51 protein-coding genes (1 of these 51 cut by a window edge) are annotated in these 56,818 nt (G+C 69.7%); 24 read left to right on the forward strand and 27 right to left on the reverse strand.

The window, feature by feature from the left end; genetic code table 11:
* Both ABTZ89_RS00465 and ABTZ89_RS00470 read left to right on the forward strand, forming a co-directional pair.
* Positions 1-939 (forward strand): dihydrolipoamide acetyltransferase family protein (locus ABTZ89_RS00465; protein WP_351038532.1); only part of this gene is annotated, 939 nt, incomplete at its 5' end.
* A gap of 304 nt (positions 940-1,243) precedes the next feature.
* On the forward strand, positions 1,244-1,909 hold the full coding sequence (locus ABTZ89_RS00470) for a DUF4232 domain-containing protein (RefSeq protein ID WP_351038534.1): 666 nt from the start codon (positions 1,244-1,246) through the stop codon (positions 1,907-1,909).
* A 533-nt stretch (positions 1,910-2,442) separates the two neighbouring features.
* Here the strand turns inward: ABTZ89_RS00470 and ABTZ89_RS00475 are convergent.
* A complete protein-coding gene (locus tag ABTZ89_RS00475) occupies positions 2,443-3,162 on the reverse strand; it encodes a DinB family protein (protein WP_351038536.1) in 720 nt (239 codons plus the stop codon).
* Between the two features lie 505 nt (positions 3,163-3,667).
* Between ABTZ89_RS00475 and ABTZ89_RS00480 the strand changes: the two genes are divergently transcribed.
* The gene (locus tag ABTZ89_RS00480; RefSeq protein WP_351038538.1) at positions 3,668-4,465 is read left to right on the forward strand and encodes an SGNH/GDSL hydrolase family protein; all 798 of its coding nucleotides are present in this window, start codon (positions 3,668-3,670) and stop codon (positions 4,463-4,465) included.
* A 55-nt stretch (positions 4,466-4,520) separates the two neighbouring features.
* Here the strand turns inward: ABTZ89_RS00480 and ABTZ89_RS00485 are convergent, their stop codons facing one another.
* The 5 genes from ABTZ89_RS00485 to ABTZ89_RS00505 all read right to left on the reverse strand — a co-directional run bounded on the left by ABTZ89_RS00485 (position 4,521) and on the right by ABTZ89_RS00505 (position 10,609).
* Positions 4,521-5,234, reverse strand: a complete 714-nt coding sequence (locus ABTZ89_RS00485) for a Mut7-C RNAse domain-containing protein (RefSeq protein WP_351038540.1) — start codon at positions 5,232-5,234, stop codon at positions 4,521-4,523.
* 49 nt (positions 5,235-5,283) lie between these two features.
* Positions 5,284-7,467: an RNA polymerase recycling motor ATPase HelR gene (gene helR / locus ABTZ89_RS00490; RefSeq protein WP_351038542.1), complete on the reverse strand. Its 2,184-nt coding sequence runs from the start codon at positions 7,465-7,467 to the stop codon at positions 5,284-5,286.
* Between the two features lie 167 nt (positions 7,468-7,634).
* Positions 7,635-9,092, reverse strand: a complete 1,458-nt coding sequence (locus ABTZ89_RS00495) for an amino acid permease (protein WP_270946757.1) — start codon at positions 9,090-9,092, stop codon at positions 7,635-7,637.
* 249 nt (positions 9,093-9,341) lie between these two features.
* A complete protein-coding gene (locus ABTZ89_RS00500; protein WP_270946756.1) occupies positions 9,342-9,485 on the reverse strand; it encodes a hypothetical protein in 144 nt (47 codons plus the stop codon).
* Positions 9,482-10,609: a Gfo/Idh/MocA family protein gene (locus ABTZ89_RS00505; protein ID WP_351038545.1), complete on the reverse strand. Its 1,128-nt coding sequence runs from the start codon at positions 10,607-10,609 to the stop codon at positions 9,482-9,484. Before ABTZ89_RS00505 ends, ABTZ89_RS00500 begins: the two co-directional genes overlap by 4 nt.
* Before the next feature lie 536 nt (positions 10,610-11,145).
* On the opposite strand from ABTZ89_RS00505, the gene ABTZ89_RS00510 reads away from it, so the two are divergent.
* The 11 genes from ABTZ89_RS00510 (at position 11,146) to ABTZ89_RS00560 (ending at position 23,524) form a co-directional block, all read left to right on the forward strand.
* Positions 11,146-12,240 carry a DegT/DnrJ/EryC1/StrS family aminotransferase gene (locus ABTZ89_RS00510; RefSeq protein ID WP_270946876.1) on the forward strand — a complete coding sequence of 365 codons (1,095 nt, stop codon included), beginning with the start codon at positions 11,146-11,148 and terminating at the stop codon, positions 12,238-12,240.
* Positions 12,237-12,953: a sugar transferase gene (locus ABTZ89_RS00515; RefSeq protein ID WP_351038547.1), complete on the forward strand. Its 717-nt coding sequence runs from the start codon at positions 12,237-12,239 to the stop codon at positions 12,951-12,953. Before ABTZ89_RS00510 ends, ABTZ89_RS00515 begins: the two co-directional genes overlap by 4 nt.
* Positions 12,954-13,019: 66 nt before the next feature.
* The gene (locus ABTZ89_RS00520; protein WP_351038549.1) at positions 13,020-14,012 is read left to right on the forward strand and encodes a glycosyltransferase; all 993 of its coding nucleotides are present in this window, start codon (positions 13,020-13,022) and stop codon (positions 14,010-14,012) included.
* Positions 14,009-15,058: a GNAT family N-acetyltransferase gene (locus ABTZ89_RS00525; RefSeq protein ID WP_351038551.1), complete on the forward strand. Its 1,050-nt coding sequence runs from the start codon at positions 14,009-14,011 to the stop codon at positions 15,056-15,058. Before ABTZ89_RS00520 ends, ABTZ89_RS00525 begins: the two co-directional genes overlap by 4 nt.
* A 63-nt stretch (positions 15,059-15,121) precedes the next feature.
* Positions 15,122-16,393, forward strand: coding sequence for a nucleotide sugar dehydrogenase (locus ABTZ89_RS00530; protein WP_351038553.1), 1,272 nt, complete (start codon positions 15,122-15,124; stop codon positions 16,391-16,393).
* Positions 16,390-17,190, forward strand: coding sequence for a phosphatase PAP2 family protein (locus tag ABTZ89_RS00535; protein ID WP_351038555.1), 801 nt, complete (start codon positions 16,390-16,392; stop codon positions 17,188-17,190). Before ABTZ89_RS00530 ends, ABTZ89_RS00535 begins: the two co-directional genes overlap by 4 nt.
* A gap of 163 nt (positions 17,191-17,353) precedes the next feature.
* Positions 17,354-18,058 carry a GumC domain-containing protein gene (locus ABTZ89_RS00540; RefSeq protein ID WP_270946749.1) on the forward strand — a complete coding sequence of 235 codons (705 nt, stop codon included), beginning with the start codon at positions 17,354-17,356 and terminating at the stop codon, positions 18,056-18,058.
* Positions 18,055-19,656 (forward strand): murein biosynthesis integral membrane protein MurJ, encoded by a 1,602-nt coding sequence (murJ, locus tag ABTZ89_RS00545; protein WP_351038557.1) that lies wholly within the window; start codon positions 18,055-18,057, stop codon positions 19,654-19,656. The genes ABTZ89_RS00540 and murJ overlap by 4 nt, the downstream gene beginning before the upstream one ends.
* A 68-nt stretch (positions 19,657-19,724) precedes the next feature.
* The gene (locus tag ABTZ89_RS00550) at positions 19,725-21,095 is read left to right on the forward strand and encodes a hypothetical protein (protein WP_351038559.1); all 1,371 of its coding nucleotides are present in this window, start codon (positions 19,725-19,727) and stop codon (positions 21,093-21,095) included.
* Between the two features lie 200 nt (positions 21,096-21,295).
* Positions 21,296-22,129 carry a glycoside hydrolase family 18 protein gene (locus ABTZ89_RS00555; protein ID WP_351038561.1) on the forward strand — a complete coding sequence of 278 codons (834 nt, stop codon included), beginning with the start codon at positions 21,296-21,298 and terminating at the stop codon, positions 22,127-22,129.
* A 48-nt stretch (positions 22,130-22,177) separates the two neighbouring features.
* Positions 22,178-23,524 (forward strand): phenylacetate--CoA ligase family protein, encoded by a 1,347-nt coding sequence (locus ABTZ89_RS00560; RefSeq protein ID WP_351038563.1) that lies wholly within the window; start codon positions 22,178-22,180, stop codon positions 23,522-23,524.
* Between the two features lie 36 nt (positions 23,525-23,560).
* On the opposite strand, the gene ABTZ89_RS00565 is transcribed toward ABTZ89_RS00560, so the two are convergent.
* The 4 genes from ABTZ89_RS00565 to efeU all read right to left on the reverse strand — a co-directional run bounded on the left by ABTZ89_RS00565 (position 23,561) and on the right by efeU (position 27,749).
* Complete coding sequence (locus ABTZ89_RS00565; RefSeq protein WP_351038565.1) at positions 23,561-24,253, reverse strand: class I SAM-dependent methyltransferase; 693 nt, start codon at positions 24,251-24,253, stop codon at positions 23,561-23,563.
* Positions 24,254-24,565: 312 nt separating this feature from the next.
* Positions 24,566-25,795 (reverse strand): iron uptake transporter deferrochelatase/peroxidase subunit, encoded by a 1,230-nt coding sequence (efeB, locus tag ABTZ89_RS00570; protein ID WP_270946743.1) that lies wholly within the window; start codon positions 25,793-25,795, stop codon positions 24,566-24,568.
* Positions 25,792-26,901 (reverse strand): iron uptake system protein EfeO, encoded by a 1,110-nt coding sequence (gene efeO, locus ABTZ89_RS00575; protein ID WP_351038567.1) that lies wholly within the window; start codon positions 26,899-26,901, stop codon positions 25,792-25,794. The genes efeB and efeO overlap by 4 nt, the downstream gene beginning before the upstream one ends.
* Positions 26,898-27,749 carry an iron uptake transporter permease EfeU gene (gene efeU / locus ABTZ89_RS00580; RefSeq protein WP_351038569.1) on the reverse strand — a complete coding sequence of 284 codons (852 nt, stop codon included), beginning with the start codon at positions 27,747-27,749 and terminating at the stop codon, positions 26,898-26,900. Before efeU ends, efeO begins: the two co-directional genes overlap by 4 nt.
* A 570-nt stretch (positions 27,750-28,319) precedes the next feature.
* Between efeU and ABTZ89_RS00585 the strand changes: the two genes are divergently transcribed.
* From ABTZ89_RS00585 to ABTZ89_RS00595, 3 genes are all read left to right on the forward strand, one after another.
* Entirely contained in the window at positions 28,320-28,574 is a 255-nt protein-coding gene (locus ABTZ89_RS00585) for a biotin/lipoyl-containing protein (protein WP_351038571.1), read from the forward strand.
* A 57-nt stretch (positions 28,575-28,631) separates the two neighbouring features.
* Positions 28,632-29,711 carry a J domain-containing protein gene (locus ABTZ89_RS00590; protein ID WP_351038573.1) on the forward strand — a complete coding sequence of 360 codons (1,080 nt, stop codon included), beginning with the start codon at positions 28,632-28,634 and terminating at the stop codon, positions 29,709-29,711.
* Positions 29,712-29,856: 145 nt separating this feature from the next.
* Positions 29,857-30,543, forward strand: a complete 687-nt coding sequence (locus ABTZ89_RS00595) for a dienelactone hydrolase family protein (protein ID WP_270946738.1) — start codon at positions 29,857-29,859, stop codon at positions 30,541-30,543.
* Positions 30,544-30,645: 102 nt separating this feature from the next.
* On the opposite strand, the gene ABTZ89_RS00600 is transcribed toward ABTZ89_RS00595, so the two are convergent.
* From ABTZ89_RS00600 to ABTZ89_RS00615, 4 genes are all read right to left on the reverse strand, one after another.
* Positions 30,646-31,806 (reverse strand): NAD(P)/FAD-dependent oxidoreductase, encoded by a 1,161-nt coding sequence (locus tag ABTZ89_RS00600; RefSeq protein ID WP_351038575.1) that lies wholly within the window; start codon positions 31,804-31,806, stop codon positions 30,646-30,648.
* The gene (locus ABTZ89_RS00605; protein ID WP_351038577.1) at positions 31,803-33,242 is read right to left on the reverse strand and encodes a sodium:solute symporter family protein; all 1,440 of its coding nucleotides are present in this window, start codon (positions 33,240-33,242) and stop codon (positions 31,803-31,805) included. Before ABTZ89_RS00605 ends, ABTZ89_RS00600 begins: the two co-directional genes overlap by 4 nt.
* Positions 33,243-33,258: 16 nt before the next feature.
* Positions 33,259-34,395 carry an N-methyl-L-tryptophan oxidase gene (gene solA / locus ABTZ89_RS00610; RefSeq protein WP_351038579.1) on the reverse strand — a complete coding sequence of 379 codons (1,137 nt, stop codon included), beginning with the start codon at positions 34,393-34,395 and terminating at the stop codon, positions 33,259-33,261.
* Positions 34,396-34,504: 109 nt separating this feature from the next.
* Complete coding sequence (locus tag ABTZ89_RS00615) at positions 34,505-35,227, reverse strand: GntR family transcriptional regulator (RefSeq protein ID WP_351038581.1); 723 nt, start codon at positions 35,225-35,227, stop codon at positions 34,505-34,507.
* 186 nt (positions 35,228-35,413) lie between these two features.
* Between ABTZ89_RS00615 and ABTZ89_RS00620 the strand changes: the two genes are divergently transcribed.
* Positions 35,414-36,565, forward strand: coding sequence for a CaiB/BaiF CoA transferase family protein (locus ABTZ89_RS00620; RefSeq protein WP_351038583.1), 1,152 nt, complete (start codon positions 35,414-35,416; stop codon positions 36,563-36,565).
* Positions 36,566-36,615: 50 nt separating this feature from the next.
* On the opposite strand, the gene fabG is transcribed toward ABTZ89_RS00620, so the two are convergent.
* The 6 genes from fabG to ABTZ89_RS00650 all read right to left on the reverse strand — a co-directional run bounded on the left by fabG (position 36,616) and on the right by ABTZ89_RS00650 (position 43,589).
* Positions 36,616-37,344, reverse strand: a complete 729-nt coding sequence (fabG, locus tag ABTZ89_RS00625; RefSeq protein WP_351038585.1) for a 3-oxoacyl-ACP reductase FabG — start codon at positions 37,342-37,344, stop codon at positions 36,616-36,618.
* Positions 37,345-37,355: 11 nt separating this feature from the next.
* Positions 37,356-38,504: a thiolase family protein gene (locus ABTZ89_RS00630; RefSeq protein WP_351038587.1), complete on the reverse strand. Its 1,149-nt coding sequence runs from the start codon at positions 38,502-38,504 to the stop codon at positions 37,356-37,358.
* Complete coding sequence (locus ABTZ89_RS00635) at positions 38,504-38,881, reverse strand: Zn-ribbon domain-containing OB-fold protein (protein WP_270946730.1); 378 nt, start codon at positions 38,879-38,881, stop codon at positions 38,504-38,506. Before ABTZ89_RS00635 ends, ABTZ89_RS00630 begins: the two co-directional genes overlap by 1 nt.
* 25 nt (positions 38,882-38,906) lie before the next feature.
* On the reverse strand, positions 38,907-41,030 hold the full coding sequence (locus tag ABTZ89_RS00640; protein WP_351038590.1) for an acetate--CoA ligase family protein: 2,124 nt from the start codon (positions 41,028-41,030) through the stop codon (positions 38,907-38,909).
* 105 nt (positions 41,031-41,135) lie between these two features.
* Positions 41,136-42,281 (reverse strand): acyl-CoA dehydrogenase family protein, encoded by a 1,146-nt coding sequence (locus ABTZ89_RS00645; protein ID WP_351038592.1) that lies wholly within the window; start codon positions 42,279-42,281, stop codon positions 41,136-41,138.
* A gap of 12 nt (positions 42,282-42,293) precedes the next feature.
* Entirely contained in the window at positions 42,294-43,589 is a 1,296-nt protein-coding gene (locus ABTZ89_RS00650) for an MFS transporter (protein WP_351038594.1), read from the reverse strand.
* A gap of 254 nt (positions 43,590-43,843) precedes the next feature.
* On the opposite strand from ABTZ89_RS00650, the gene ABTZ89_RS00655 reads away from it, so the two are divergent.
* Both ABTZ89_RS00655 and ABTZ89_RS00660 read left to right on the forward strand, forming a co-directional pair.
* Positions 43,844-44,749, forward strand: a complete 906-nt coding sequence (locus ABTZ89_RS00655; RefSeq protein ID WP_270946726.1) for a LysR substrate-binding domain-containing protein — start codon at positions 43,844-43,846, stop codon at positions 44,747-44,749.
* Between the two features lie 221 nt (positions 44,750-44,970).
* Complete coding sequence (locus ABTZ89_RS00660; RefSeq protein WP_351038597.1) at positions 44,971-46,293, forward strand: MFS transporter; 1,323 nt, start codon at positions 44,971-44,973, stop codon at positions 46,291-46,293.
* Positions 46,294-46,411: 118 nt separating this feature from the next.
* Here the strand turns inward: ABTZ89_RS00660 and ABTZ89_RS00665 are convergent, their stop codons facing one another.
* The 4 genes from ABTZ89_RS00665 to ABTZ89_RS00680 all read right to left on the reverse strand — a co-directional run bounded on the left by ABTZ89_RS00665 (position 46,412) and on the right by ABTZ89_RS00680 (position 51,025).
* Entirely contained in the window at positions 46,412-47,014 is a 603-nt protein-coding gene (locus tag ABTZ89_RS00665) for a TIGR03086 family metal-binding protein (protein ID WP_351038599.1), read from the reverse strand.
* A 58-nt stretch (positions 47,015-47,072) separates the two neighbouring features.
* The gene (locus ABTZ89_RS00670; protein WP_502949494.1) at positions 47,073-48,599 is read right to left on the reverse strand and encodes a UxaA family hydrolase; all 1,527 of its coding nucleotides are present in this window, start codon (positions 48,597-48,599) and stop codon (positions 47,073-47,075) included.
* A 106-nt stretch (positions 48,600-48,705) separates the two neighbouring features.
* Positions 48,706-49,614 carry a GlxA family transcriptional regulator gene (locus ABTZ89_RS00675; RefSeq protein ID WP_351038603.1) on the reverse strand — a complete coding sequence of 303 codons (909 nt, stop codon included), beginning with the start codon at positions 49,612-49,614 and terminating at the stop codon, positions 48,706-48,708.
* A 73-nt stretch (positions 49,615-49,687) separates the two neighbouring features.
* Positions 49,688-51,025, reverse strand: coding sequence for a GntP family permease (locus ABTZ89_RS00680; RefSeq protein ID WP_351038605.1), 1,338 nt, complete (start codon positions 51,023-51,025; stop codon positions 49,688-49,690).
* Positions 51,026-51,228: 203 nt separating this feature from the next.
* Here ABTZ89_RS00680 and ABTZ89_RS00685 point away from each other — a divergent pair, with 203 nt between their 5' ends.
* The 4 genes from ABTZ89_RS00685 (at position 51,229) to ABTZ89_RS00700 (ending at position 54,658) form a co-directional block, all read left to right on the forward strand.
* On the forward strand, positions 51,229-51,570 hold the full coding sequence (locus ABTZ89_RS00685; RefSeq protein ID WP_270946720.1) for an MmcQ/YjbR family DNA-binding protein: 342 nt from the start codon (positions 51,229-51,231) through the stop codon (positions 51,568-51,570).
* Between the two features lie 342 nt (positions 51,571-51,912).
* A complete protein-coding gene (locus ABTZ89_RS00690) occupies positions 51,913-53,124 on the forward strand; it encodes a CaiB/BaiF CoA transferase family protein (RefSeq protein ID WP_351038606.1) in 1,212 nt (403 codons plus the stop codon).
* 4 nt (positions 53,125-53,128) lie between these two features.
* Entirely contained in the window at positions 53,129-54,022 is an 894-nt protein-coding gene (locus ABTZ89_RS00695; RefSeq protein WP_351038607.1) for a hydroxymethylglutaryl-CoA lyase, read from the forward strand.
* A 3-nt stretch (positions 54,023-54,025) separates the two neighbouring features.
* On the forward strand, positions 54,026-54,658 hold the full coding sequence (locus ABTZ89_RS00700; RefSeq protein WP_270946717.1) for an IclR family transcriptional regulator: 633 nt from the start codon (positions 54,026-54,028) through the stop codon (positions 54,656-54,658).
* On the opposite strand, the gene ABTZ89_RS00705 is transcribed toward ABTZ89_RS00700, so the two are convergent.
* From ABTZ89_RS00705 to ABTZ89_RS00715, 3 genes are all read right to left on the reverse strand, one after another.
* The gene (locus ABTZ89_RS00705) at positions 54,655-55,293 is read right to left on the reverse strand and encodes a DNA alkylation repair protein (protein WP_351038633.1); all 639 of its coding nucleotides are present in this window, start codon (positions 55,291-55,293) and stop codon (positions 54,655-54,657) included. The two genes, ABTZ89_RS00700 and ABTZ89_RS00705, sit on opposite strands and share 4 nt — an antisense overlap.
* Before the next feature lie 307 nt (positions 55,294-55,600).
* Complete coding sequence (locus ABTZ89_RS00710) at positions 55,601-56,191, reverse strand: cysteine hydrolase family protein (protein ID WP_351038609.1); 591 nt, start codon at positions 56,189-56,191, stop codon at positions 55,601-55,603.
* Between the two features lie 74 nt (positions 56,192-56,265).
* A protein-coding gene (locus tag ABTZ89_RS00715; RefSeq protein ID WP_351038611.1) for a thioesterase family protein crosses the window boundary here: on the reverse strand, positions 56,266-56,818 show its 3' portion. 254 nt of this gene lie beyond the right edge of the window; only the last 553 of its 807 coding nucleotides appear in the window; the start codon falls outside the window, past its right edge — the gene reads right to left on this strand; its stop codon occupies positions 56,266-56,268.

A 56,818-nucleotide genomic window follows, 5' to 3' on the forward strand; every position in this document is an offset into this window, starting at 1 on the left:
GAGCCCGCTGCGGCGGCTCCGGCCGCCGCCCCGGCTGCGCCCGCCGAGCCGGGCACCAAGCCGAAGGCGTCGCCGCTGGCCAAGGCGGTCGCCAAGGAGAAGGGCGTCGACCTCGCCACGGTGCAGGGCACCGGCCCCGGTGGCCGGATCATCCGCGCCGACATCGAGGCCGCCGCTGCTGCCGCCCCGAGCGCTCCGGCCGCCGCCCCCGCTGCCGCCCCGGCCGCCCCGGTCGTCGCGGCGAGCGAGGACGTCGAGGAGATCCCGCTCAACAAGATCCAGAAGGTGAGCGCCAAGCGCCTGACGGAGAGCAAGCAGCAGGCGCCGCACTTCTACCTGACCAGCGCCATCGACGTCACCGAGCTGATGTCGTTCCGCGGCAACCTCAACGAGCGGCTGCAGGCCGCCGGCGGCCCGAAGGTCAGCGTCAACGACCTGGTCGTCAAGGCCGTGGCCACCGCGCTGCGCGCGAACCCGTCGGTGAACGTCTCGTTCGGCGGCGACAAGCTGTTGCAGCACAAGCGGATCAACCTCGGCGTCGCGGTGGCGATCGAGGGCGGTCTGGTGGTGCCGGTGGTCAAGGACGCCGACCGCAAGAGCGTCTCGGAGATCGCCAAGGAGAGCCGGGAGCTGGCCGGGCGCGCCCGCGAGGGCAAGCTGAAGCTGGACGAGATGTCCGGCGGCACCTTCTCGATCTCCAACCTGGGCATGTTCGGCATCGAGCAGTTCAGCGCGGTGATCAACCCGCCGGAGGCGGCGATCCTGGCGGTCGGCGCGGCCCGCGACGAGGTGCAGGTCCGCGACGGCGAGTTCGTGGCCCGCAAGATCCTGCGCGTGACGCTGTCGGCGGACCACCGCGCGGTGGACGGCGCAGTCGGTGCGGCCTTCCTCCAGCAGCTGACCGCGCTGCTCGAGGACCCGATCCGCATCATCGCCTGATCACCACCTGACCAAGGCCCCTTCCGCGAAGACCCCGACTCTCGCGGAAGGGGCCTTTTTCATGCCCTGGCGGCTCTGCAGGTCCGCGTGTGGGGCTATCAATTCGCCATTCTCGGCGTGTACCGCCAACTGGGTTGCATTTCTCGCCAAGTGTTTCGGTGCTTTCGTGATCGATGTGATCTGGAACGTCGATTTGTTGTGATTGCCTGCGAGATCACCGATGCGTCTGGAAAACTCCGCGCCCGAATTCCGGTGGCGAGCAGGGGCTCGCCGATCTCTAGGGGAGGGAATCGGAATAGTGGCATTGACCAGGGGGAGGAGCACGGCCCTGCCCGCGCTGACCGCTGCTGCGGCGGCGCTCTTGGCGGCCTGCGGCCAGAACCCCGCACAACAAGCACCACCACCCGCGACGGTCACGGTGACCCAACCTGCGCCGCAGGAAAGCTCGGAAGCGAAGGAAGACGCCGAGGCTCAGGAGAGTTCGGCAGCCGACGAGTCCACAGCGGACTCCGCTGGTAGTGCTGAGGAGAACCCCTCGCAAGGTCCTTGCCGGACCTCGCAGCTGCGAGCGCGGTTCTACCCGAACTCGGTGGATGGTTTGCAAAAAGACCCGTCGCAGCCGCCGGACCGCGCGCACGCGATGCTGCGGTTCGCGAACGTCGGCGCGTCACCTTGCACCGTGGAAGGTGCAGCCAGGCTCGAGTTCGTCGGCCATTCGGGCGAACTGCTGGGGTCAACGCTGGACGAGGTGACGCACGCGCCGACCGAGGCGATCTCCATCGGTACCAGGGAAGGCGTCGGCCAGGACCTCTGGTGGAAGTACGACCCGTTCAAGGACGGGGCCTGCATCGACCCGGCGAAGGTACGCGTGTACCCGCCGGAGAACACCGAACCGATCACGCTGGACTGGAACCTCAGCGTCATCTGCGCGGGCGGCACGCTCGAAACCAGCCTCTTCTTCCGAAACTGACGTTGACGTAACAAAAACCTGAGCAGGAAACGAGAGAATGAACTGGAGACTAGCGGGCAGCCTCGAGGTGCTCCGGGATCAGATCAACCGTGCGTTCCCGAACCGCAGCATCGCCAGCGACGGCGCGCTCGGAGACTCAGCGCATCAGAACCGGGAAAGCGACCACAACCCGTCGAATGGCATCGTGCACGCGGTCGACATCACGCATGACCCGGCCAACGGGGTGGACATCAACAGGCTCACCGACGAACTCGAGCGCAGTCGCGACCCCCGGATCAAGTACATCATCGCCAACGGGCTCATCCTGGACTCGCGCGAGGGGAACAACCCGTGGCAATGGGTCAAGTACAACGGCCCGAACCCGCACACCAAGCACTTCCACATCTCCGTCTTGGCGGGCCCAGCGGCGGACGACCGGCGTCCGTGGAACCTGCCTCGAGAAGTGCCGCGTCCAGCTCTGGGCCCAGTAGCTCGGCACCGCGCAGACGGTCAGCGATGCCCGCATCCGCAGGACGCTGAGTCGGTAGCCGGCCCTACTCAGCGTCCTGTGCCTCGATCAGATCGAGGTCGCGGACGCAGAAGCCGTGGTGCTCGAAGGTCTCGTTGAGCACCGTGCCGAGGCACTGCCGCACCAAGCGGCCCCGGGCGTACGGCGGCCAGAGATCGTCGTCGGGCACCGGTGCTCGCGCTGCGAGCTGCACAGCGGTGACCTCGTCGAGCCAGGCCTCGAGCTCGGCGGCCTGTGCGTCACGCACGCTCACGATCTCGTCGAGGCCCGGATCGAGCGAGAGGTCAAGCCCGTGCGTTCCACGGTAGGGCTCGACGGTCGTCCCGATGCCCATCGGCGTGAACAGCTCCGTCGAGCCCAGGCAGCAGCGGCGGAACCACGAGTCGTGGACGAAGACCAGATGGCGCATCGTCTGCACCGCCGACCACTCGTCGTTCACGCTGCGGCGCTCGATGCCGGGCGTACGGCGGATTCGCTCGATCGTGGCGGCCCAGTCGGCATGGAGCTGACGCGATGCCTCGCGCAGATCGACAGGGTCCTCGGAGCGGATCAGCACCCGCACCGGATGACGTCGGTCGAGCTCTGCCTCGACGTACTCGGTGACCTCGACACCATTCACCACGAGGTTGGTGATGAGCCCGTCGATCACGGCATCCTGCATGACGACGCCGATCAGGCGTGCCCCGGTCAGATCGCACTCGCGGAACTCCGCACCGTGCAGATCCTCGTCGGCATACCGCGTCATGCTCCGCATACTAGGTCCGAGCACCGACAAACCAGCCTCGCCGGCTTGATTTGGCCTCTTCCAGGTCCTGACCGAGCGCGAAGAACGCAACAGCGTCGCGATCGGCCAGATCAAGCCGTCAAGCCGGGGCCAAATGAGATCGTCATAGCCAGGATGGCCGTGGGTGGGCCTGAAGGTGGGCGTGGAGTCCCTGGTAGAAGTCACCTGAAGTAGGTGCGATCACGTCAATGCGGTCGGCGTGATTTCGGCGCTCGGTCGCGCGCCTGCTTTCACTCGTGATCGCGGTGTTCTCCTGCTGGTCGGAGCCGTCCCCGGCTCGCCGCGGTCGTGTTGCCGGTGGGCGCCGAGCACGTCTGGGAACAGGTGCACCCGGTTGGCGGCTGGCGGCAAGGGCTTTCACGTGCCGCAGCGGTCATTACTGGCGGGTACTCGCCAATTTCTCCGGTTTTCGGCCGGATGCTCCTTGAATGGTGACGCTTTTTCGATCTCTCCGATCGGAGGAAGAATGCGTCACTTACGGCACGTCCTCGGTGCCGCGGCGGTGGTGGCGACGGCGAGCACCGCGCTGGCCGCACCGGCGTTCGCGACATCCGCCGCCGAGAACTACGCAGCACTGGGCGACTCCTACGCCTCGGGGGTCGGCACCCGCGAGTACTTCGAAGACAGCGGGGACTGCCTGCGCAGCCCCAAGGCCTACGCGCAGCTGTGGGCCGACTCGCACGACGTCGCCAACTTCGACTTCGCCGCTTGCTCGGGCGCGGTGACCGACGACGTCAACAACAACCAGCTCGACAAGCTCAGCGCCGACACCACGCTGGTCACCCTCTCCATCGGCGGCAACGACGTCGGCTTCTCCAGCGTGATCCAGGACTGCTTGCTGGGCACGGACGAGAAGTGCGACTCGGCGGTCGCCGGGGGCGAGGACAAGGCCCGCAACGAGCTGCCCGCCAAGCTCGACACCACCTACGCCAACATCCGCGAGGCCGCCCCCAACGCCAAGGTCGTGGTGCTCGGCTACCCGCGCCTCAACTCGCCCGGCGAGTGCGGCGTCCCGTTCTTCTCCGAGGCCAAGCGGCAGCGCATCAACGACGGTTCGGACGTGCTGGCCGGGGTGATCTCCGAGCGCGCCGAGGCGGCCGGGTTCACCTACGCCGACACCCGGGACGCGTTCGACGGCCACGGCGTCTGCGCCTCCGAGGAGTGGATCAACGGACCGAGCAACCCCCTGGTGGAGTCCTTCCACCCGAACGTCAGCGGCTACGCCAACGGCTACCTCCCGGTGCTCAACGCGATCACCGGCTGACAGACCGCGAGGGGTGGTGGTTTCCCCGACGTCCTGCCACCCCTCGCGCACCAGCTCAACCGCCGGGGTGCGCGTCCAGCGCGGAGCGGATGATCGCGTTGATCCGCCGGGAGTGCGCGCCGCGCCAGTACACCCGCTCGCAATCCCGGCACCGCGCGTACTCGTCGTAGTTGCGCCGGGTCCCCGGCTCGACCTCCGCCTCGACGTCCTCTTTGGACACCCGGGCCAGCAGTCCGTTGCACGAGGTGCAGCGCGTCCACGGCGCCAGCGGGGGAGCGAACCGCTCGACGACGTCCACCAGCTGCCGTGCCGGATCGGAACCCCGGACGTAGGCACCGGCCCACAGCGCTCGGCGCTGCAGCAATCCCCGGTCTTGGGTGAGCAGCACCCGGTGCGCCTGCGCGGCCTCCGCGATCAGCTCGTCATCGTCTGCGTCGTTGCGGTAGGCGGTGTCCACGCCGACCAGCCGCAGCCGCCGGGCGAGCTTGCCCAGGTGCACGTCCAGCAGGAACCGCGGGGGAGCGGCCTGCGGGCGCACGACCGGCCGGATCTCGACGGTCGCCGCACCGCGCGGCTGGTACCCGGGATCGCGCGGCACACCGTCGGCCAGCAGCGCCCCGACCTCGGTCAACGGCACGCCCAACGACTCGGCGACGTGCCCGAGCGTCGCCGTGCCGTCGTAGGCCACCTCGACCACGTCGCCCCGGTTCCGCGGAGCGGCGAAGAACCGCAGCTCCGGGGCGATGCGCACGCGCAGCGTCGGTGCCATGTGCACATGGTCGGCCGGTGACCCCGCTCGCGCCATCGCCCCGGCTCCGCTACGAGCGCGCGGGCACGGCCTCGTCGAGCCCGCTCAGCGCCTGCGGCAGCGCGCCCCGGTGCAGGACGCCGAGGCGCTGGGTGGCGCGGGTCAGGGCTACGTAGAGCTCCGCCGCACCGCGCGGACCGTCGGCGAGGATCCGCTCCGGATCGACCACCAGGACCGCGTCGTACTCCAGGCCCTTCGTCTCCGACGCCGGCACCGCGCCCGGCACGTCCGGTGGGCCGATCACGACGCTGGTGCCTTCGCGACCGGCTTCGTCCCGGGTGAACTCCTCCACCGCGGCGATCAGCTCGTCACCACCGACCTGCCGCGACCACGGCTGGACACCGCAGGAGCGGACCGAGTCCGGTGGTGCGACCTCGGGCGCGAACTCGGCGAGGACCGAGGCCGCGACGGCCATGATCTCGGCCGGCGTGCGGTAGTTCACCGTCAACGACCGGTAGACCCAGCGGCCGGGCACGTACGGGTCCAGCATCGCGCCCCACGAGGTCGCCCCGGCCGCCGAGCGGCGCTGGGCGAGGTCCCCGACCACCGTGAACGACCGGCTCGGGCAGCGCCGCATCAGCACCCGCCAGTCCATTTCGGACAGTTCTTGGGCCTCGTCGACCACCACGTGCCGGTAGGTCCAGTCCCGGTCCGCGGCGGCGCGCTCGGCCAGGTCGCGGGTGTCGCGCTCGACGAAGCGGTCCGCCAGCTCGTCGGCGTGCAGCAGGTCCTGGGCGAGCAGGTGGTCCTCGTCGTCCATCATGTCCTGGCGCTCCATCTGGAGGATTTCCATGACACCGGCGGCGTACTCGGCCTCCCGCTCGCGCTCCCGCTCAGCTTCCCGGTCGGCCGACTTGACGCGTCCCAGCATGTCGACCAGCTCGTCCAGCAGCGGTACGTCCGACACGGTCCACGCATCGCCCTGGGTCCGCAGCAGCGCGTCGTCCGCGCCAGCCGCGCGCAGGCGCTCGGGGGATTCGTACAGCGGCGCCAGCAAGGTTTCGGGCGTGAGCACGGGCCAGAGCTCGTCGAGGGCAGTGGTGAACGCGTCGTTGCGCGCCAGCTCCTCGAGGAGGTCACCGCGCAGCTGCTCCCAAGCCTCCTTGTCGTCCCTGGTCAACCAGCCCCGGCCGATCCGCCCGATGGCCCGCTCGGTGAGCACGTAGGTCACGATCTCGGTGAACACCGCACGCGCTTCGTTGTGCGGCGCACCGCTGTCGCGGGCTTCCTGCCGGGCCCACTCGGCGGTCTCGGCGTCGATGCGGACCGTGACGTCGGACAGCTCGATGCGGATCGGCTGCTCCGGCAGCCGCTGCCGGTCGGCGATCGCCGCGGCCAGCACGTCCAGCACCTCCAGCGAACCCTTGATCCGCGCGGCCTCCGGGGCGTCCTCCGCGGTGACGCGCAGTCCGGGCACGAGGCCGCCGGTGGTCGTGAACACCACGTCGGACTCGCCCAACGACGGCAGGACGCGGCCGATGTGGTTCAGGAACGCGGGATTGGGACCGACCACGAGCACGCCGTGGCGTTCCATGCGCTCGCGCTGGGTGTAGAGCAGGTAGGCGACGCGGTGCAGGGCCACCACGGTCTTCCCGGTGCCCGGACCGCCCTCGATGACCAGCACGCCCGGGTGGTCGAGGCGGATGATCTCGTCCTGCTCGGCCTGGATCGTGGCCACGATGTCGCGCATGCCTTCGCCGCGCGGTGCGTTGACCGCCGCGAGCAGCGCGGCGTCGCCCTGCGCGTCGCCGTCGGGACGGCCGAGCACCTCGTCGGTGAAGTCGACGATCCGGCGCCCGCGGGTGTGGAACTGGCGGCGCCGGCGCATGTTCTCCGGGTTCGCGCCGGTGGCGGTGTAGAACGGGCGAGCGGCCGGTGCCCGCCAGTCCAGCAGCATCGGCTCGTAGTCGTCGTCCTCGTCGAAGATGCCGATCCGGCCGATGTAGGAGCGCTCGCCGGAAGTGCTGTCCAGCCGGCCGAAGCACAGCCCGTTGTCGGCCACGTCCAGCCGCTTGGCCTCCCTGGCCAGCGCGCGCACCTCGACGTCGCGTTCCACCGCGCTCCCGCCGTGATCGCGCAACGCCGTCCGGAATTCGCCCTTCACCCGCGTGCGCTCGGCGTCGAGCCGTGCGTAGAGCTCGGCGACGTAGTCCTGCTCGGACCGCAGCTCGTCCTCGTATCCGTGATTTGACACTTGCCCCTCGCAGCGGCTATTCTGGTACCAGATTCGGCGGAGTCCCCATTGGATAGTGGTGGACACGCCGATTTTTCATTTTCCCCCTCGTGTCAAATCCGCTGGCGGGACACGAAGATGAGCGGTACCCAGCCGGACTGGGCACCGCTCGCTGCGTTTTCGGGCGGTTACCGGCTGAGTTCGAACTCGTCGGTGGCCAGGCGGCTGTTCTTGATGCTGTAGGTGAAGTACAGCGTGAGCGCCAGGCCCAGCCAGATCGCGAACATCAGGTACGTCGTCCACGGCAGCTGCGAGATCAGGTAGACGCAGGCCAGGATGCTCAGCGCTGGGACCACCGGGTAGCCCGGGACGCGGAAACCGCGCTGCAGGTCCGGGCGGGTGCGGCGCAGGATCACCACGCCGACGGAGACGACCGTGAAGGCCACCAACGTGCCCATGCTGGTCAGGTTCGCCAGCGTGTTCAGCGGCACCACCGCCGCCAGCACGCCGACGAAGCCCGAGACGATCAGCGTGTTGCGGATCGGGGTGCGGCGGCGCGGGTGGACCGTGTGGAAGACCTTCGGCACCATGCCGTCGCGACCCATCGAGAACAGGATCCGGGTCTGGCCGTAGATCGTGGTCAGGGTGACGCCGAAGATCGACACGACACCCCCGGCGGCGAGCACGATGGCCGGCCAGCCCGAGCCGGTGAGGTTGCCCAGGATCGCCGCCAGGCCCGCGTCCTGGCCCTCGAACTCCTGCCACGGCTGGGCGCCGACCCCGGCCAGCGCGACCAGCAGGTAGATGCTGGTGACGATCACGACGCACCAGAACAGCGCCAGCGGCAGCGTCCGCCGCGGGTTCTCGACCTCCTCACCGGCGGTGGAGACGGTGTCCATGCCGATGTAGGAGAAGAACACCATCGACGCCGCGGCGCTGACACCGGCGGCACCGTAGGGCGCGAACGGGTTGAGGTTGTCGGAGTTGAACGCGGTGAACGCGACCGCGACGAACAGCAGCAGCACCGCGAGCTTGATGCACACCGTGATCGCGTTGATCGTGGCCGACTCCTTGGCGCCCCGCATCAGCAGCACGCAGCAGGCGGTGACCAGCACGGCGGCGGGCACGTTCAAGATCCCGCCCTCGCCGGGTGGCGCGCTGAGCTCGGCGGGCAGCTGCCAGCCGAAGACGTCGCCGAGCAGCGCGTTGAGGTACTCGCCCCAGCCGACTGCCACGGCCGAGGCGGCCACCCCGTACTCCAGCAGCAGGCAGGCACCGACGACGAACGCGATGAGCTCGCCCATCGTGGCGTAGGCGTAGGTGTAGGACGCGCCGGCGACCGGGATCGTGGAGGCCAGCTCGGCGTAGCAGAGCGCGGTCAGCGCTGCGGTGATCGCGGCCAGCACGAACGAGAGGACGACCGCCGGTCCGGCCTTGGGCACGGCTTCGTTGAGCACGATGAAGATGCCGGTGCCGACCGTGGAGCCGACACCGATCATGGTCAGCCGGGCCACGCCCAGCGACCGCTTCAGCTCGCCGCCGCCGGAGTCGGCGCCGGTCTCGGCGTTGAGCAGGCTGATCGGTTTGCGCCGCATCACCCGGCCCCAGCCGGTGGCGGGTTCAGCGGTGGGCGCGGAACCGGACATGCTTGCTCCCCTGTGGATCTCCGATGGTCGTGCGCAGCGGGAAAATGGTGAAGCACCGGCCCCGGCGGTCGGACACCGGGGCTCGTCGACGTGCTGGGCGTACCAGGCTCGAACGCTATGGACGAGAGGAACGACCGTCAACGCGGACGAGCGCAGAAGATTCTTCGGCTGTCGTAAAGTTCTCACCCCGCATTTCCGGGTCGCTCGAGTGTGTCCTGCGGCACCCGCTCGGAGTGGCGCAGATCGCTCCTACGGCGCCGTGGTGGCCGCGCGGCCGTAGCGGCCTTCCAGCCGGACGACGTCCGCGCGCCACCCCGGGCCCGCCGCGGAAGCTTCCAGGAGGACGGCGTCCGACACCGCCGCGATGTCCGGTGCCGCGACCGTCCTCGTCATGCCACGTCGCCCCTCTCCTGCTCGAACGGGGAGACCACGCGCATCGGAACGTTCCACGACCTTCCATCCGCGTCGACCGCCTTGGGACGCCTGAACTGCCCCGCGGCGCTGTCGATGCGCACCGGCTTGCCCGCGGACTGCGCCAGGTCCGCTGCGGCCAGCGAGTGCACGACGTTCAACCCGTCCTCGCCGGAGGTGCGCGGCCAGGCGTTCCCGCGGACGCAGTCGACGAAGTGCTCGTCCTGGACGAGGAGCGGTTCCCGGAACGCCACGTGCGGCGAGACGATGTCCCCGGAGCGGTAGGTCACCGGCATCGCGTAGGAGTTCTCGGCGCCGCCGGGGTTCCGGAGGTCGACCCCGGAGTCGTAGATCCGGACCCGGTCCTCGTCGAGGAGATCGTTGTAGATCGCCATCTTCCGGTCACCGACGACGGTGACGCGGCGGACCTTCTGCGGGTTCAACCAGCTCACGTGGACGAATGCCGAGATCGCGGAGTTCGCCAGATCAAGCCTGAGGTGCGCCACGTCGGCGTGCCGGCCGCTGACGTTGTGCTGGGCCCACGCCGCGACCGAGCTCGGGGTGTCGTCCAGCAGGTAGGAGATGATCGACAGGTCGTGCGGCGCCAGGTCCCAGATGACGTTGACGTCGTGCTGGTAGAGCCCGAGGTTCAACCTCGAAGTGTCGATGTAGAAGATCTTCCCGAGCTCTCCGGAGCGGATGATCTCGCGCAGCTTGTGCACCGCGGCGTTGTACACGAACGTGTGGCCGGCCATGAGGTGGAGCCCGCGCTGCTCAGCGGCCTCGACCAAGCTGTGCGCATCGCGCACGGAGGTGGCCAGCGGTTTTTCGACAAGCGTGTGCTTGCCGTGGTCCAACGCCTGCATCGCGATCTCGGCGTGCGTCGTGGGCGGTGTCGCGACCACCACGGCGTCGACGAGGTCGGAGACCGCCGCCAGGTCCGACGCCGCGGTCACCGACGGGAAATTCCGCTGGGCCTCGGCCCGCCGAACCGGGTCGGCGTCCACCACGACGACGTTCACGTCGGGCAGAGTGCTGAGGACTCGAACGTGCTTCGAACCCCAATAGCCATATCCGACTACGGCTACCCACGTAGTATTACTCAATTCTTTAATCCCCCCCAGGTTGTGCGATGCCTTTTTAGGTAGGTCATCGCAATTTTCGTGCGGCGAACCGGGATGCCTCCAGCGGAGCTGCGGTCCAGTCGGGACGCGTGCCCACGCGCGAGACTGGCGGCTGAGGGCCGATGTTCGGGCCCACCTGCGGTTGCGCAGCACAGACCATAAACGACGCGGGTGAACGATGTCCTTCCGTTCGTCCGGCATCACTCGACCGGTGAAAGGTTGGATTGTTGCTGGTGATATGCCGAGGAGCGCCGATATGCTCCTAGCCACTGGGGGTTCTTTCCACTTTCATCATGCGCTCGGATCAGAGAGCGGTTCTGCGGCTTGCACGCCGGTCTGACCGAATTCCACGAGCGGTGGTGGGGATGCGGATATCACGCCCGTCCAATTTGGATCATCAGTCGGCTCGCAGAAGTCGTTTCCACGCATCGAGCACCCGTGCCGGCGCTCATCCCGTGGTGGTCGGCTTTCCGCGCCGCAGAACGAGAAGCACGAGGAGACCGATGAGCGCAGCAAACCTGTCCGTGCCGTTCTTGGACCTGAAGGCCGTCCACCACGAACTGCGCGACGAACTCGATCTGGCCTGGAAGTCGGTGGTGCAGCACGGGCATTTCCTGGGCGGTCCGGAGGTGGAACGGTTCGAAGACGAGTTCGCGGCCTATTGCGAGACGTCGAAGTGCGTGGGCGTCGGGAACGGAACGGATGCGCTGGAGCTGATCCTGCTCGCGATCGGCGTCGGGCCCGGCGATGAGGTCGTGGTCCCGGCGAACACCTTCGCCGCCACCGCCGAAGCGGTGCGCGCGGTCGGCGCTCGACCGCGGTTCGCGGACGTCCTCCCGGACACCTTGCTCCTGGACCCGGATTCCGCTGCTGCCGCGATCAATTGGCGCACCGCGGCGTTGATCGGGGTGCACCTCTTCGGCCAGCTGGCCGACGTGTCGCGACTGGAAGCCCTGGCCGCCCGCCACGGTCTGGCGTTCATCGAGGACGCAGCCCAGGCGCATGGCGCTCGGCTGGACGGTCGGCGCGCCGGAAGTGCCGGTCACGCCGCGGCTTTCAGCTTCTACCCGGGCAAGAACCTGGGAGCGCTGGGCGATGGGGGCGCTGTCGTGACGGACGACCCCGCGCTGGCCGACCGGGTCCGGCAACTGGCCAACCACGGACGGTCGGCGCGCGACCGCAACTGCCACGAGGTGTCCGGCCGCAACAGCAGGTTGGACACCCTCCAGGCGGCGGTGCTGCTGGCGAAGCTCTCGAGGCTGGACCGCGACAACGACCGGCGGCGTTCCGTGATGGCCCGCTACCGCGCTTGGCTGCCGGATTGGTGCACGCCGGTCGCGGTCGCACCTGGCGCTGCTCCGGTGCACCACCTCGCGGTGGTCCGCACCGCTGACCGCGAACGGGTCGCGGAAACGCTGACAGCCGCGCAGATCGGATGGGGCGTGCACTACCCGGTTCCGTGCCACCTGCAGCCGGCCTTCGAGGAGTTCGGGGAACGGCTTCCGGTGGCGGAGCGAGCGGCCGGTGAAATCCTGTCGCTCCCGATGTCCCCCTCGCTGAGCGACGGTGAGGTGGCGCGGGTCTGCGAGGTGTTGCGAGGTGCTCGGACATGACCGAGCTGAGCTGCCCCAGCCCCGAGCTCACCGGTGACCGGTTGCCGGTGCTCACCGCGCCGGACGGGCCGTCCGCGAACGCCAGTCCGTCCACATGGGACGATCGGCTCCGGCGAGCGCTGGACGTGTCGCTGGCGAGCGCCGCTCTGGTAGTGCTGTCCGCGCCGATGTTGTTGATCGCCCTGTGCATCCGGTCGACCAGCCGCGGCCCGGCGCTGTTCCGCCAGCAGCGCGTCGGGTTGAACGGGCGGCCGTTCACCTTCTACAAGTTCCGCACCATGCGCCTCGACAGCTCCGATGCCGCGCACCGGGAGCTGATCGTCCGGGAGTTGCACGGCGAGGACACCAAGGTCAACGGGAGTTGCAAGCTCGCCGCCGACCCGCGCATCACCCGCTTCGGCGGGTGGCTGCGCCGCACCAGCCTTGACGAGCTCCCCCAGCTGATCAACGTGCTGCGGGGCGAGATGACGCTGGTCGGCCCCCGGCCGTGCCAGGAGTGGGAGGCGGCGATGTTCCCGGCGGAGTTCCAGGACCGCTTCACGGTGCTGCCGGGGCTGACCGGGCTGTGGCAGGTCCGCGGGCGAAGCACGCTCGGCACCCTGGACATGCTCAAGCTCGACGCGGAATACGTTCGCAGCCGGACCGTGCGGCTGGATCTGCGGATCCTGGCGAGCACCCTCCCGTCGATGTTGCGCGGTGACGGCGCGCGGTGACGCGCTCGTGCGCGATCCCGCGGGTTCCTGGAAATCCCTGGCGCCGCCGCAGATTCTGGAGATCCGATGACCACGTTGTTCGTCGCCACCACCGGTGGCCACCTGACCCAGCTCGAAGGTCTGGCCGACCGGCTCCCGCCGGACGGTGACGCGCTGTGGATGACCCCGTCCAACGCGCAGAGCACCTCCCTGCTCGCGGGGCGGGACGTCGAGTTCATCCACGACGTCAACAGCCGCGACCTCTGGGGCGTGCTGCGCTGCGTGCCGATCGCGCACCGGCTGTGGCGGAAGCGCAAGCCGACCCGCGTGGTCTCCACCGGCTCGGGCATCGCGGTGGGAGTCCTGCCGTACCTGGCGCTTCGCGGCGTCGAGTGCCACTACATCGAAAGCGCGGCGCGGGTCAGCGGACCTTCGCTCACCGGGCGCATCCTGCGCTGGGCACCGGGGGTCCGGGTCTACACCCAGCACCCGTACTGGGCTCGCGGCCCTTGGCACTACGGCGGCAGCCAGTTCGACCGCTACGAGGCGGTGACCGCGACGCCTCGGATCGGCGACCGGATCCGCGTCGTGGTCACCGTCGGGGGTTCCCAGTTCCCGTTCCGGCGCCTGATCGCCGCCCTGGTGCCGCTGCTCGCCAGCGGGGGTGCGCTGGAGCGCGCACTGGGGCGCCCGGTCGACGTCCTGTGGCAGACCGGGGCCGGCCAGGTGGCGGACCTGCCCATCGACCCGACCCCGTTCCTGCCCGCTGCCGACCTCAAGGCCGCGGTATCCGCGGCGGACATCGTGATCAGCCACGCCGGAACCGGATCCGTCGTCACAGCGCTCGACGCGGGCCGGTCACCGGTCCTGATCGCCAGGGAGGCACGCCACGGCGAGGCCACCGACGACCACCAGCGCGAGCTGGCCGGCGAACTGGATCGCCGGGGCCTGGCCCGGCACCGCGATGCGGGTTCGATCACCCCCGACGACCTGATGGCCGCGCTGACCACGTCGGTGCGGCAACGGCAGTCACCAGCACCGTTCGCACTGCGTTCGCGATCCAGTCGGAGAAGCTCATGACCACGATTGCTCCCATCACCACCGTCGATCCGCGCAAGGACGAGCTCTGGCGCACCCTGGCCACGGGTGAGCACGGAGACCTGTTCACCTCGCCACCGTGGATCGACGCGGTCTGCTCGACCTACGGATTCACCCCGGCCGCGCGGATCGCGCTGGACGCCGACGGCACGCCGCGGGGTGGGCTGGCCTGGGTTCCGGTTTCGGACCTCCGCGGAGACAGGTTGTGCAGCCTGCCGTTCTCCGACTGGGCCGATCCGGTCGCACCGGACACCGCGACCTGGAACGCGCTCGTGGACGGCCTGATCGAACCGGGCACCAGCCTGACCTTGCGCTGCCTGCACGCGGCGGAACCCGTCGCGGATCCCCGGTTGCGGATCACCGGCGAAACCGTCCAGCACACCACCCGGATCGATGCGCCGATCGAGGACATCCACCGCAGGATCGACCAGGCAGCCCGGCGGAACATCGCCAAGGCCGAACGCGGCGGCATCCGCGTCGAGGCGATCAGCGGCATCCGCGGTGTGCAGCAGTTCCACCAGCTCCAGGTCGGCTTGCGGAAGCGGAAGTACCGCATGCTGGCCCAGCCCGTCGAGTTCTTCGAGAACATCTGGGACAGGTTCAGCGCGGACTGCTCGGTGGTGACCATGCTCGCCCGGCACGCCGAGGACACCGTGGCAGGCGTGGTCTTCCTGGCCTGGAACGGAATCCTGCACTGCAAGTTCGCGGCGTCCCGACCCGACTACCTGGCCATGCGACCCAACGACGCCGTCTACTGGGCAGGTATCCGCTGGGCCGCCGAACGCGGCATGCGCGCCGTCGACTGGGGCGCCAGCGATGTGGACCAGCCCGGCCTGATCCGCTTCAAGAGCAAGTACGCGACCGACGAGAAGCGCATCGTCGCCCTGAAGTCGGCCGGTGAACCGTCGCCGGCACAAGCCGAGGCGGGCCGGGTGCTCGGCGACATCACCCGGCTGTTCACCGACGAGTCGGTTCCGGACCGGATCACCGACGAGGCCGGGGCTCTGCTGTACCGGTACTTCTGCTGATTCCGCAGTTCCACCACCGCAACGAATCTCCGCGAGCGCGCAGCTCGTGCGAGGAGGGGGAAAATGATTACCAGCACAGGCCACCGCGTGGTCGTCATCGGGCAGGGCTACGTGGGGCTGCCCCTCGCGATGCGCGCCGTCGAAGTCGGTTTCGACGTGGTCGGTTTCGACACCGACAAGAACCGCGTCGACCTGCTCGGCCGGGGGAGCACGTTCATCGACGACATCGGGGACGCCGAGCTCGCCGCGGCACTGGCTACGGGCAGGTACCTGCCCACCAGCGACCACAGCGCGATGGAGGGGTTCGACACGGCCGTGGTCTGCGTGCCGACACCGCTGCGCGAAGGCGCTCCCGATCTGGACTGCATCGAGCAGGCCGCGCGGACGCTCGCCGGCCACGTCACGCCGGGCTGCTGCGTGATCCTGGAATCCACCACGTACCCGGGCACGACCGACGAGGTCTTCCTGCCCATCCTGGAGGCCGGTTCAGGGCTGCGCGCGGGTGTGGACTTCGCCGTCGGCTACAGCCCGGAGCGGATCGACCCGGGCAACCCGGCCTGGCAGTTCCACAACACACCCAAGATCGTGTCCGGTGTGGACGGTCGATCGCTGCGCGCGGTGCAGGAGTTCTACGACCAGCTCGTCGACCGCACCGTTGCGGTGCGGGGCACCCGCGAGGCCGAGCTGACCAAGTTGCTGGAGAACACCTTCCGGCACGTCAACATCGCGCTGGTCAACGAACTGGCCATGTACTGCCACGGATTGGGCGTGGACGTGTGGTCGGTGATCGACGCGGCGGCCAGCAAGCCGTTCGGGTTCATGCGGTTCTCCCCGGGGCCCGGCGTCGGCGGCCACTGCCTGCCGATCGACCCGTCGTACCTGTCCTGGCAGGTCCGCCGTTCGCTGGGGAAGGCCTTCCGGTTCGTCGAAATCGCCAACGACGTCAACGAGCACATGCCGGACTACGTCGTGGCCCGCGCCGTGGAGCACCTCAACCGGCGGCACATGGCGGTCAACGGGAGCCGGATCCTGCTCCTGGGCCTCTCGTACAAGGCCAATTCGAGCGACGCGCGGCTGTCCCCGGCGATGGGCGTGGCCAAGCGCCTGCACGCACTCGGTGCCGAGTTGCGCGCGGTCGATCCGCTGATCGACGAGGCGGAGGTTCCGGTGGAGGTGGCGATCGTGCCGTGGGGCCCGGAGCAGATCGAGCGCGCGGACCTGGTGATCGTCCTGACCGACCACGACGCGTTCGACTGGGTGCTGCTGGAGCGCCACGCCGATCGGGTCTTCGACACGCGCAACCGGCTCCGCGCCGCTGAGGTGGAGCGGCTGTGAAAGCCGACCGGGTTCCTCGCGCGGACGTCGGCGAGGAAGAGCGGGCCGGGCCATCGCCGAACGCAGCCGGGCCGGTGGTGCGGCGATCGGTGCTGATCGCACCGCCGCTCAGGTGGCCCTTGGCGCTGGTCGCGGGTGCGTGCCTGCTGGTCCTGGTCGCGCTCAGCGTGCGCTACGCCGGGCACACCGAGCCGAGTGCTCTCGACCTCGCCGCTCAGCGCTGGTTGCGAGCGCACATCGCCGATCAGCACATCGGAGCACTGCACGAGATCGGCGAACTCGGGAACCACCGACCCGCGCTGGCGGCGACCGCCCTCATCTGCGGTATCGGATATCTCAGCGGTCGCTGGAAGCAACTGCTGCTCCCGGCGATCGGCCCGCCTGCGGCCATCGTCCTCAGCCAGCTGCTGAAACCGCTGATCGGCCGCACGATCAACGACTACTGGGCCTTGCCCAGCGGACACACCACCGCCCTGGTCGCTCTCCTGACGACCGCGGGCGTGATCTGGTTCCACCGCACGAGCATCACCGTCACGGTGCTCAGCGGACTGGCCTTCTTCGGCCTCGGCTGCGTGACCACCGCCATGGCCACGTCCATGACCTCGCTGAACCTGCACTACGCCACGGACATCGTGGCGGGAGGTTGTCTGGGCTTCGCAGTCGTGGTCGCGGTGGCTCTGGCGCTGGACCACCTCGACGGGAACAGGTGGCGGGTTCCGCTGCGCTTCGCTCGCCGGACGACATCGAGGAACTCGACACCGACTTGCACTGCGAAACATCGAGGAGCGACGAAGTGACCCAGGCCTGCGACGTACTGAAAGGTGCATGACCATGACCGACCTGCGCGATTCCGCAATGAAGAACGGGCATTTGAGCCTTGGATCTCCGTCCGCGGCTCCTAGCGGAAAGGCTGAGCACGGACCCTCCGACAACGCACGGGTGTCCCTTCCCAGGCGATTGGTGACCAGGCTGGCTGTCGTCGCCGCCGTGATCGTGCTGCTGGGCACCGGGATCGGCCTGGCGAGCGCGTTCGTACTACCCGCGCAGTACGCGGCTCGCGCGGAGATCCTCTACGAGGTCAGTTCGGAGAAACCCTCCGAATTCCTGCGCCAGGACCGCGGTTTGACGACCCAGCTGGTGATGTTGCACAGCAGGCGGGTGCTGGGGCCGGTGGCCGCGAGCGAGCACATCCGGGTCGAGGACCTGGAGAAGCAGGTTTCCAGCGTGGTGCTCTCGGAGAGCGAGGTCATCCAGGTCGAGGCGCGAGCGGACTCGCCCGAGGCAGCGATCCGGCGTTCGAAGGCCGTCGTCGACGGCTACCTGCGGGAAGCGCAGCGGAACAGCACGTCCAATGCGGACCAGTACCTGCGTGAACAGCTGGCTTCCGTGCAGCAGGACCTGACCGCGGCGAGGGCCGGGCAGTCTCCCAGCGCCACGGGTCTCGCCGACCGCGAGCAGCAGTTGTTGAGCCAGATCGACAAGCTCAACGCCGAGCAGGGCGGCGGTCCGCAACTCCTGACGCAGCCGTACCCGGTCGACCAGCAGGTCAGCCCGCAGCCGTGGCTCACCACCTTGACCGGGGCGCTGGCCGGACTCCTGGTAGCGGCCGGGGTCGTCGCGGTGGCGGCGCGTCGCTGGACCCGGGCGGTGAGGTACGTCCCATGACCAGCAGCCGGCAGTCCGACTACGCCACCGGGACGGCTCGGCATTCCGCCCTGGTAGCGGGAGGAACGCTGATCAGCCGGCTGACCGGGCTGGTCCGAATCGTGGTCATCGGCGCGGTGCTGGGCCCCACCTACTTCGGGAACAGCTTCGTCACCGCCAACCTCCTGCCGACGCAGGCGTACTTGCTGATCGCGGGCCACGCGCTCGCGCCGATGATCGTCCCGGCCGTCCTCCGGGCCACCGCGCAACGCGGACCGGCCCACGCGACCGAGTTGCTCGGACGCGTCGGCGGATTCCTGGTCACCGCGTCCGGCGCGATCACCGGGCTGCTCCTGATCACGTCGCCGCTGCTGGCGTGGGTTCTCACCTTCGGCATCGACGATCCGGTGGCTCGCGGTACGGCACAAGAACTCACGGTGGTGATGATCCTGCTGATGGCGCCGCAGGTGATGTGCTACACCGCAGCCGCTTTCGGGACTGCGGCCCAGCAAGCGCGTGGGCGGTTCGTGCTGGCCGCCGTCGCGCCGGTCGTGGAGAACCTCGTCGTGATCGGTGTGGTGCTGTTCGCCGGCGCGATGTGGGGCACGGGCCTGGAGGTCGGTGACGTTCCGCTCGGGCTCCTGCTGACCTTGAGCATCGGCAGCACGCTGGCGGTTGTCGCACATGCTTGTGTGCAGCTGTTCGGTGCTGCCCGGGTGGGGCTACCGGTGCGACCGCGGATGCAGTGGCGGGCGGATCCCGAGACCGTGGACGTCGCGCGGCGCATCGGCAAGTCGGTGACCGTCGCGATCACGCCGACCGCGGGCATGCTCCTCCTGGTGGCGGCCGGAACGACGGTGCCGGGCGGGGCCATCGTGGTGCAGACCGCTTACCTGGCGTACAGCAGTGCGCTGGCGTTGGGCTCGCGGGCGGTGTCCACTGTGATCCTTCCCGGGATGTCCGCTGCGGTGGAACGTGGTGACAGCACCGGATTCGCGGCTGCGTGGCGCAAGGCGCTCAGCTACGCGGCGATCACCGGTCTGCCGCCGCTGCTCCTGCTGGGCATGCTCTCCCACCCGATCGCCACGGCGCTCGCCCACGGCGAACTCCGCTCCGCTGCCCTGATCGACCAACTCGCCGGGTGCCTGGTCGTGGTCGGGTTGGCCCAGCTGGTGGCGGGTGTGCACCTGATCGGCCGCCAAGCGCTGTACGCGCGGCTGGACATCGTCGGGCCGCGGCGTGGTGCTGCGATGACCCTCGGCGTCAGCTTCGCGGTTGTCGTCGGATCGCTGTTCACGCCGCCTGGTGAGGTTCGACTGGTGATCCTGTGCGTGGCCTTGTTCGCCGGAGAGCTGGCCGGGGTGACCCTCGTGCTGGCCAGGTTGCGCCGTGCGATCCGCTCCGAGCGGTTGGTGGAGTGGACGGAGATCGTGGGCGTGGTGGCCGCGGCCGTCGCGATGGTCCCGGTCGTGGTCGTCGGGCGGTGGTTCCTCGATTCCCAAGGGGTCGACCAGATCGGAACGGTCGCGATGTTGGGGGTGTGCGGGTTGCTGGCGCTGGCGATCTACGCGTTGGTGTTGCGAACGAGTATGAATCTGTGGACAGGACGTACCTCATGACTGCAGCGACTCCACTGCTGGCGGTTCGTTCAACGCACGCGCGTTGGGCCATATCCGCGCTGATGTGCATGACGTTCGCCGGACTGCTCAGCCTGCTCGCCGGTCCGGCGGCACTGGGTGTGCTCGGGGCCATCGGCTTGGTCGCCGGCGCGGCCTACCGGCCGATCTACGCCACTTATGCCTACGTTCTGCTGTTGCCGTTCGTCGCGGGACTCGGCCGTGGCACGCTGATCCCGTTGGTGCGGCCGAACGAGGCACTGCTCGCCCTGTTGCTGCTGGGTGCCGCTGTGGGCGCGTACGTGCGGTTCCTCCGCGGCGCCTCGGTGCGGATTCGCTTGCGACCACTGGATGTTCCACTCATCGCCTTCGTTCTGTTGAGCACGGTGTGGCCGCTGGAATCGATGCTGTTGCGAGGCGTCCCACCGGCAGCCTCCGACATCATGGCGGTGGCGCCGGTGTGCAAGCTGGTCGCTTTGCTGCTGCTGGTGCGCTGCACCGTCCTGTCGGAGGAGCAGCTGGTCCGCTGCATGCGGCTGATCGTGTGGTCGGCGGCGGCGACCGGGCTGATCGCGGTGCTGCAGGTGTTGCAGTTTCCGCCGGTGGTGTCGGCGCTGGACTCGATGTGGTCGTCCGATTCCGCAGCGCTCGCCGAACGCGGCACCTCGACGTTGAGCTCCTCGATCGCGACCGGCGACTACCTCGTCATCGGACTGACGTTGATGGTCGCCTGTGCCGTGCGGGGTAATGTCGGACGCCGGGAGGCGACGCTGCTGGGGCTCGTCTTCGGCGCCGGTGTGCTCGCGACCGGCCAGTTCTCCACCTGGATTTCCGTGGTGGTGGTCGGTGTCGTGGTGCTGCGCCGCTTTCCGGGCATTCGCCGGAAGATGCTCCGGATCGCGCCGGTTGCCGCCATCGCGCTGGTGGTCGGCGCGCCCGCGTTCCTCACCCGGTTGTCGGAGTTCGGCACGAGAGGCGTTCCCCAGAGCTGGTACGGGCGGTGGGACAACCTCGTCACCTTCTACTTGCCGCATCTGACCGATTTCGGCTTCGTCTTGGGAATTTCGCCGAACTCGGTGCTGCGCGCACCGGAGACCTGGCGCGAGGAGATCTACCTCGAATCCGGGTACCTGCACTTCCTGTGGGTGGGCGGCATTCCGCTGCTGCTCGGGTTCATCTGGCTTTCGATCGCGGTGCTCCGCGGAACCGCACTGCTGCGGTCGCGCAACGACGTGGTCGGAGCGTATGCGACCGCGCTCGAAGCGTTCTGGTGGACGATCCTGGTCCTCTCCGTCATCGACATCCACCTGGTGATGCGTGGCGTGGGCGATCTGGTGTTCGTGCTGCTGGCGATCGTCTCGGCACGTCTGGGAGGAGATCGCGCCCCGGTCACCACGCCGGCCGAAAGGACCAACGCGATTGCCGGACCATCCACGTGGTGACGCGGCATTCGCCTGCAGCAGCGGAAGGAGAAGCTCACATCATGCCGAAGATAGGCGCGTGTCTCGCCGCTCTCGCCATCGGTTGGGCGTGCATCTCTTGCGGAACGCACAGCAACGACGTTTCCCGGGGTCCGGCCGCGGTGACTTCGTCGCCATATCTCTTCTTCGGGTGGGGCGACCCCCCTGACCCGGTTGCGGTGATGAAGGAAACCGGCGTCAAGGCGTTCACCCTCGCTTTCATCCTCGCCGGCAACGGCTGCGATCCCGCATGGGACGGCGAACGGCCGCTGGACGGCGACGATGCCGCTCAGATCAAGAGGATCCGCGACGCGGGCGGTGATGTCGTCGTTTCCATGGGAGGCAGCGACAAGGAGGGGCGGAAGCTGGGCGAGGTCTGCCCGGACGAGCAGTCCCTGGCGAACGCGTACCAGAAGGTCATCGACGCCTACCAGCTCAAAGCGATCGACATCGACATCGAGAAGGGTGAATTCGAATCGCCCGCGGCGCAAGATCGCGAACTCGGCGCGCTGAAGATCCTCAAGCAGCGGAACCGCGACCTGAAGACGATCGTGGTGTTCCCGGTGGATCGCTCGGGTCCGAACGACGACGGCAAGCGGCTCATCCGGCGAGCGCACGAGATCGGCTCCGACATTGACGTCTTCACGATCATGCCTTTCGCGTTCGGGGGCACCGACATGACCCGCGACACGATCTCGGCCACCGAAGGGCTCGCGAGGGAGATCGCCGGCACCTTCGCGATACCGCTCGAAGAGGCGTACCGCAAGGCCGGGATATCGTCGAAGAACGGGGGAGTCGAGGAAACCGTGTGGTTGAAGGACTTCCACAACTTCCTGGACTACGCCACCGATCGCCGCCTCGGCCGGTTCACCTTCTGGGCGGTCAACCGCGACCGTCCCGGTGACCCGAGCGATGACTCGGGGAGCGGGATCCCCCAGCGGGATTGGGACTTCACCAAGGTCGTGGCGCGCTACCCCGGAGCTCTCGTCGATCCGGCCCGAGAACCGCAGAACTGATCCTGTCCGCCGCAAAAGATTTGCTGATCGAACAGTCCGGGAGGTCGGATGATGTCCTCGTTGCGCCCGCGCGTGGTCTCCGCCGTTACGCGCGGTGTTGTGGAGCCCGTTCTCCGGGCTCCCTACCTGAGCACGGCGCGATGGTTGCCGGAGTTCTTCGCATGGTCCGAGCACGAGCGGCGAGCTTGGCAGCGGGACCGGTTGCGCGCCGTCTTTGGACACGCGCAGGCAGAGGTGCCGTTCTACCGCGACGTGCTGGCCGGGCGCAGCGTGGACGAGGTGGATCTCGCCGAGCTCCCCGTGGTCGACAAGGCGATGATGCGGCAACGCATGGACGACTTCTTGAGCACCGACTGGCGGGGCATTCCGCACATCGCCAAGAAGACCGGTGGTAGTACCGGCGAACCGTTCCAGTACCCGCTCGACAAGCGCGCCTGGACGCACATCTACGCGGCGAACCTGTACTTCTGGGAAGGCACCGGCTACCGCTACGGGGACCGCCTGGTACTGCTGGGCAATCCGCCCTCGTTGCAGTCCGAGAGCGAGGGTGTGAAGTCTCGCTTGCGGGCTCATCTGGAGGGCCGCGTGGTCTCTGCGACCGGATGGATCATCGACCGGGAGACGAGCCTGGAACGCGCACTCACCGCGGGGCGCGCGCGAGGAGCGCTCTGGTACGGATACGCGAGCACTGTCGCGGCGATGGCCGACGCCGTGCTGGAAGCGGGTGTGCGCGTGCCGCCGCCGATGGCGATCGTCACGACAGCCGAGCCGTTGTTCCCGACCTGGCGCGAGCGCATCGAGCAGGCCTTCGACGCGCCACTGCGCGATCAGTACGGGTGCAACGACGGCGGCATCATGTCGCAAGGATGCTCGCACGGTCGGCTGCACATCGCCGAGAACGTGTCGATCGTCGAGATCCTCGACGGCGCCGGACGCCGGTGTCGACCGGGCGAGGAGGGTGACGTGGTGGTGACGAACCTGCACGCCCGGACGCTGCCGTTCTTGCGGTACCGCGTCGGGGACCGAGCAGTGCTCGGAGCGGGGACGTGTCCTTGCGGCACGGGAGGCACGTTCCTGGAGCGGGTGGCCGGTCGGCAGGGAGATGCGTTGCACTTGCCGAACGGCAGGCGCGTTTCCATGCTCTCGCTCGTCCGGTGCTTCCGCGATGCCCGCCACGTGCGTCGCTACCAGTTCGTCCAGCCCGAGGCCGGTCTCGTCCAAGTGCGCCTTGAGGTGGAACCGGGTTTCGACGCGGACGAGCGCTCCAAGCTGCTCGGCAAAGTTCGACGGCTGGTGGACGGCGCAGTCGAAGTCGCCCTGATGACCGACGAGCCGATGGAACGCACCCGGGGCGGCAAACACCGCGTGGTCGTGCGGACCTTCGACGCCGCGTGACCTCGAAGCGTCACGGCCGCTGAGGGCGTCGACCCCTCAGGTTCGGTTCCCCTTCCTCGCCGTGACGAGAACCCACGGGCTCAGCAGGGCCAGGCGGTCGAGCCCGGTGGCCTTCTCCAGCTTTGCGGCCACCGGGATGAGGCGGGAATCGCTGGCGCGGCTGAACGGGAACCAGCACAGGCCTTGTTCGGAGCAGATTTCGAAGCCCGCGGCGCGCAGCTTGCGCCGCAATGCGTGGTACGAATGGCCGTAGAACGGATGCGGTTTGCGGTCGCGCAGCCGGGAGACGGCGCAGGCGGCGAGCCCTCGTGGTGAGCTGCGGTTCCACGCGGTCGCAACGAGCATCCCGCCTGGAGCGAGCACCCGAGCAGCTTCCTCGGCGAACCATTCGCTGCTGACCACTGCGATGACTTCGATGCACAGGGCGAGGGAGACCGACGCGTCCGCCAGCGGGAGCCTCGTATCGCTCGGGTTCACCCGGATGCATTGGACCTGCGGTAGTTGTTCGGTGCACAGGCGGATCGCGTCGTCGTCCACATCGGTGCAGGTGACCTTCCACCCTCTGCGCTCGAGCACGCGGGCCCAGCGGCCTCCGTCGCATCCGATGTCCAGAGCGCGTCCTGGGGCGCCGACCTGATCACCGGCGAGCACGATCGCCCGCTCCTCCTCGGCGGTGATGTAGCGGCCCCAACGGGATTCGGCGACTCGTTCCCAGTAGGTCAATGCCATGGGACTTCCCACCTCCGTGACCGACGCCGCTGCCGGCGTTTCCGACACGAGCCGGTCCCATGCGTCGAGAGCGCTTCGCCATCCGATTCGCGCACAGGTGGCCGATTGCCATTCGACGGGAGTTTAAGCCGCGGTGGGCAGCCGGGCAGACCGATCTGCGACGACGCCACCAGCTGCCATTCTTGTGGGTTACCAGCGCGTTTTCCCAGCGCCTGGGGGGTGAGGTGTCCTTCGAACACCGCTGCGGATGCAGGTGCTCGAACCGAACGCGGCGGCCCGCGCTCCGGCGGAGTGCGGGCCGTCCAGGAGGGCTCACGCGAACAGGCTCTGGCCCCAGTGCTCGCCGGGTTGGACCCCGGGTGGGCAGGCGAAGATCGCAGAACCGTTGTGCTCCAGGTACTCCGACATCGCGTCCTTCTTGGCCAGCAGGTTCTGGACCGGGATGAACTGGGTGCGCGGGTCCCGGTTGAAGCACACGAAGAACAGCCCGGCGTCCAGGCGGCCGAGGCCGTCGGAACCGTCGGTGAAGTTGTAGCCGCGGCGCAGCATGCGCGCCCCGCCGTGCCGCTCGGGGGCGGCGAGGCGGATGTGCGCGTTGTCGGCGATCAGCGGTTCGCCGTCCGAGCCCTTCGCCTTCAGGTCGACCGGGGCGAACTCCTCGGCCGCGCCGTGCGGCGCGCCGCTGCCCTTGGTGCGGCCGACGATGGCCTCCTGCTCGGTGAGCGGGGCGCGGTCCCAGGTCTCGATGTGCATCCGGATCCGGCGGGCCACCAGGTAGCTCCCGCCCGCCATCCACTGTGGACCATCACCCGGCTGCACCCAGACGTGCTGGTCCAGCTCGGCGGTGTCCTCGGCTTTGAGGTTGTTGGTGCCGTCCTTGAAGCCGAAGAGGTTGCGCGGCGTGGTCTGCGACCGCGAGGTGGTGGAGGTCCGGCCGAAGCCGAGCTGCGACCAGCGCACCGCCACCCGGCCGAAACCGATGCGCGCCAGGTTGCGCACCGCGTGCACCGCCACCTGCGGGTCGTTCGCGCACGCCTGCACGCACAGGTCGCCGCCGCTGCGTGCCGGGTCGAGGTTGTCGCCGGGGAAGTGCGGCAGGTCGGCCAGCGCGGGCGGACGGCGGTCGGCCAGGCCGAACCGCCCGTCGAACAGCGACGGCCCGAACCCGATCGTGAGCGTCAGCGAGGAGGCGGGCAGGTCCAGCGCCTCCCCGGTGTCGCCCGGTGGGGCTTCTGCCACGCCGCCGACCGCGCCGTTCTCGACCGCTTCCAGCCCGGCCGTCATCCGCTCGGCCGCCTGCGTCCACTCGCGCAGCAGGTCGACCAGCTCGCCGCGGTCGGTGGTGGTCACGTCGAAGGCCACGAAGTGCATCCGGTCCTGGGCGGGGGTGGTGATGCCCGCCTGGTGCGCACCGCGGAACGGCTCGACCTGAGCGGGCTCGCCCTGGCGCCCGGTGAAGTAGCCGGCTCCGGCGCCCGCGCCGGCGATCGCGAGCGCGCCGCCGGTCATGCCGAACAACCGGCGGCGCGACACCCCGGTCATTTCGCGACCGCGCCCGCGGTCTGGCTCAGCGGCTCGCTGAGCGCGTCGACGGCGGCCGCCAGCTCGCGGACCTGGTCGGGGTTGAGGTCGGTGTAGGGCTTGAAGCCCTCGCCGTCCCGGTAGCGGCCCAGCAGGCCGTTCACCGCGGCGAACTTCTCATCCAGGGTCGCCAGCAGCTTCGGGTCCTTGCCGGTCAGCACCGGTCGCAGTGAGGTGATCACCTGCTGCGCACCGTCCACATTGGCCTGGAAGTCCCACAGGTCGGTGTGCGAGAAGATCTCCTCCTCGCCGGTGACCTTGCCGGTGGCGACCTCGTCGAGCAGGCCCTTGGCGCCGTTGGCCACGCCGGTCGGGGTCAGCTCCACGGTCCGGGACTGCGCCACCAGGTCGCGGACGTCGGCCATCAGCCGGTCGGCGATGGCGGCGGAGTCGGGCTGCAGCCCGGTGACCCACAGGTCCTTCTCCAACCGGTGGAACCCGGTGAACTCCTGGCCGGGCTCCAGGTCGGCCTCGCGGCCGTCGATCTTGGGGTCCAGGTCGCCGAAGCTCTCCGCGACCGGCTCGATGCGCTCCCACGGTTCGCGGGCCTGGGCGTAGAGCTGCTTGGCGCGCTCGACGTCACCGGCCTTGACCGCGTCGACGAACTGCCCGGTCAGCTTCTCGATCTCCCCGGCCTGCTCGTCGACGTAGCCCTTGTAGGCCGCCACGGCCTGCGCCGCCGCGCCGTCCTGGGCGGCGGCCGCGCCGGTCACGGTGAAGTCGGAGCGGATGCCGTCGCCCTGCATCCCCGGCTTGCACGCGGCGGTGTACTTGCCGCCCTGCGGGACCTCGGCGACGAGCTGGCGGGTGAGCCCGGGGCCGATGTTCTCGACCTCGCTGATGATCCGGTCGCCCTCGCCGTAGAGGTAGAACTCGGTGACCTGGCTGCCGCCGTTGGTGACCTGGAAGTGGATGGTGCCTGCCGGGGCGGACGCCGCGGAGAGCGTGCACGCGTCGTCGGTGGCCTGCACGGTGATGGCATCGGGGGAGCCCTGCTGCGAGCCGCAGCCGGCGAGCAGGGTGGCGCAGAGCGCGGCGGGGACCAGGACGCGGGTGTGGTTGCTCATTCGGTCACTTCCGAGGAGGTGGCGGCGGGCTGGACGGCAGCGGTGCCGCGGTGCGGGCGGAGGAACAGCGGGAGCACGACCACGACGTAGCCGAGCCAGGCGATGGCTTCGACGACCGTGGTCTGCGGCGAGAAGTTGAAGATGCCCTTGAGCAGCGCGCCGTACCACGAGGTCGGCGAGACGTAGGCGCTCACGTCGAAGGCGAGGGTGTGCAGGCCCGGCAGCAGTCCGGCCTCCTGCAGGTCGTGCAGGCCGTAGGCGAGGACTCCGGCGGCCACGAAGACCAGCAGCACGCCGGTGACGGTGAAGAACTTCGAGAGGTTGATCCGCACGGCCCCGGCGTAGAACAGGAACCCGAGCAGGACCGCCAGCGCGATGCCGACGACGAAGCCGATCAGCGGCAGCACCGTGCCGCCGCCCGCCGACTGCACGCTGGAGAAGAAGAACACGGCCGTCTCCATGCCTTCCCGGCCGACCGAGAAGAACGCCACGGTGATCACCGCGGCCGGGCCGAGCTCCAGCGCCCCGTCGAGCTGGCCGCGCAGCTGTGCGGCCAGGGTGCGGCCGGCCTTGCGCATCCAGAAGATCATCCCGGTGACGAACACGACGGCGACGATCGAGGCGATGCCGCCGAAGGCCTCCTGGGCTTCGAAGCTCAACGACGCCGCGGTGTAGGTCAGCAGCGCGCCGAGGCCGACCGACAGCGCCACCGCGACCGCGACGCCGATCCAGACCAGCGGCAGGGCCCGGCGGCGTTCGGTGCGGACCAGGAAGGCGACCAGGATGCTGACCACCAGGACGGCTTCCAGGCCTTCCCGCAAGCCGATCAGGGCATTACTGAGTAGCATTCACGTTTCCCTCTTCGTGCGACTGCGGGTGACCGGAAACCTAGGTAAGGCTCACCTTGGTGTCAAACAAGTGTGAACACCGCGACTCCGCGGCGCGATTTTTCCTCCCGTAAGGTCGTTTCATCCGCTTTGACCAGGCGATTCGTCCTGAGTGCGAAATGTGCGAAAAGTGTCGACCCGGCGATGTCCGGTCCGTCCTGGTTGAGGTGCGGCGAGCCGTCCGTCACGTTGGGCCCCCGCGGCGCCGAACTTCGGCTAGGGTGATCCACGGCACCGGTGGGTCGATCCCGCCGGTCGATGGACTTGGCGGTGTCGGACGAGTCGTCCGGAGCTCCCTCCCGGCTCCGGACCGCGAATCCGGCGGTGCACCGCACAGCTAGCCGAGCCGGTTCGAGGCGCCACCGAGGACCGAGCCCGGCTGTTCCGGGTGGTCAAAAGGGAGGGGCGGCCCCGCCGTCCCGGCCATCCGCGTGGAAGAGCCCGCTGACCTGGAGGTCAGCGGGTTTTTTCGCGTTCGGGGTGCGCATGCGCGAGTGGCGGTCGGCGCTCGCCGCGCGCACGGTTACCAGCATGTCCACAGTCAAGGCCCAGCAGCCGGGCGTGTTCTACCGGCGACCGGCTCCCGAATCCGACCCGTACGTGAGCGAGGGCGGCCACGTCGACGCGGGCCAGACCATCGCCGTGATCGAGGCGGTCAAGACCTACAACCCGGTCAAGGTCGACAACCCGGGCACGGTGCGCCGGTTCCTGCTCGCCGACGGCGCCCACGTCACCCGAGGGCAGGACGTTGCGGAGCTCGTCGACGAAACACCCCAACGCGGTTGATCTTGCCTCCGGCGCAAGCCCTATCATGGCCGCGCAGTCGTGGGAGGCGGGAGGGCCGTGCGCGGGGTCGACTATTACGAGCTTCTCGGCGTGCAGCCGGATGCGAGCGCCACCGAGATCAAGTCCGCGTACCGGACGTTGGCCCGCAGCATGCACCCCGACGTCGGTGGCACTGCGGGAACCTTCCGCCTGCTGCAAGAGGCCTACGAAACCCTCAACGATCCGGTGCGCCGCGCGAGCTACGACGGCGGTGCGCAAGAGCGGCGCGCTCCGGAGCCCAAGGTCCGCCGTCCCCGCCGGAACTTCGGCGACGACCCGAACTACGTGCCGCGGTTGCCCCGGCTGCGCCTGGACGACATCGCGTGGTGGGACGGCGTCGACCCGGACGCGCGCATCCGCTACCTGCCGGTGGTCGGCCCGGAGCGGATGCCCACGCTCGCGCTGGTCGGCGGCTGGTCGCTGCTGCTGATGGCGGGGCTGGCCGTCGATCTGACCGCCGCGCTGCTGGCCGGTTGGCTCGCGCTGCTGGTGGCGGCCGGGGCGGTGATCGTGGTGCTGCTGCGCAAGCACATCCGCGCGCACCGCGCCGACCGGTTGTTCGCCGCGGACTTCGGCGGGCGCCGGACCTTCGGGTCGCACGACACCGCTGATCCGGCCAACCGCGCGCAGCAGCTGACCGCCGATCTGTGCGCCAAGTACCTGACCCGGTTGCCCGGGGTGCGGGTGTTCCACGGCCTGGCCTGGCCCGGCTCGGTGTTCGAAGACGTCGACCACGCGGTGCTGTGCGGGCGCCGACTGGTGCTGGTGGAGTCCAAGACCTGGCTGCCCGGCCACTACACGGCCGACGAGGAAGGCACGTTGTGGCGCAACGGGCACCCGTTCCGCGGTGGCGCGACCCGGCTGACCGAAGGCGTCGAGGCGTTCGAGGAACTGCTGCCCGGCGTCGAGGTGCGCGGCGCGGTGCTGATCTACCCGAGCCGTTCCGGTGAGGTGACCACCGTGGAGCAGGACGAGCAGGTCTCGCCGATGACCCCGGCGCAGTTCGTCCGCGAGATCGGCCGCTGGCTGGCCGAGGATCCGGCCACCGTGGACCGCGAAGCGTTCACCGCCGTCCTCGATCAGGTCATCGCCGACTGATCGGCGGTTGGCAGCCGGGGCGCACCTCGATACGGTGTTGATCTTGCCGGGGGCTTCGGCGCCCCGGCAGAGCGCGTGCGATCAGCCTGGCCCGGCGCGACCATGTGCCGGTCAGCCCACCGGTCCCGGTCAGAGGAGTGCCAAGGTGACGAACCCCCACCAGAACGTCAGCTTCCCCAGCAACGGGCGCACCGCGCACGGCTACCTGGCGACACCGTCCGGAACCGGGCCGGGCGTGGTGGTGATCCAGGAGTGGTGGGGGCTGACCGACCACGTCGCGGACGTGGCGAACCGGCTGGCGGCAGAGGGATTCGTCGCGCTCGCCCCGGACCTCTACGGCGGGCACACCACCCACGACGGCAAGGAGGCCGCGCGGCTGATGCAGCAGCTGCCGGTCGACCGAGCGGCCCGGGACCTGGCGGGTGCGGTCGACTTCCTGCTGGGGCACGAGCAGGTGAGCAGTTCGTCGGTGGGTGCTGTCGGGTTCTGCATGGGCGGCAAGTTCGCGATCGTGCTCGCTGCGCAGCAGGGCGACCGGGTCGGCGCCGCGGTGCCGTTCTACGGCATGCCTTCGGTGGCCGACACCGACTTCTCCGGTCTCACCGCCCCGATGCTGTGCCACTTCGGCGAGTACGACCGCACGATCAGCGAGGACGCGGTCGGCGAACTCCGCGACAAGATCCAGCAGCAGTCGCAGGTCCGCCCGCAGATCTACTTCTACCCGGCGGGCCACGCCTTCTTCAACGACCAGAACCCCGCCTCGTACCACGAGGAATCCGCCCAGACGGCCTGGCCCCGCACCCTCGACTTCCTCCGCCGCCACCTCACCTGATCGTGCCCCGGTTTTCCCAGGTGGTCGTCGATTTCGCGAGAAGTCGACCAGCCTCGTCCCGCTCGGGTGGTGAGCCGGGATCGCCACCCGAGCGGGGCTGGATCACTGCTGGCCGGCGAAGCGGGCCGGTTTCAGCGGCGGCAGGTCGGACTGGCCGATCAGGCGTTGGGGGCGGAAGTCGGCGAGCGCGTCCTCCTGGTTGCCGGTGAGCAGTTCCCGGGCGGCCAGGCGACCGAGCAGCGGGCCGAGGGTGATGCCGCTGTGGGTCGCCAGGGTGTAGATCTTGGCGCTGTCGCTCAAGAATCCGGCGACCGTGAGGCCGTCGGCGGGCATGGCGCGCTGGCCGACCCGGAAGGACTCCAGGCCCGCGCCTTCGGTGCCTGCCAGGAGGTCGTTCAGGCGGTTGCACAGGGTTCGGGCGTGGTCGCCGTCGGGGGACGGCGGGTTGGCCGGATCCGCGTCCGCGTCGAGGTCCAGGCCTTGCAGGATCAGGCGACCTGCGCCGTCCGGGCGGACGTTGAGGTTCGGCGTGGTCAGCACCCGGTCCAGGCGGGTCGCGACCGGGCGGGTGAAGCCGAGCAGGCCCACCGTCGCCGATCCCGCCGCGTCCGGGTCGGCCATCGGGACGCGGTATCCGGCCGATGCGGTCAGGGTTTCGGTCCAGCGACCGGTCGCGAGCACCACCGCGTCGAAATCGGCGGTGCCGTCGGACAGCTCGAGCCGCACCCCGCCGTCCACTTCGGACACACCGAGCACCGTTGCCGGGCAGCGGAGTTCGGCTCCGCGATCCCGCGCCTCACCCCACAGCCGGGCCACCAGCAGCGCCGGGAAGATGTGCCCCTCGGTCGGGTAGAACGCGATGTCCTGGACCCCGCTCGGCACCCGCAGGTCGGGCACGAGTTCCCGGGCCCGTTGCGGGGTGATCCAGGAGACCGGGTAGTCGCGCCCGATGAGGTCCGCGACCGACGCGGCCAGCCGCTCGGCGCCCGCCGGGTCCTCCGCCCACTCCAGGTTTCCGCTGCGCACCAACCAGTTCGCCCGGGATTCCGCCGCCAGCTCGTCGTGCTCGGCCATCCCCGCGGTGTTCAGGTCGTGGTACGAGCGCGGTTCCTTGCTGTGCGAGTTCGTCCAGGCGAACGACGTGCCGGTGGTTCCGGCGAGCGGCGCGGCGGCCTCGAAGACCGTCACCTCCGCACCGGCCAGCGCCAGCGCGCGGGCAGTGCTGGCCCCCAGCACGCCGAGACCGATAACAGCGACCTTCATGCTTCCCTCACCAGTTCCTTCGCGGGGGTCGGAGTGCGCTTCTCAGAAGTCGTCGCGGCCAACAGCAGCAGCACCGCGGCCGACGCCCCGATGCCGTACACCGCGTACGGCACGGTCGTGTCGAGCACTTGCGCGACGCCGCAGCCGATGATGCCCGCGATCATGCTGCCGAGCGCCGCGACCGGCTTCAACCGGCGGTGCTTGTGCAGCAGGTAGCCGAGGAAGATCGGTGCGGCCAGTGCCGCGGCCGAGTAGGCGTAGGTGGCCACCAGCCAGGAGAGGGCCTTCGGGAACACGACCGCCAGCACTGCCGCGAGCACCGACACCGCAACGGTGATCAGCCGGGACAGCGCAACGGTCTTGCGCTCACCGGTCTGCTTGCCCGCGATGTTCTGGTAGACGTCGCGGATCAGGTTGACCACCACGGACTGCAGCGCCGCGCCGCTGGTGGCCACGATCGTCGACACCAGGAACGCGCCGAAGACCACCAGCATCCAGGACGGCAGCTGGGTGAGCAGCCAACCGGCGGCGTCCTCCTCATCGGCCAGGTTCGGGTTCATCGAGCGCACCGCCAGTCCGATGCAGCCCGCGTAGACACCGCTCACGAGCATCGTGATCCCGGACAGCCCGAGGCCGAGGCGGGCGTCGGAGATCTTCTTGGTGGCGAACACGCGCTGGTAGTAGAGCTGGTTCGTCAGGGTCCCCGGCACGATCGCGGCGATCCACAGCCAGATCTGCTGCCAGCCGACGGCGGTCACCCCTTCGAGGGCCCACAGCCGCTGCGGGACGGTTTCGGTGATGTGCGTCCAGCCGCCGGCCAGGTGGATCCCGTAGATCGCCACCCCGATCGCCATCACGATCTTGAACAGGCCGAACACGAAGTCGGCCCACGCCACCGAGGTCAACCCGCCGGGCAGTACGAACACCAGCGACCCGAGCATGATCACGGCGACGAGCACGGGCATCGAGATCCCGGTCAGCTGGCCGAACAGCTGCGCGAAGGCGACGAACTGGGTGGCCAGCCAGCCGAAGGGCACCACCAGGGCGGCCAGCGCGGCGATCGCGGTGACCGCCCGGTTCTGCCCGAACAGGCGGGTGATGACATCGGGCACGGTGGTGAACCGCTGCTGGCGCAACCACCGCGCGATGAGCATCAGCAGCAGGAAGCCGACGAGCACGCAGGCCTCGTAGACGAACACCGACCACCCCGACTTGTAGCCGATGCCGACGTGGGCGATGAGCACGCCACCGCCCGCGGCAGCGGCGAACTGGGTGATGACGACGACGAACAGCGGCAGCGACTCGGTGGCGCCGAGCCAGTCCTGCGAGGTCTTCGCCTTGCGTCCGAAGTAGACGGACATGGCGGCACCGAGGCCGATCACCACCAGGCTGGCGATGATGACCCCGGCTATCTGTCCGGTGGATCCTGTGGGCATGGTTCGCCTCCGGTGGTCACGCGCGCGCGAAGCGGGTGGGGGCCAGCTGGGTGATGTCGTGCTCGGTGCTCCCGCGCAGAGCGAGGTCGGCACCGATCTCGCCGAAGACCGGGGCCAGCTTGAAGCCGTGGCCCGAGAAGCCGGTCATGACGGTGGCGTTGCGGTGGCCGGGCAGCGGACCCAGCAGGGCGTGCTCGTCCGGGGTGAACCCCTCGACGAAGGTGCCGATGCGCACCGGGTGCGGGGTCACGCCGGGCAGCAGCCGTTCCGCGGCGGCCGAAGCCGCACGGGCGAGCTCGGTGCCGGCGCTGCGCGGCAGGTCGTCCGGGTCCTGGAGGACGGGCCAGCCGAGGTGGTGCGGCACGATCTTGATGGAAACCCCGTCCAGCAGCGGGAAGCAGGAGAACCCGGCTTCCCGGTGGCGGCGGATCGCGATCGGCAACCGGTCCGGCCGGTGCGCGGCGGGATCGAGCGCGGCGAACCAGCAGGCGGTGATCTGCCTGATCTCGATCGGCAGCGCGCTCAGCGGTTCGAGCCCGCGTGCCCACGGACCGGGGGCGAACACGACGTGGTCGACGTCGAATTCCTCGCCCTCGCTGGTGATCCGCCACCCCTGCGCGGTCTCGGCCACTTCGGTGATGGGGCGGTAGGGGAGGATCTCGGCGCCCGCCTCCGCAGCTGCGCGCAATGCCGCCTGCACAGCGGGTTCGGGGCGCAGCACGCCCGCGTTCGGGTCGAGCACCATCACTTCGTCGTCGTCGATCCGGTGCTGGGGGAAGCGTTTTCGGGCGAGTTCGGCGTCGAGGACCTCGTGGTCGAGGTCGTGCTCCTCGGCGCACCGCCGCACCGCCTGGACGTCGGGGTGGTCGGCGGGGCCGATGGTCAGGCCGCCGCACATCGTCAGCAGTTCGGCCTTCGTCGTGCGCTCGAGTTCGCGCCAGAGCCGTCCGGCCCGCTGGAGGAGCGGGACGTAGTTCGACCCCTCCTTGTAGGCGGTGCGGAAGATGCGGGATTCCCCGGCGGAGGCGCCGCGGTCGTGGCCGGGGGAGTAGGTGTCGAACGCGAGCACGTCGGCTCCGCGCTCGGCGAGCTGCCAGGTGGTCATGGCACCGATGACGCCGGTGCCGATCACTGCGACGCGAGGTTGGCTCATGGCCGCTCCAGGTGTGCTGGGACAGCGCAGTTTCGGGCAGAACTGCGCGGAAAACGGGTTGCTTCAGATGGCCGGCTCTGGGCTGAACCGGCCGGTCAACGGATGTAGGTCAGGAGTCCGGTGTGGACAGAACCGTCTGCTCGATGAAGAACTCGACCAGGTCCGGCCGGATGATGTGCCACATGGCTTCGGCGAGCTTGCCGTCGGTGAGCCAGGTCAACCGGCGCAGCCGGATCACGGCTCCGCCCGCGGCCAGGTGCAATCGGGCGGCGGTGGTCTCGTCGAGCAGGACGGGGTCGATGTAGACGCGGGATTTCGCGGCGGGGATGTCGTTTCGGGCGAAGTAGTCGTGCACGGTCAGGTGGGCCAGGTCCTCGTCCAGCATCCGCGGTGCCAGCGAGAACGGGACCGCGGAGAGCTCGACGGCGATCGGGTTGTCGTCCTCGTCGAACTTCAGCCGCCGCAGCTGGTTCACCGGCGCGTCGTCGGGCACGCCGGGCAGTTCGACGTCGGCGTCGTGCGCCGGGATCACCGCCGCCGACTCCACCGCGTGCCTGCCCGGGATTTCCGGGCCCTGCAACGCGGGGTTCACCACGCGCAGCAGGTTCTCCTGCCGCGCGCCTTCGGCGACGAACGTGCCGCGCCGCCGGTGGCGTTCCACCAGCCCGGCCTGCGCCAGCTCGCTCAGCACCCGTTGCGCGGTTGCGCGGCTGACCGAGTGCTGCTGCTGCAGCTCGGCCTCGGTGGGCAGCCGGGTGCCGGGCGGCAGCGCGCCGGAGCGGATCCGCTGCTCCAGTTCGGTGCGGATGCGCAGGTAAGCCGGGGTTGCCACGAGGTGAAATCTAGCCCACCACAATTTGACCGGTCAATAGTTGTTTTGCCCTGTCAAAAACGCCGGATATATGTACGGCCATAGCTGCTTGCGCGGCGTGTTTCGGCATTGACACGCAGCTGGCGCGCGGGCAATGCTGACTTGAGATTGGCCGTACAAATCCTCGGCGGGAAGGAGAGCGGGTCGATGCTTCCGCTGGAAGGCGTGACCGTGGTGTCCCTGGAGCAGGCGGTCGCCGCCCCGTTCGCCACCCGGCAACTGGCCGATCTCGGCGCGCGGGTGATCAAAGTGGAACGTCCCACCGGGGACTTCGCCCGCGGCTACGACACCTCGGTGAAGGGGCTGTCCAGCCACTTCGTGTGGCTCAACCGCAACAAGGAGAGCATCGTCCTGGACCTCAAGGCCGAGGCCGATCGCGAGGTCATGGACAAGCTGCTGGACCGCGCGGACGTGTTCGTGCAGAACCTGGCGCCGGGCGCGGCCGCGCGACTCGGCCTGGGCGCGGCCGAACTGCGGGAGAAGAACCAGCGGCTGATCGTGTGCGACCTGTCCGGGTACGGGAGTTCCGGGCCGTACCGCGACAAGAAGGCCTACGACCTGCTGATCCAGTGCGAAACCGGGCTCGTGTCCATCACCGGAACGCCCGACGAGCCGGCCAAGACCGGCATCTCGACCGCGGACATCGCGGGTGGCATGTACGCCTACACCGGCATCCTCACCGCGCTGTACGAGCGCGAGCGCACCGGGCAGGGCACGGCGTTCGAGGTGTCGCTGTTCGACGCGCTGGGCGAGTGGATGGGATTCCCGTACTACTACTCCTACAGCGGCGCTGCTCCGGCGCGGGCAGGAGCGCGGCACGCGGCCATCGCGCCCTATGGGCCGTTCGCGGCGGGCGACGGCGGGAAGGTGTTCCTCGGCGTGCAGAACGAGCGGGAGTGGGTGAAGTTCTGCGAGCAGGTGCTGGAACAGCCGGAGCTGGCCGGTGATCCGCGGTTCGACGCCAACCCGAAGCGGGTGGCGAACATCGTCGAGCTGGGCGTCGCCATCGAGGCGGTGTTCGCGTCGATGAGCAGCGCGGAGATCGAGCAGCGGCTGGAGCGGGTCGGCATCGCCAACGCCCGGATGCGCACCGTCGCCGAGTTCGCCGACCACCCGCAGCTGGAGGCCCGGGACCGCTGGCGCGAGGTCGACTCCCCGGCCGGACCGCTGCGCACCCTGCTGCCCCCGGTGACGGTGCCGGGGCGCGAGCCGCGGATGGACCCGATCCCGGAGGTCGGCGAGCACACCCGGGCCATCCTCGCCGAGCTCGACGGCCACCCCGAACCGCCCCGCGACTGAGGAAGACCCCAGCGGGCGGAGCGCGCGGTGGTGCGCCCCGCCCGCTGGGGTCAGAGGTGGCGGCCGCCGGTGATCTCCAGGACGCAGCCGGTCATGTAGGAGGACAGGTCCGAGGCCAGGAACAGCACCACGTCGGCCACTTCGGACGGTTCGCCCGCGCGCTGCATCGGGATCTCCTGCAGCTTGGCGTTCCAGACGTCCTCGCGCAGCGCCGCGGTCATGTCCGTGCGGATCAGGCCCGGCTGCACCGCGTTGACCCGCACGCTCTTGTGCGCGACCTCCTTGGCCGCGGCCTTGGTCAGGCCGACGATGCCGGCCTTGGCCGCGCTGTAGTTGGTCTGGCCGATCATGCCGACCTTGCCGGAGATCGACGAGATGTTGACGATCGCTCCGCTGCCCTGCTCGCGCATCACCGCCGCCGCGGCCCGGGTGCCCAGCCAGGCGCCCTTGACGTGCACGTCCAGGACGGCCTCGAAGTCGTCGAGGCTCATCTTGCGCATGGTGGCGTCCCGGGTGATGCCCGCGTTGTTCACCATCACGTCCAGCGAACCGAACTCGCCGGTGGCGGCCTCGACCGCCGCCTGCACCGCATCCGGATCGGTCACGTCGCAGTCCACGCCGAGCGCAGGTCCGTCGAGTTCGTCCGCGGCCTTGCGGGCCTGCGCGCCGTCGATGTCGGCGAGCACCACCTTCGCGCCGTGAGCGATGAAGTTCTCGGCGATCGCGAAGCCGATACCCTTGCCGCCGCCGGTGATCACCGCGACCTTGTCCTGCAGCATCAAATCCTCCTTCAGAGCGCGCTTTCGGTGCCGAAGATCGCGGTGACCTGGCTGGACAGCACGCCGCCGTTGCCGTGCGCCAGCGCGATGCCGGCGCCTTCGACCTGGCGTGCGCCGCACTCGCCGCGCAGCTGGCGCACCGCTTCGATGATGGTGAAGATCCCGTACATGCCGGGGTGGCAGTAGGAGAGCCCGCCGCCGTTGGTGTTCACCGGCAGCTTGCCGCCCGGCGCGATGCGGCCCTCCGAGACGAACGAGCCGCCCTCGCCCTTCGCGCAGAACCCGAGGTCCTCCAGGAACAGGACCGGGTTGATGGTGAAGGCGTCGTAGAGCTCCACCACGTCGACGTCCTGCGGTCCGAGCCCGGCCATCGCGAACGCCCGCTCGCCGGACTCGGCCGCCGCGGTGACCGTCAGGTCCGGCATCGCCGAGATGCTGCGGTGCGAGACGGCTTCGCCCGCACCGAGCAGGAACACCGGCTTGCCGGGCCGGTCGCGGGCACGATCCGCGCTGGTCAGCACCACCGCGCCGCCGCCGTCGGTGACCAGGCAGCAGTCCAGCTTGGTCAGCGGATCGCTGATCATCCGCGCCGCCAGCACGTCCTCGCGGGTCAGCGGATCGCGCGCGAACGCCACCGGGTTGAGCTGCGCCCACTGGCGCGCGGCCACGGCCACGTCGGCCAGCTGCTCGCGGGTCGTGCCGTACTGGTGCATGTGCCGCGCGGTGGCCATCGCGTACATGCTGATCGGGTGGCGCGCCCGGTAGGGCGCCTCGTACGGGTTGGGCTTGGACGGCGAGACCAGGCGCCCGCCGTCGGAGCGCTGGGTGCTGCCGTAGACGATCAGGGCCGTCTCGATCGCTCCAGCACTGATCGCCGCTGCCGCGTGCAGCAGGTGCGAGACGAAGGAACTGCCGCCGATGGTCGAACCGTCGACGTACTTCGGCCGGATTCCCAGGTATTCGGCCGTGTCCATGCCCGACATCGGGTAGTAGGAGGAGGCGGTGAACAGTCCGTCCACATCGGACTTATCCAGCCCGGCGTCGGCGAGCGCGCGCACCGTCGCCTGCCCGGCCAGGTCCAGCGGGGTCAACCCCGGTGCTACCTGCCCGAGATCGGATTCGGCCACGCCGACCACGGCGGCCCTACCGCGCAAGCCCATCACGACACCTCCCGGAACACGGCGACGGGTTCCCCGTCCTGCTCGACCGCGGCGAACTCGACGCGGGACCCGATGACCACCCGGTCGGCGTCGACGCCCTCGACCCGCGACATCATCCGGAAACCCTCGTCCAGGTCGATCAGCGCGACGTTGTGCACGCCGTCCCGGCCCCGCACCGCGGTGGTGGAGTAGACCGTTCCGAGCCCGCTGCTGCGCTCCCAGCCCAGCTCGTCGCTCCCGCACCCCGGGCACAGCACCCGGGGCTGGAACACCGCGGCGGAGCACTCCCGGCAGCGCTGGAACCGCAGCTCACCGGCCGCCAGCCCTTCCCGGAACACGCTTTCCGGCGCCTCGACGAGAGGCGTCACTTCACTCATCCCTCCACACCTTCCTTGGATCCGATCAGTCCGCGGGGGTCAGCACGGCGAGGCAGTCCACGGCGATGACGCCCTTGCCCGCCTCGTCGAGCAGCAGCGGGTTCACGTCGAGTTCCGCGATGTCCTCGGCGAGGTCGTGGGCCAGCCAGGACAGGCGGGCGACCGCATCGGCCGCGGCGTCGAGGTCTCGCGGCGGTTTGCCGCGCACTTCGCCGAAGAGCCGGCTGCCGCGCAGCGAGAGCAGCAGGCGTCCGGCGGCGTCGGGGTCGAGCGGGGCCACGCCGACCTGGCTGTCGGCGAGGACGTCCACCAGGACACCGCCGAACCCGACCACCACGACCGGGCCGAACGCGGGATCGTGCTTGAGGCCCACGATGAGCTCGGTGCCGCCGCCGGCCATCCGCTGCACCAGCAACCGGGCATCGGGATCACCGGCCGTCTTGGCGATGTCCAGCAGATCTCCAGCCGCCGCAAGGATTTCCGCGTCGCCGGTCAGGTTCAACCGCACCCCGCCGATGTCGGACTTGTGCCCGATGCGGTCGGACAGCAGCTTCACCGCCACCGGGCCGCCGAGGTCGTGCGCGGCGGCGACCGCGGCATCGGGCGTGGCGGCGGGGAACGCCCCCGCGCACGGGATGCCGTAGGCGGCGATCAGGCGGCTCGACTCGTGCTCGTCGAGCTGGGTGCGCCCCTGCGCCCGGACGTCCTCGACGATCGCGCGGACCACCTTGTCGTCGATGTCGGCCGGGCGTTCGGGCGCGGGCAGCGGCGGGCGCAGGCTGAAGTCCGCGAGCTTGCTCAGCGCCGCAGCCGCCCGGCCGGGATCGGTGAAGCACGGGATGCCCAGCTCCTGCAAGCGCCGGCGGGGACGTCCGCTGCCGCCGGTCCACACCACCACCAGCGGCCGGTCGGTGCTCCGGAACGCCTGCTCGATCGCGTCGATCAGCTGCGCGGACGCGTTGTCGGCGTTGCCCAGCAGCACCGCGATCATGTCGGTCCCCGGGTGCTGCACGGCGACCTCCAGACCGCGTCGCAGCAGGTCGGTGTCGCTGATCAGCATCGCGGTCAGGTCGATCGGGTTGCGCGGTGAACCGTAGGGCGGGATCACCTCGGCCATCCGCTGCTGCCACTCCTCCTCCCACTGCTGCACCACGAGACCGTTGTTGCTCGCGACGTCGGCCATGAGCACCCCGGCACCGCCGGACAGCGACAGCGTGCTGAGCCGGCGACCGCGGGTGCGCCGCCCGTTGGCGAACACCTGCGCGGTGTCGAGCAGCTCCTCCTGCCCGGCGAGCCGGACGATCCCGTGCTGGCGGGCCGCGCCGTCGAACACGGCGTCCTCCCCGGCCAGCGAGGCGGTGTGCGACTGGGCCGCGCGCGCCCCGGCCTCGGAGCTGCCGACCTTCACCACCAGGATCGGCTTGTCCAGCTCGTGCGCCCGGCGCGCCACCGACATCAGCTCGTGGCCCTGGTGCACGCCTTCGAGGTAGGCCATCAGCACCTCGACCCCGTCGGTCTCCAGCAGGCCGCCGAGCACCTCGGCCACCGACAGGTCGGCTTCGTTGCCGGTGTTGAGGAAGTGCGAGATGCCCAGCCCGGCCTGCTGCGCCGCGCTGAAGATGAACGTGCCGAAAGCACCGCTCTGGCTGACGAAGGCCACCGGACCGCCGACCAGCTCGGCGCTCTCGTCCATCGCCGAGGTGAACGTCGGCATCGCGCGGTCGCGGACGTTGAACATGCCGAGGCAGTTCGGCCCCAGCACCCGGATGCCGGTCTCGGCGATGACCGCCTCCAGCTGCTGCTGCAGCTGCTCGCCGCGCTCGCCGATCTCGGCGAAGCCGGACGCGCCGACGATCGCCGCGGGGATGCCGCGCGCAGCGCAGTCGCGCAGCCCGTCGACGACCTTGTCCGCGGGCAGCATCACCATGGCCAGGTCGATCTCGCCGTCGATCTCGTCCAGGCTGCGGTAGGCGGGCAGGCCCTGGACCTCGGAGCGGCGGGCGTTGATCGGCAGCAGGCGACCGGCGTAGCCGAACCGCTTCATCAGCTCGATCGGCCGCCCGGACAGCTTGATCGGGTTGTCCGAGGCGCCCAGGACGGCGATCGACCGCGGGTGCAGCAGTCGCTGGATCGCGGAGTTGGCGACCACGAATTCCTCCTCGCAGCGGGAACGGGTGGAGTGCTCGGGTGTCCGGTTCCGCAAATTCCATTGAAATCGGACGTGCGATTTCAATGGAATTTGCGGAACGACGGGTCAGGAGAACTGGCGGAGGAGCTGCTTGGCGATGATCAGCTTCTGGATCTCGCTGGTGCCCTCGTAGATGCGGAAGACCCTGGCGTCGCGGTAGAAGCGCTCCGCCGGAACCCCGCGCATGTAACCGGAACCGCCGTGCACCTGCACCGCCCGGTCGGCCACCCGGGACACCATCTCGCTGCAGAACAGCTTCGCGCACGACGGGGCCAACCGGGTGTCGGCGCCGGAGTCGTACTCGCGCGCGGCCTCCAGCACCATCGACCGCCCCGCGTAGTACTCGGCCTGCGATTCGGCCAGCAGCGCCTGCACCAGCTGGAACCGGCTGATCGGCTCGCCGCCCTGCTCGGCCTGGGCGGCGAAGCGCACCGACTCCTCGACGATCCGGCCGGCCAACCCGACGCAGATGGCCGCGATGTGCAGCCGACCGCGGGTCAGCGACGACATCGCGGCGCTGAACCCGGTGCCCTCCTCGCCGCCGACGAGCGCGGAGGCGGGCACCCGCGCGTCGTCGAAGAACACCTCGGCGGTGTGCGCCCCGGCCTGCCCCATCTTCGCGTTCGGCGGCCCGATCCGGACCCCGTCCAACCCGGTCTCGACCAGGAACACCGAAATGCCCTTGTGCGCCTCGACGTTCGAGTCGGTCCGCGCGAACACGACCAGCACGTCGGCGTGCGGAGCGTTGGTGATGAACCGCTTCGCCCCGGACAGCACGTACTCATCGCCGTCCCGGACCGCCTTGGTCTTCACCGAGCTCGGATCCGATCCCGCGCCGTCCTCGGTGAGCGCGAAGGAGGCGATCGCCTCCCCGGCGGCCAGCCGCGGCAGCCACCGCTTCTGCTGCTCCTCGGTGCCGTACTTGACGATCACCTGACCGGCGATGCCGTTGTTGGTGCCGAACATCGACCGGAACGCCGGGACCGCGTACCCCAGCTCCATCGCCAACCGGACGTCCTCGCTCATCAACAGGCCCAGCCCGCCGTGCTCCTCCGGCAGCGCGAAGCCGAACAACCCCATGCCCGCGGCGGCCTCGCGCAACCGCTGCGGGATCGCATCGGTCCGCTCGATCTCGTCCTCGGCGGGCACCACCTCGCCGCGGACGAAGTCGCGCACCGTGCGCAGCACGTCGTCGAACACGTTCGGATCCATCCAGGTCACCAATCACTCGTCACTTGCTCGAACTGTTGCGACTTCGGGGACTTCCGCGACCGCGCGCGCGGAGCGGGTCAGCAGGACTCGGACGCCCACCAGCGACATCAGCACGGTGACCAGCGCCCAGCCGATCACCGGCAGGATCGAATCGAAGGTGGTCAGCAGCAGCTGCCCGATCATCGGGGTGGTGCCGCCGAGCAGCGTCCCGGCCAGGCCGTAGGACAGCGAGATCGCGGTGTAGCGCACGCGCGCCGGGAACGCGTCGGCCAGCACGCCGGCGAGGATCGAGTAGAACATCACGTGCGGCAGCGTCGCGAGCACCATGCCCACCACCGACCAGGCGAAGCTGCCGGTGCTGATCAGCAGGAACATCAGCGGCATCACCGGGAGCTCGGCGACCAGCAGGACCGTGACGATCTTGCGCGTGCCGAACTTGCTGGCCAGCACGGCGCCGAAGGGCTGCACGAAGAACTGCACGATGCTGGCGATGAGCACCACGGTCATGAACGTCTCGCGCTGGAAGCCGAGCTCGTTGGTCGCCCACGACACCGCGAAGGTGTTCTTGAAGTACGACGCGGAGAACACGATCGCGCAGGCGAACACGCCGAGCACCACGAGCCCGGTGTGGTGGCGGAAGGTGTCCAGCAGCGGGAACTTGGCGACCTGCCCGGTCTCCTTGAGCTTGGTCAGCTGCGGCGACTCCTCGATGCTCAACCGGATCACCAGGCCGAGCACCACCAGCACCGCCGAGGCCAGGAACGGGATGCGCCAGCCCCAGCTGTAGAAGTCCTCGTCGGGCAGCTGCGAGACGAGGGTGAAGGCCAGCGAGGACAGGATCTGCCCGGACGGCGAGCCCTGCTGGGCCCAGGAGCCGGAGGTGATGCTGCGGCCCTTCGGGGCGTGCTCGGTGGCGATGAGCACCGCGCCGCCCCACTCGCCGCCGACGGCCAGGCCCTGCACGACGCGCAGCAGCACCAGCAGGATCGGCGCCGCGATGCCGATGGTGGCGTAGGTGGGCAGCAGGCCGATGCCGACGGTGGTGAAGCCCATCAGCAGCAGCGTGATGATCAGCGCCTTCTTGCGGCCGACCCGGTCGCCGAGGTGCCCGAAGACGATGCCGCCCAGCGGGCGGGCCAGGAAGCCGACCCAGAACGTCGCGAACGACACCAGCACGCCGATCGCGGGGGTGACCACGGGGAAGAACAGCTTGCCGAACACCAGCGCGGAGGCGGTGCCGTAGATGTAGAAGTCGTACCACTCGATGCTGGTACCGACGAACGACGCGATACCGGCCTTGCGGCCCATTCTCTCCTGTTCAGAAAGACGTCTCATCGCATTGGCTCCGTCTCCACCGAAGGCGGGTGCCTGCCGGATTGCAGGGCGAAACCCGTTGGTGCACCGGCTGATTCACCATCGCGGCGGCCGGGGCCCACGGGCGCCGCACTGCGATCCCGGTGCCTCGAAGCTAGGTCAGCGAATGTGTTCCGTCTAACACCAAAATCGGCTAGGTTTGATTCGTCGGCGCGACATTATGCGCGCTGACCTGGGCAAAGGTGCTCGTGGTCGGGAGGTCGGGCTTGGAGCTGCGCCACCTGCAGGCGTTCGTCGCCGTCGCCGAGGAGCTGAACTTCCGGCGCGCGGCGGTCCGGCTGCACATGTCCCAGCCACCGCTGTCCCAGCAGATCAAGCGCCTGGAGCACGAGGTCGGCGTGCCGCTGCTGCGGCGGACCACGCGGCAGGTCGCGCTCACCGCGGCGGGGGAGGCGTTCCTGCGCGAGGCGCGCAAGACGCTGGAGTCGGCGGAGGCGGCGCCGAAGCTGGCCAGGCAGGCCGCCGCCGGGGAGATTGGGGTGGTGCGCCTCGGGTTCAGCGGGCAGACCTCGTACCAGGTGATGCTGCTGATCGTGCGCAAGTTCCGGGAGCGCTACCCGGACGTGCGCTTCGACATCGTCAGCCCGCTCTACGGCGGTGAGCTGGTGGACCGCATCCACCAGCAGGAGATCGACGCCGGGCTGCTGCGGCTGCCGGTGCCGCTGGAGGGGCTGAGCGTGCGGGAGCTGGAGCAGCACCAGCTGGCGGTGGCCCTGCCCGACAACCACCGGCTGGCCGACGGGCGCAGCGTCGGGGTGGCCGACCTGCGCGACGAACCGGTGATCAGCTACCCGACGAACCGGGGCTCGGTGGTCAACCAGCTGGTGCAGGCCGTCTGCCTGCGCCACGGCTTCAACCCGAACTTCGTGCAGGAAGCGCCGGACACCCACACCATCCTGTCCCTGGTGGGCGCGGGCTCCGGTGTCGGTCTGGTCCCGGCGACCGCGGCGCACCTGAAGGTGCCGGGCGTGGTGCTGGTCCCGGTGCACGACGCGCCGCCGGTGCCGCTGGCCCTGGTGTGGCGCGAGGGCGATGCGAACCCGGCGCTGGCGGGGTTGGTCGGCCTGCTCGACGAGGTCGTGGCCGAGCTCTAGTTCCCGCGGCGGGAGCGACCGCGGTCACTCCCGACCCGTTGCTCCGCATGTCTGTCCACTGTGGAGTTACTGGCGAGTTTTCCGCCGTTTTCCGGGAATTCGCGAAGTGTGGTGCAGTCCACTCGCGTTCGGCGTAACTCCGCCGCGGCGCGCGGCGACAACCACGGTGGACAACCGATCAACGCTGATCGGTCGAAACATCTGAACAGAGGAGGTCTCTGGTGGCTGCCGACCGACCGGAGAGTCGGGCTTGGTGGATCTGGAGCGCGGCGGTGATCGCCTATCTCGCCGCGGTTTTTCACAGGGGCAGCTTGGGGGTTGCCGGGACGCAGGCGCTGGACCGCTTCGACGTCGGTCCGGCCGCGCTGAGCGCGTTCACGGTCCTGCAGGTCGGCATCTACGCCGGGATGCAGATTCCCACCGGATTGCTGGTGGACCGCTTCGGTTCCCGCCGGGTGATCACCGTCGCGGTGGTCCTCCTCGGGACCGGGCAAGTGCTTTTCGCCGTCGCCGACACGTACGCGATGGGCTTGGCGGCCCGCGCGGTGCTGGGTCTGGGCGACGCGCTGATCTGGGTGAGCATCCTGCGGCTGGTGGCCTCGCACTTCTCCGCCCGCCGCTACGCACTGGTGGCAACGGTGTCCAGCGCGCTGGGGGCGCTGGGGGGCGTTGCGGCCACGTTCCCGCTCGCGATGGCGTTGCAGAACCTGGGGTGGACCGCGACGTTCCTGCTGGTGGGAGCGCTGACGCTGGGGTACGCGGCGGTGACCGGAACGGTCGTGCGCGACGCGGCGCCCGCTGGCGGCCAGCCGCGCCGAAGCGCGCCGGTGCTCCAGCAGGTGCGCAACGCCTGGTCGGTGCCGGGCACCCGGCTGGCGTTCTGGACGCACTTCTGCACGTTGTTCGCCTCCGGCGCGCTGACGCTGCTGTGGGGCTTCCCGTACCTGGTCAACGGGCTCGGGGTGCCGGCATCGACGGCGAGCGTGGTGCTCAGCCTGCTGATCATCGGCCAGGTCGTCGGCGGCCCGGTGGTGGGCGCGCTGATCGGCCGCCGGCCGGAGTGCCGGATGTGGATCGTGATGGGCTACCTGGTGGTCAACGCGCTGTCCTGGGCGGTCCTGCTGGCCTGGCCGCAGGGCCACCCGCCGATCGCGGTGATCGCGGCGGCGTTCTTCGTCTTCGCCCTGGGCGGCCCGGTTTCGTCCGTGGCCATGGTCCTGGTGCGCGACTTCAACCCGGTGCACCAGGCCGGTACCGCGACCGGCCTGGCCAACGCCGGTGGCCACTCGGCGACGGCGCTCGGCGTGCTGTGCGTGGGCCTGGTGCTGGACCTGGCGCAGGGCATGCCGAACGGGGCGGACTACCGGGTCGCGATGCTGGCCCTGGTGGGGCTGCTGCTGCTCGGCGCGTCCCGCACGGTGGTGTGGTGGCGCCGCGCCCGCGCGGAGGTCTTCGCGGCGGAGGCGCGGGGCGAAGGAGTCCCGGTGGTCCTCACCCGGCACCGCTGGGACCTCCGGATCCAGCGCCAAGCAGTCCCGGCGTAACCCGACCAGGTGGGGCGCCTTCCGCGGAACGACCAAGCGGAAGGCGCCCCACCTGCGCTTTCTCCGCAGCCATCGCCCGGGGTGGTGTCAATTTCGTGCGAAATCGGCACGCCCGGTCCTACGGTCGGCGGCCCGCGCGGCGGAGAACCCGGTGTTGGCGGGTTTCGGCGGTCGGCGGCTGCGCGGGAGCCGCGAAGTGCTCGTACGTTCGGTTCCGGTCCAGCGGGCCTTCGGTCACGCCGGTGTAGAGGTGCTCGAAGTTGTCGTCGATCCATTCGACCAGCTGCGGGGCGAGGTCTTCGGGCTCTCCGGTGGCGCGGGCGAGGTCCCAGGTGTGCACCACCGTGTCGGCGATCAGCAGACCGAGCAGCTTGCGGCCGTCGGCCGGGCCGAAGGGGTAGTCCACCTCCCCGTCCAGGGCGCCGGGTTCGGCGAATGCGGCCAGGCACTCCTCGGCCGCGGTGCGGAACAGCCCGGCCGGATCGTCGCCGAGCGAGTTCTGCTCGCGGATGGTCAGGAACTCGTCACTGGTGCCGCCGTGCAGGAGCATCCGGTAGATCACGTTCGCCTGCACCAGGTGGCTCACCAGCGCGCGCACGTCCCAGTCCGCGCACGGCGTCGGGGCGGTCCACTGCTCCGGCTCGACCGATCCCACCAGATCGGCGAAGTCCTCGTTGGTCCGGCGGAGGTGCTCGAACAGCACGTCGTCGGCATTGCGCATGGACGCATCATGGTGCGCGGGACTTGCCGGTGTCCGGCGGGAATCGGCCGTCGCAGGGTCAGAGCACTGTGGACAGGTGCCAGGGGACGAACTCCTCCTCGCCGTAGCCGAGCTCTTCGCTCTTGGTCTCCTCGCCGGAGGCCACCCGGAGGATGTGGTCGAAGATCTGCGCACCCATCTCCGCCACGGTCAGCTCGCCGTCTGCGATGACACCGCAGTTGATGTCCATGTCGTCGCTCATCCGCTCGTAGAGCGGCGTGTTGGTGGCCAGCTTGATGCTCGGCGCGGGCTTGCAGCCGAACGCCGAACCGCGGCCGGTGGTGAAGCACAGCAGCTGCGCCCCGCCGGCGATCAGCCCGGTGGCGTTGACCGGGTCGTAGCCGGGCGTGTCCATGAACATCAGGCCCCGGTCGGTGATGGGCTCGGCGTACTGCAGGACGTCGACGAGGTTGGTGGTGCCGCCCTTGGCCGCCGCGCCCAGCGACTTCTCCAGGATCGTGGTCAGCCCGCCCGCCTTGTTGCCGGGGGAGGGGTTGTTGTTGATCGAGCTGTCGTCGATCTGGACGTGCTTCTCCCACCAGGCGATCCGGTCCACCAGCTTCTCGCCGACCTCGCGGCTGACCGCGCGCCGGGTGAGCAGGTGCTCGGCGCCGTAGATCTCGGTGGTCTCGCCGAACACCGCCGTGCCGCCGTTGCGGATCAGCAGGTCCGCTGCCGCGCCCAGCGCGGGGTTGGCCGTGATCCCGGAGTAGGCGTCGGACCCGCCGCACTCCATGGCGAGGATCAGCTTGTCCGCGGACACGGTCTGGCGCTGGAAGGCGTTGGCGATCGGCAGCATCTCCTCGATCCGCCGGACTCCTTCGGCCACCGTCTTCTTGGTGCCGCCGAGCTCCTGGATGGTCATGGCGTGCACCGGCATGCCCGGCGGCAGCCGCAGGTCCTCGGTGAGGCTCTTGACCTGGTTGACCTCGCAGCCCAGGCCGATCACCAGCAGCCCGGCGATGTTGGGGTGACCGGCGTAGCCGCGCAGCGCGCGCCGCAGCACCTCGAAGCCCTCGTTGCCCTGCCCGCTGTGCCCGCAGCCCAGCGTGTGCGTCAGCGGGCAGATCCCGTCGACGTTCGGGTAGTCGTCGAGCACGCCGGAGGCCTCGATGCGGCGGGCGATCATCTTCGCCGCGGTCGCCGAGCAGTTCACCGAGGTCAGCACCGCGAGGTAGTTGCGGGTGCCGACCCGGCCGTCGGGGCGCACGAAGCCCTGGAAGGTCGCGCGCTGCGCGCTCGGCACGTACTCGGTGGGCACCACGTCGGCGCCGAACGCGTGCTCCCGGTGGAACTCCTGGTAGTCGACGTTGTGCGTGTGCACGTGCTCGCCCGCGGTGATGGGTCGGGAGGCGAATCCGATGATCTGGCCGTACTTGCGGACCGGCGCGCCCCGCGCGATGTCCACAGTGGCCAGTTTGTGCCCGCGCGGGACCTCGTCGGGCACGTGCAGCCCGGCGTAGGTGCCCGGCGCCACGTCGGTTCGGGCGATGAGGACCGAATCATCGGCGTGCAGGCGGAATCCCAACTCATCCAGCGACGGCAACCGGACCACCCTCACTTCACGGTTATGAAGATATTTCCACGTAGTGAATCCGATGCTAAACAGCCGACCACGGCTTGTCACGGCGTGCGGATACGCCGATCCGGTGTCAGCTGCCGCGAGAGCGCAGGCGGCGGAGCATCCGCGAGTCGGTGAAGCCGACGGCTCGCGCGGCAGCGTCGGTGGTCGCGCCCTGCGCGAGCAGGTGCTCGGCGCGCTCGATGCGCAGCGCCTGCTGGTAGCGCAGGGGCGTCAGCCCCGTGGCGTGCGCGAAGGAGCGCGTGAGCGTGCGCTCGCTGCAGCCCGCGGCAGCGGAGAGCTCGGCGAGCGGGAGCGGTTCCGCGAAGCGGGCGTCGATGAGGTCCTGGACGCGGTGCACCGCGTCGTTGAGGTGCGCGCGGTGGCGCAGCATCGCGCTGGCCTGCTGGTCGTCGCCGTTGCGGCGGGCGTAGACGACCATGTCGCGGGCGACCTTCGCCGCTGCTCCCGGGCCGTGGTCGGTGGCGACCAGGTGCAGCGCGAGGTCGATGCCGCTGGCGATCCCGGCGGAGGTGGTGATCCGGGCGTCCTCGACGAACGGCACGTCGCGCACCACGGTCGCGGTCGGGTACCGGCGGGCGAGTTCGTCCTGCAGGTCGTGGTGGGTGGTGCAGCGCCGGTGGTGCAGCAGCCCGGCCTGCCCCAGGGCGTCCGCCCCGGAGCAGACGCTGGCCACCGCGCCACCGGCGTCGTGGTGCGCGCGGAGTCGCTCGGCGGAGGCTGCGTGCAGCCGCGGCCAGTGCGGCGGATCGGGAACCCTCGAACCCGGCACCAGGACCAGGTCGTCCGGGGTCAGCTCCGGCCACTCGGTGTCGGCGTGCAGCGGAAGTCCTTGTGCGCTCACCACGTTCCCGCCCTGGCTGACGTAGGACAGGGTGTAGTCGTGGCCGTGGTTGGCCGCGGTGGAGAACACCTGCGCGGGACCGGCGAGGTCGAGCAGGTGCAGCCGGGGCAGCAGCAGGAAGACGATGCGTCGCACGATCGCCCCAGCCTACGTGTCGTGAGCACTTCGGGGTGCCATGGCGCCCCGAAGTGCTCACGAGCCCGGCCGCTCAGAACAGGAAGGCCATCACCTGGATCGGGATCATGGCGATGATCGAGGCCGCCGAGACGGTGAGCGTGACCGACTTCAGCGCGCCCCGGGTGGTCTGGGGCAGCAGGGTCTGCAGGAGCCAGAACGTGTTGCTGGTGGCGTGGATGACGAACAGCGAGCCCGCGCCCGCCGCCAGCGCGACGAAGATCGGGTCGATGCCCAGCATCGGCATCACCGGGCCCAGGACACCGGCCGCGGTGATCGAAGCGAGCGTCACCGAGCCGACGGCGATGTGCAGCACCGCCGCCACCGCCCAGACCAGCAGCAGCGGGACGAGCGTGTTGGTCGTGAAGTAGTCCTTCAGCAGTTCGCCCAGACCGACGTCCTTGACCGTCTGCGCCAGCGAACCGCCGACACCGGTCAGGATCAGGATCTGGCCGCTCTCGTGGAAGCCGCGCTTGAACGCCGTTTCGGTCTGCTCCTTCGGCAGCTTCCAGCGGGCGATGGCCAGCGCGCCGATCACGCCGATCAGCAGCGCGATGACCGGGTCGCCGAGGAAGTCGACCACCGGGGAGCTGAACTCCAGCATCTCGGCGATCGCCCCGACGGCGATCAGCACCAGCGCCAGCAGCAGCGGGGCCATCGACAGGGCCAGCGGCGGGAACTTCCGGTCGGCCTCGGCCTCGGGCTCGACGTCGGCGACCGGGAGTTCCTCGGTCTCGTCCAGCTTCGGGTTCCACAGGCCGCGCTTGGCCAGCGCGGTGAACAGCGCGAGCGTGGTGATGATGGTGAACACGGCGGTGATGGCGCCGAAGATGAACATCTTGCCGAACGGCAGGTTCAGCACCCCGGCCAGCGCGACCGCGCCGACACCGGGCACCACGAACACCAGGCCGACCTCGATGCCCAGCGCCATCGCCGCGCACATCCGCGCGGCGCCGTGCGGGCCGATCTGCCGGGACAACCGGCTGGCCAGCGGTGCGGTGATCACCAGCAGCACGTCGGCGAAGATCGACTGCAGCACGGTGCCGACCGTGGTGCCGAAGGCGTAGGGGAGGGTTCTCGGGCCGAAGATGCGCACCAGGCGCTCGACCAGCTGCTCGATCGCGCCCAGCGACGCCATCAGCGAGCCCAGCAGCACGCCGAAGGCGATGAGCAGCCCGACCTCGGTCATCAGGTCGCCGAAACCGGTGGTGATGGACTTGATCGTCTGCTCCGGCCCCAGGCCTGACACCAGGCCCAGGTAGATCGCGCCGAGGACCAGCGCGATGGCCGGGCTGATCTTGACCCGGAGGATGAGCACCACGACACCGACGATGGTGATCGCGGTGTTGGCGAAGACTGCGATGTCCGACATTCGAAGCGTCCGATTCGTCGGGGCCGGCGCGGCCGACTCCAGCTTGTGCCGCGGACAGGGCTCTTTCCCGCCGGGGAAGAGTTGTGCTCGACCGGCGGGGACGAAGGCGGACCGGCACAGCATACACACGGCCGCGAGGTGATCAAGGCCGTCGCCAGCAGGGCGTTCGGCGGCTGTCGGTGGGGTGCGCGATGATGCCGGGCATGGGTGTGGCCAGCAGTCGGTTCTTGCGGATGGTCGACGGACTCGCCGACGTCGAGCAGGGCGAGGGGCGCGATTACACGTCCTTCAGCGTGCACGGCAAGGGCTTCGGCTACTACTGGCCGCGCACCAGCACGGTCGGCCTCAAGCAGACCCTGTCCGAGCAGATCGCGCTGGTCTCGGAGCGGCCTGAAGTGTTCGAGATCCAGTTCACCGCCGGTGGTTTCGGCTGGGTCGTGGTGCACCTGCCCAAGATCGACGCCGACGAGCTCGAAGAGCTGGTCTACGAGGCGTGGCGCCTCTCCGCACCCGACTACCTCGTCGAGGCCAACCCCCTGCGCTGATCCCCGCTCCCACGCAAATTCCATTGAAATCGAAGGTCCGATTTCAATGGAATTTGCGTCGTGGTGCCCACCCCAGGAACATCTACGTGTCCAGTGTGGACAGATGTGGTCGCGTTGAGTGACCGGGAGTTGTCGGTCGGTAGTCGATCCGCGAGGTTTCCATCAGGGCTGGTCGATCGGGCCTTGTGCGGGCGGATTCGGGCGGCTACGTTCGCTGCTTGTCAGTTTTGGGAAGAGTTTCCCAAATAGTGGCACAGCAGGGCTCGCGGAGGCGGACACCTCGTGGCCCGCGGGCGCTCACATCGCCCCGCCACCAACGCACTTGACAACAGGAGAGGACCGATGACGTCCACGGGACACGGCCCGCTGACCGGGATCCGGGTCGTCGAGCTGGGCAACTTCATCGCCGCGCCGACCGCGGGCCGGATCCTGGCCGAGTTCGGCGCCGACGTGATCAAGGTCGAGCGGCCGCGCACCGGGGACGAGCTGCGCAGCTGGCGCCTGCACGGCGGCGACGTGTCGCTGCTGTTCCGGGCCATGGCGCGCAACAAGCGCTCGATCACCCTGGACCTGCGGTCCGACCGCGGGCAGGACATCGCGCGGCAGCTCATCGGCGGCGCCGACATCGTCCTGGAGAACTTCCGGCCCGGCACCCTCGAGAAGTGGGGGCTCGGCCCGGACGAGATCCGCGCGATCAACCCGGAAGCGGTGCTGGTGCGGATCTCCGGATTCGGCCAGACCGGCCCCTACCGGGAGCGCCCCAGCTTCGGCGGCGTCGCCGAAGCCTTCGGCGGAGTGCGGCACCTGACGGGTTACCCGGGCCTGCCGCCGGTGCGCACCGGGGTCAGCCTGGCCGACTCGGTCGCCGGGCTCTACGCGGTGATCGGTGCGCTGATGGGGCTGCTCCGCCGCCGCGCCGGCCAGCCGGGCGAGACCGTCGACGTCGCGCTGTACGAGGCGATCTACTCGCTCATGGAGTCCTCCGTACCCGACTTCGACGCCTTCGGCGTCACACGGGAAGCCACCGGTCCGACGATCCCCGGCGTGGTCCCGTCCAGCACCTACCAGTGCGCGGACGGCAAGTACGTGGTCGTCGGCGGCAACAACAACGCCATCTTCGGCCGGTTCATGCGGCTGATCGACCGCCCGGACCTGGCCGAGGACCCGCAGCTGCAGACCAACGTCGGCCGGGTCGAGCGCAGCGACGAGATCGATGCGGCGATCAGCGCCTGGACCGCGACCGCCGACAGCGGGCGGATCCTGGAGCTGCTCGCGGAGGCGTCCGTCCCCAGTGGACCGATCTACGACGTGCCGGACATCGTGGCCGATCCGCACTACGCGGCGCGCGGCATGCACGAACGCCACGAGGTGCGCATCGAGCAGGACCAGACCCGCGAGGTCCTGTTCCCCGGCATCGTGCCCAAGCTTTCCGAGGAACCGGGCCGCACCCGCTGGCTCGGCCCGGAACTGGGCGCGCACACCGGCGAAGTCCTCGGCGAACTGGGGATCTCGCCCGAACAAGCCGCTGACCTGCGGGCCGAAGGAGTGATCTGAATTGGTGCTCATCACCGAGGTTTCGCTGCGCGACGGGCTGCAGATCGAACCGGTCGTCGTGCCCACCGCGGACAAGATCCGGTTCGGGGAGCTGCTGGTCGACGCAGGGTTCCAGCACCTGGAGATCGGATCGTTCGTCAGCCCGAAGCGGGTGCCGACGATGGCCGACACCGCCGAGGTCGTCGCCGGGCTCGCCGATCGGCCCGCGACCTTCCACACGCTCGTGCTCAACGAGCGCGGTGCGCAGCGCGCGGTCGAGGCCGGGGTGAAGAACGCGCGGCTGGTGATGTCGGCCAGCGAAGGCCACAGCACGTCGAACTCCGGTGTCAGCACTGCGGAAGCGATGCAGCGGCTGGCCCGGGCAGCGGAGATCCTGCACGACGCCGGCGTCAGCACCGAGGGCTGCATCGCGACGGCGTTCGTGTGCCCGTTCGACGGTGACACCCCGGTCGAGCGCGTGGTCCGGGTCGCCCGGCACTACGAGGAGATCGGCGTCGACGTGCTGCACCTTGCCGACACCATCGGCGCAGCTTCGCCCGGCGACATCAACCGGGCGGTCACCGCGGTGCGCGACGTGTTCCCGATCGAGCGGATCGGGCTGCACCTGCACAGCACCTACGGCATGGCCGACGCCAACGCCTGGGAGGCCTACCGCTGCGGCATCCGGCGCTTCGACGCCGCGCTCGGCGGACTCGGCGGCTGCCCCTTCGCGCCGGGCGCGACCGGCAACATCGCCGCCGACGACCTGATCCACCTGTTCCACCGGGAAGGCATCGACACCGGCATCGACGTCTCCAAGCTCGGCGAGCTGCGCGAACACCTCGCCGGACTGGTCGGGCACGCGCTGCCGTCGGCGCTGGCGAAGATCCCGGCCGCACCGGCCGAAGTCCGGCGGTAGGCCATGGGCGAAGCGTTCACCACGGGTGTCGGGGTGCTGGACCGGTCGGTGGCGATCCTCGACTGCGTCGAGATCAAGCCCATGGGCACCAGCGAACTCGCCAGGACCCTGGGCCTGACCACGTCCACCGCGCACCGGCTGGCCACCGCGCTCGTCGCGCACGGCCTGCTGCGACGCGACAGCGCGGGCTGCTTCCACCTCGGCTCGCGGTTCGCCACCTCGCGGCTGACCGAAGCGGCACGACCGGTGCTGGTGGAACTGGTTGCTGCGGTGGGGGAATCCGCGCAGCTGTGGGTGCGCCGCGCGGACCACCGGCTGTGCGTGGTGAGCATCGAGTCGGCGGAGGAGCTGCGCGCGAGCCAGCCCGTGGGAAGCCTGCTGCCGCTGCCGCACGGATCGGCAGCGCAGGTCCTGCTCGGCGAGCGGGACCCGGAGGGCCACGACTGGGTGGAGAGCGTGGGAGCCCGGGCGCCGGGTGTCGGATCGGTCAGCGCACCGGTCCGCCTGCACGGCGACATCGCCGCAGCGGTCTGCCTCTCGGCCCCGACCCAACGCCACCCCAGCCCCGGCCAGAGCTTCGGAGCCGACGTGGTCGCCGCAGCGGCCCGCATCGAATCCGCGCTGAAGAAGGTCTAGCTCTTCCGGCGCACCATCTCGTTGATCCAGATGGGTGCGAACGGAGACGTGCAGTTCGGCGGGGTCGGGTAGTCCTTGAGCACCTCCAGGCGCTCGCCGATGTCGAGCGCGCGGGCGCGGTGCTCGGCGTGGTCGATCCCGATCTGGGCCAGGCAGCTGTTCATCGCCCACTGGAGGCGGTCCGGGGCGTCCTTCATCTCCGCCTCGATGACGTCGAGCAGGCCGTCGAGGTCGAGCCCGTCGGGCTTCTTCGCCACGCGTTCGGTGGTCAGCGCCCAGCCGGCGCTGGCGACCACCGGGTCCGGATCCGAGGTCCAGGCCAGCCGCAGCTCCTCGGCGTGCGGGCTCTTCTTCACCACGTAGTTCACGAGCCAGTCGTGCACCTTGGGCGTGCGCGCCTCGCGCAGCATGGCGTCCAGCTCGTCGCGCTCGAAGGCCTTCGGCCGGCAGATCAGGGTCGCCAGCAGCCTCGCTGCGGAGTCACCCGTCGCCCACAGCCGCTGCGCGAGTTCCTGCTGCGTCTTCAGCTGCTTGGCGAGTGCCCGCAGCTTGCTGAGGTTCACACCGTGATCGTCACCGTGCTTCTCGTTGACCTTGCGCGCCTTCGGATCCTCGAGCGCGGCCAGCTCGGCCATCACCTCGGTCACCGCAGTCCCAACCACCCAAGCCTCCTGTCCACCACGTGGGAGGTCCACCCTATGCGAGACCACGATGCCCGAGGCGACGACGAACCGCCCGACCAAGCCCCGGCGCCAGGTCAACCGATTTTCCGCAGTTTCAATTGAAACTGCGCTCGGGCCCGGGCAGGACCACAGTTTCAATTGAAACTGCGGTCCGGGACCCGGCGCGGGGGGACGCAAATTCAATGGAAATTGGACCTCTGAATTCCATTGAATTTGCGGGACGGAGCCAGCGCAGGCCGGGCTGGGCGGGCGGATCTGGTCAGGTCGAGGTGCCGGTGAGCTCGGCGACGGTGCGGATGGTGGCGAAGCGGCCGGAGAGGGCGTACTCGGTGCGGGCGATGATCTCCTCGCTGTGCAGGGTCCGGGGGTCCGCCAGGAGTTCGGGCACCGTCAGGTCGGCCGGGGCGTCGCGGTGGGGGATCGGGTTCGTCGCCGTCGCATCGGTCACGAACGTGACGTCGTAGCCGAGGTCGGAGGCGACGCGGGTCGTCGTCTCGCAGCACTGCTCGGTGCGGATGCCGGACACGCTGAGCTCGCGGATCCCGCGCTGCGTCAGCATCTGGTGCAGGTTCGTGGTGGTGAAGGCGTTGTGCGAGGTCTTGTTCAGCAGCGGTTCGCCCTCGGCCGGGACGAGCCCGTCCTGCAGGACGTTGTGCCCGTTGACCGGGTCGAACACGCCACCGGTGCCCGGTTCGTTGTGCAGCACCCAGACCACCAGGTCGCCTTCGGCGCGGGCGAGGTCGACCAGGCGGTTGACGCGGGTGACGATGTCGGGGTTGGAGATGGCCTGCCACAGCGGGCGCTGCCGGAAGGATTCCTGTACGTCGACGACGAGGAGTGCTTTGTTCACGTCGACGAGTCTCGTCGCCCGCGCCGCGACCGGGAAGGCACGATCACGGCGCGAGGCGGAACGATCCGGTCAAGCTAGACGGCCGGGTTGGCCACCGCGGTCAGCGTGCTGAACCCGATCGGCCCCTTCGCGTCGTGGAACGTGCAGCTGCCCGCCGCGACGCCGTCCTCGCTCAGGTGGCCGGTCGCCTCGACGCCGATGGCCTCGCTCAGCGGCAGGCGGGAGAGGGTGAGCGTGTAGTCGGCGTTGATGAACTCGAGCTTGCCGTCCTCGCCGAAGTTCACCACCGGGCTGGCGAAGTCGCCCGCGATCGCGACCCGCACGAGCGGCGACATCGACTCGCCCGCCACCAGGTCGCACCGGTCCCGCACCCAGGCGCGGCGCGGACCGCTGCTGCGCCAGTCCTCGGTGGGGTTGCCGTCGGAGTCGAGGATCCAGACGTCGAACGGCGGCGGCCAGCCGTCGGAGTCGGTGCGCGGCGGCCCGATCTCCTCGGGCGCCGGAGCATCCCAAGGCGGAGTGCTCGACACCGCGCCCGCGGGCTGCTGGCCGCGGCGCAGCAGCACCGCGCTCGCCCGCGCGACCGGGGTGTCGCCGGAGAACACCGTCGCATCGGCGACCCGGATC

This window comes from Saccharopolyspora sp. NPDC002686 (assembly GCF_040295745.1).
Classification (GTDB): Bacteria; Actinomycetota; Actinomycetes; order Mycobacteriales; family Pseudonocardiaceae; genus Saccharopolyspora; species Saccharopolyspora oryzae.

What these genes read in the sequence shown, in the direction of transcription:
- ABTZ89_RS00665 (WP_351038599.1), bottom strand. Translation starts at nt 47,014, where the DNA reads ATGCGCAATGCCGACGACGTGCTGTTCGAGCACCTCCGCCGGACCAAC.
- ABTZ89_RS00600 (WP_351038575.1), bottom strand. Translation starts at nt 31,806, where the DNA reads ATGAAGGTCGCTGTTATCGGTCTCGGCGTGCTGGGGGCCAGCACTGCC.
- ABTZ89_RS00530 (WP_351038553.1), top strand. Translation starts at nt 15,122, where the DNA reads ATGATTACCAGCACAGGCCACCGCGTGGTCGTCATCGGGCAGGGCTAC.
- ABTZ89_RS00605 (WP_351038577.1), bottom strand. Translation starts at nt 33,242, where the DNA reads ATGCCCACAGGATCCACCGGACAGATAGCCGGGGTCATCATCGCCAGC.
- ABTZ89_RS00650 (WP_351038594.1), bottom strand. Translation starts at nt 43,589, where the DNA reads ATGGGCCGCAAGGCCGGTATCGCGTCGTTCGTCGGTACCAGCATCGAG.
- solA (WP_351038579.1), bottom strand. Translation starts at nt 34,395, where the DNA reads ATGAGCCAACCTCGCGTCGCAGTGATCGGCACCGGCGTCATCGGTGCC.
- ABTZ89_RS00495 (WP_270946757.1), bottom strand. Translation starts at nt 9,092, where the DNA reads ATGTCCGGTTCCGCGCCCACCGCTGAACCCGCCACCGGCTGGGGCCGG.
- ABTZ89_RS00700 (WP_270946717.1), top strand. Translation starts at nt 54,026, where the DNA reads ATGGGCGAAGCGTTCACCACGGGTGTCGGGGTGCTGGACCGGTCGGTG.
- ABTZ89_RS00550 (WP_351038559.1), top strand. Translation starts at nt 19,725, where the DNA reads ATGACGTTCGCCGGACTGCTCAGCCTGCTCGCCGGTCCGGCGGCACTG.
- ABTZ89_RS00680 (WP_351038605.1), bottom strand. Translation starts at nt 51,025, where the DNA reads ATGTCGGACATCGCAGTCTTCGCCAACACCGCGATCACCATCGTCGGT.
- ABTZ89_RS00585 (WP_351038571.1), top strand. Translation starts at nt 28,320, where the DNA reads ATGTCCACAGTCAAGGCCCAGCAGCCGGGCGTGTTCTACCGGCGACCG.
- ABTZ89_RS00520 (WP_351038549.1), top strand. Translation starts at nt 13,020, where the DNA reads ATGACCACGTTGTTCGTCGCCACCACCGGTGGCCACCTGACCCAGCTC.
- ABTZ89_RS00620 (WP_351038583.1), top strand. Translation starts at nt 35,414, where the DNA reads ATGCTTCCGCTGGAAGGCGTGACCGTGGTGTCCCTGGAGCAGGCGGTC.
- ABTZ89_RS00480 (WP_351038538.1), top strand. Translation starts at nt 3,668, where the DNA reads ATGCGTCACTTACGGCACGTCCTCGGTGCCGCGGCGGTGGTGGCGACG.
- ABTZ89_RS00565 (WP_351038565.1), bottom strand. Translation starts at nt 24,253, where the DNA reads ATGGCATTGACCTACTGGGAACGAGTCGCCGAATCCCGTTGGGGCCGC.
- ABTZ89_RS00630 (WP_351038587.1), bottom strand. Translation starts at nt 38,504, where the DNA reads ATGGGCTTGCGCGGTAGGGCCGCCGTGGTCGGCGTGGCCGAATCCGAT.
- murJ (WP_351038557.1), top strand. Translation starts at nt 18,055, where the DNA reads ATGACCAGCAGCCGGCAGTCCGACTACGCCACCGGGACGGCTCGGCAT.
- ABTZ89_RS00705 (WP_351038633.1), bottom strand. Translation starts at nt 55,293, where the DNA reads ATGGCCGAGCTGGCCGCGCTCGAGGATCCGAAGGCGCGCAAGGTCAAC.
- ABTZ89_RS00560 (WP_351038563.1), top strand. Translation starts at nt 22,178, where the DNA reads ATGATGTCCTCGTTGCGCCCGCGCGTGGTCTCCGCCGTTACGCGCGGT.
- ABTZ89_RS00515 (WP_351038547.1), top strand. Translation starts at nt 12,237, where the DNA reads ATGACCGAGCTGAGCTGCCCCAGCCCCGAGCTCACCGGTGACCGGTTG.
- efeB (WP_270946743.1), bottom strand. Translation starts at nt 25,795, where the DNA reads ATGACCGGGGTGTCGCGCCGCCGGTTGTTCGGCATGACCGGCGGCGCG.
- ABTZ89_RS00475 (WP_351038536.1), bottom strand. Translation starts at nt 3,162, where the DNA reads ATGACGCGGTATGCCGACGAGGATCTGCACGGTGCGGAGTTCCGCGAG.
- ABTZ89_RS00555 (WP_351038561.1), top strand. Translation starts at nt 21,296, where the DNA reads ATGAAGGAAACCGGCGTCAAGGCGTTCACCCTCGCTTTCATCCTCGCC.
- fabG (WP_351038585.1), bottom strand. Translation starts at nt 37,344, where the DNA reads ATGCTGCAGGACAAGGTCGCGGTGATCACCGGCGGCGGCAAGGGTATC.
- efeU (WP_351038569.1), bottom strand. Translation starts at nt 27,749, where the DNA reads ATGCTACTCAGTAATGCCCTGATCGGCTTGCGGGAAGGCCTGGAAGCC.
- ABTZ89_RS00635 (WP_270946730.1), bottom strand. Translation starts at nt 38,881, where the DNA reads ATGAGTGAAGTGACGCCTCTCGTCGAGGCGCCGGAAAGCGTGTTCCGG.
- efeO (WP_351038567.1), bottom strand. Translation starts at nt 26,901, where the DNA reads ATGAGCAACCACACCCGCGTCCTGGTCCCCGCCGCGCTCTGCGCCACC.
- ABTZ89_RS00500 (WP_270946756.1), bottom strand. Translation starts at nt 9,485, where the DNA reads ATGACGAGGACGGTCGCGGCACCGGACATCGCGGCGGTGTCGGACGCC.
- ABTZ89_RS00690 (WP_351038606.1), top strand. Translation starts at nt 51,913, where the DNA reads ATGACGTCCACGGGACACGGCCCGCTGACCGGGATCCGGGTCGTCGAG.
- ABTZ89_RS00485 (WP_351038540.1), bottom strand. Translation starts at nt 5,234, where the DNA reads ATGGCACCGACGCTGCGCGTGCGCATCGCCCCGGAGCTGCGGTTCTTC.
- ABTZ89_RS00685 (WP_270946720.1), top strand. Translation starts at nt 51,229, where the DNA reads ATGGGTGTGGCCAGCAGTCGGTTCTTGCGGATGGTCGACGGACTCGCC.
- ABTZ89_RS00645 (WP_351038592.1), bottom strand. Translation starts at nt 42,281, where the DNA reads ATGGATCCGAACGTGTTCGACGACGTGCTGCGCACGGTGCGCGACTTC.
- ABTZ89_RS00525 (WP_351038551.1), top strand. Translation starts at nt 14,009, where the DNA reads ATGACCACGATTGCTCCCATCACCACCGTCGATCCGCGCAAGGACGAG.